Raw genomic sequence first — 50,104 nt, forward strand, 5'->3', positions numbered from 1 at the left:
TCCTGCGCAGGTACGTGACTTCTCTCGTAGCCTGGGGGTACGCGGCAAAACGGACAAGAAGGACAGCGTGGTGTTGGCACGGTATGGCGCAACTCAACAGCCTGAATGCTGGCAGCCAGAGCCTGAGGAAGTGCGCAAGCTCAAGGCGCTGGCGGCGCGACTCGATGCAATGGACAAAGACATTCACCGTGAGCGAAACCGGCGGGAAAAAGCCGAGTTCATCATGGCAACCGATATTCTCCGCTCGATTGATGACATCCTGCTGGCATTGACGCGCGAGCGGGATCGCCTCCAGCAACAGATCGATGATCATCTCGATCAGCACCCTGGCTTAAAGCGGGACCGGGTCTTGTTGCAAACGATCCCGGGGGTTGGTCCCGCCGTGTCACTCAGGTTGTTGGCGATGCTACGTAGCCGCGCGTTCCAGAGCGCTCGGCAGGCTGCTGCTTTTGCGGGACTTGTGCCCGTTAGTTGGGAGTCGGGTAGTTCCGTGCGCATGCGGCCCCGTCTTTCGAAAGCTGGCAACCCGAAGCTGCGCCAGAGCCTGTACATGGCGGCCGTCGTAGGGCTGAGGCGAAACCCAGATATCTCGGCGCTCTACCGGCGGCTGACAGGAAACGGCAAGAGCACAATGGCGGCCTTGGGGGCGGCGATGCGGAAGCTAATCCACATCGCCTATGGCATCCTCAAGACCCAAACCGAATATCGGTCGCAAACCACCTAATGGGTTGTTTGTGACTGGTTAGGAGAGATGGTATCTAAGATAATAGACTGATGGATTAGCCTGCTCCAGTAACCGTGCGGCAGGGTGGAAAAAACAAGGCTGTTGGGGGTAGCGTCAGCTCGCGACCGGGGGTGGTGGGCCAGCAAGTCAAGGTCATGATCAGCACCAATTGACGGCAATAGCTCCACATGGTCGGCCATCACCAGAGTGATGCCGTCGTTGGGCTCATTCTCTTCAGGCACCTCACGCACCAAGTAGACGCGAACCTCCGGTGCGGCATGACCCGCACGGAAGCCGATTACCTGCTCGGTGAGTGGATCCTGAGCATTGCGCCAGTATGCAGTAATGTTCATGCCGCGTCCGGCCAGCCGCGAGAGATACCCCATGATCATGTGGCAGTGGCGGATCTTGACTACCGAGAGCCCGCGAGCGCGAGCCTAGGCGAAGCCGAGCTCGGTGGCCAGGCTGATACTGCGTAGTACGCTATGCCCCTGACCGTCGAGCACCGCCAAATCACCGTCCTGGTAGATCACCTTGGGCAGCGCATTCGGGTCCTCCTCGAGAAGGTAGCCGAGGCCCCGGCTCAACTGTTCGATACCATGCAGGCCGTGGCACTGCATCCAGGTGACCATGTCGGCGCCATCGGCAGCATCGCCATCCTCGAAACCGATACCGCTGAACGCTTTTCGGCACGGTTGCTCCGCTCCGAGTGAGACTCATCATCTCTGTCCCGCCGCTTTCGATGTGCGACGGCCGGCAAGCTGTACCCTGGCGGCACGAACCAGCGGAGCCAGGAAGGTCACTACCGTGATGGCCAGGATCACCGCCGTGATCGGGCGCTCGACGAAGACCCACATACCGCTGTTGGAGGCAATCAACCCGCGACGGAAGTTCTCCTCGATCAGAGCCCCCAGCACGATGGCCAGAACGATGGGCACGACGGAGAGGCCGGCCCGGCGTAACAGGAAGCCGAAGATACCAAGCCCGATGGCCACATAAACATCGAAGACATTGTTGCGAACACTGAAGGCGCCCACCACGGAGAGAGTGAGAATCGTCATGACAATGAATGGCTTGGGTAACTGCACTAGGCGAACCCAGAAACTGACGCCAAAGATACCGAAGCCCAGCATGAAGATATTGGCAATTACCAGCGCCAGGAAGATAAAGTAGACTAGCGCAGGGTTCTCCACGAACAAGCTGGGTCCTGGAGTGACACCATGCAGCATCATCGCCCCAAGCAACACCGCCGCGGTGGCGGAACCGGGAATACCGAAGGCCAGAAGCGGCACAAGGGCTGAACTCACCGTGCCATTGTTACTCGACTCAGCCGCCGCCAGACCCTCTTCCGATCCCTTGCCGAACTCATCAGGATGGCGGGAGAAACGCCGTGCCTCATTGTAGCCAATCCAGTTGGCTGCTGCTGCACCGGCGGCAGGAATGGCACCCAGAATAGCACCAACGATCGAGCCAATGGCCGTGGCACGACCGATCTTTCGTAGCAACCCCCACCCCATCGAGTAAGCAAAGAATTTTGGCTTGTGAACGGTGGCATTTCGATCAGTTTTTTCTGATATAAGTGACAGGGCCTCGGAGATTGCAAAAAGGCCCACCAGCGCGGGAATGTAGGGTACACCTTCGATCAGGTTCATGTTCCCGAAAGTAAAGCGCGGATAGCCTGTGAAAGGGTCAATGCCGATAGTGGTGATCAGAAGCCCGAAAATGGCCAGGATGAACCCGCTGAGAAACATCCCATGGACCAGGCTGGCGATGATGGCCACTCCCAGCAACCCTAGTGCAAAGTACTCTGGGGCGCCGAAATTGAGGGCGAATTCTGCTAGCGGTACGGCGAGAAACACGAGCGCTACGGTACCGAAAATGCCTCCGATCACAGATGCGGTGATCGAGATGCTCAGTGCACGATCAAGCTTGCCAGCCTTGGACATCGGAAAACCGTCAAGGACGGTGGCGGCAGAGGCCGGCGTACCGGGTACACCGATGGTGATGGCGGTAATGGACCCTGCATAGGTGGCTGCCGTGTAGAGCCCGAGGAGTGCACCGATAGCGACCTCCATGGGCAGGGCAAAGGTGGCCGAAACCAGCAGGGCAGTTCCCGAAGTGGCATCCAGGCCCGGTGTGACGCCAAAGGACATGCCGATCATCACGCCAATCAGCACCCCAAGCAGAATAGTAGGCTGTGCAAGGATTTCGGCACCTGCCATTAAGCCGTCAATTATCATGAAACCTCCCGATGAGGAGATATCCCCGCTGGACCCGCCTGTCAGAGGCGAGAAAGTGGGATGCTGAGGAGTTGGTCAAACAGTGCCCATAGCACGACCGACATGGCCAGGCTAAAGATACCGTTGACCACCAGGCGCCGTGAGCCGATGACCCACAAGCCGGTATAGAGCGCTACCGGCAGGACGTAGAACAAACCGAAGCGGCTCGATGCCCACACCGCACTTCCCATGCCCAAGGCAAACAGAAACGCTAGCCCGACATCACCTAGAGGGACCTTCTTGGCACGCCCCCAAGAGATCACGGTATCCACCACGATCAGCGTCATCATCACGATGGCCAGCCATATGGGGAACATGGCAGGGCCTATATCATCGGCTGACAAAGGCCTAGGAAATGCCTGCGTCATCCAGATGAATAGAGCCCCCATCGCGAAGAGGCAGATATAGATGATGTGGACCAGCGGAACCATCACAGCGCCCTCACTCGTTATCTTCTATCATGCCGAGTTGAATCAGAACTTCTCGATCCGATTCCGCTTGGGCTTCTAGCAGGGCTGTAAACTCCTCTCGCGGCATTCTTCCTGACAGCGTGGATGTCTCCTCAAGGTATTCCTGGAACCCTTCGCTCTGCACGGCTTGATCCATGATGTCGTAGAGAGCATCGACGATCTCGTCCGGGGTATCTCCATGCACAAAGTTTCCACGCCAGTGATAACGCGTTAGATCAATCCCCTCATCGGCAAAGGTCGGAATATCTGGATAGGCATCAAGGCGCTCTTCGGAAGTGTGCGCTAGAACCTGGGTGCGATCCTTGAAACGTCCGTAAATGGCGATGTTGCTCATGGCCGCCTCAAGATCGCCGGACATCACATCGGCCACTGCATCGGCACCACTACTGTATTGCACCCAACGAACGTCTACTCCTGCTTCATCAGCCATAGCTAACGTGGCTAACTGGTGTGGGGAACCAGTGCCAAAACCGCCAATTCGAAACTGGCCTCCCCGTTCACGCATATCTTCAAGAAGATCGTCTAGACTTGAGTAAGCACCATCACGTTGTACGTACAAGGCAAAGGGGTCAAGTTGAACACGATAGAGAGGCGTAAAGTCCCGCCAGTCATGAGCTGCGCCAGGAAGCTGAAGAATGGCGGTTATGCCAGTGCCATCTGTATGAATAGTGTAACCATCAGCAGGCTGGCTCTTTAGGTATGACATTGCAACCTGACCACTTCCCCCAGGTCGGCCCTCTACGACAACCGGCACACCAGCAATTGCTTCCATATGCTGAGCCAGGTTTCTCATCATCACGTCAACAGGAGCTCCGGGACTTGACGTATGTACGACTCTGATTGGCTGATCGGGAAAATCGGCCAAGACGGGGGAGACCAGAGCCAGCGATGTAGCCCCGACCACGGATGCTCCAAAGAGCTGATTGAGTTTTAGCATGGTGTACTCCGATTCAAGGTTTTGTATTTGTTAATTTTATTTGCTTTTTTCGTTCTGTTTCTACCAACCTCCTCCCCGGGCTCTTTAGTGGTTTCTATAGAGACTACTTCACGGAGCCAATTTAGCACCAACGCAGATATCAGCTCATCAAGGCTATATCAATCTTCAATCAGTGCGGTGCGTGATACCGCTTCTGCGGTCCTATTGAAATGCTCGCCGATGAGTGTGCATGCCGTTTCACTGTCACGGGCTAGCGTGGCGGTCATGATAGCCTTATGTTCCTCCGGTACTGGCCTGTCGCTGTTCTTCATCGACAGCGCGATGCGACGATAGCGCTCGCTCTGGTCGAACAGATTCTGACGATGGGCCTGCAGCCAACGCGAGTCACAAGCGGACACCAATGACGTATGAAACTCCTTGTGACGCACTTCCCACTCCTCACCAGGCGATGCCAGGAGTAGGCGGCTATCCAGCTTCGAAAGCCGATAGAAAGCCGCCATGATGCCTGCCTCCCAGGCATCGTCACCCTTATCGATTGACTCCTTGAGGGCATGACATTCGAGCAGGGTGCGCATTTTCGTGATATCGAACAGTTCGGAACGCGACACCCTGCCCACACGAAACCCGCGGCGCCCCTCCGCATGCACCAGCCCGTCTCCAGTAAGGCGAGACAGCGCCTCACGAATCGGGCTTGCCCCTGTGCCATAAAGGCCTTTCAGGTGCTCGACACGCAGCTTGAAGCCTGGCTTGAGCTTGCCATTGAGGATGTCCATACGCAGTGCGGCATAAGCTTGGTCGGTAAGCGTGACCGCTGTCTGTGTCAGGGTGCTGATTGAGCCCATGAGCCAGTCAAACCTTCTCGGTAGCATTAATCTATCGATAATATTGCATCAACTCGACAAATTTTCAAGCCTGTCTAGTAGACTATTTCGCCATGAGTCTCGCGTTTCGCTTAGAAGACCAGCTTCATGAGGCGAGACGATCAACGACAATTAATTGTTTTATAAGGATTAAAAAGAACACTGCGGGTGGAGACTGATTCAGCATGAAGCTTCGGAAGCATTATCGATAAAAACAATTTTATCGACAAAGTTGACTATCAGCGATAGGATTTTTAAACTGTGAAAAACTGCGCATCGCCGCATCCATGGACGGTCTGTTTCCATCCGGCTCCAGTGCGATGTGTCCGAACAGGAATTCATCCGGGTCCTGCCCAGGAGAGGAGAAACGATGACAGCGATACAGGGAGGCGAGTATGAAAGCGCACGAGATGTGCGGGCTGCACGAGCATACTGGTTACGGGTACCCCTCAAGGTGCCCTACGAAAACGCACTCTGCCGGCTCGAAAGTTTCGATGTCATGGTGATCCAGCTCGTCGATGGTGAAGGTCGTGTCGGCTGGGGGGAAGCCTGCCCCGTAACCGGTTACTCTCCAGAAACACCGGAACAGGCATGGCGCTGGATAGGCGAACAACTCCCCAGAATCGTCGGCGCTCACCCCAGGAGGTGGCATGCGCTACTCGATGCCTCACTGGCGAAATATCCATTCGTGGTATCAGCGATCCACGAAGGGTTGTCCGACCTCACCAGGAGTCCACTGTTGCACCGTGACGACCCTCCATCGGTGAGGCTGCTGGGCACGGTGAATACCCTTGACAAGCAGGTGGCCCCCGATGCGGCCCTCCAGCTCCTGGATCGCGGCTATACCACCCTCAAGGTCAAGGTCGGCTACGATCCGCGTGAAGACTCCGAGCGAGTCTGTCGCATTGCCGAAGCGGTGGCGGGCGAGGCACAACTGCGCCTAGATGCCAACCAAGGATACAGCCTGGAGGATGCCATCGGCTTCGCCCGGCGTGTTCCCGCAGATGCTGTGGAGGTGTTCGAACAACCGGTGCCCGCCGACCGCTGGGACCAGTTGGAAGCCATTGGGCGCCTGAAACTGCTCCCGCTGATGCTCGATGAATCGATCTACGACGACTCGGACATCCGCCGTGCCGCCACCTTCGATGGAGTAACAGCCGTCAAGCTCAAGATGAGCAAGTCAGGCGGCCCCCGCGGCCTGGCTGACCAGGTCGCGCTTTGCCGGTCTCTCGGACTCAATGTGGTCGTCGGCAATGGTGTCGCGAGTGATCTGGGCTGCTTTCACGAGGCGGTCTGTTATGGGCAGTTGGGTCTCGACACGGCTGCCGAGATGAACGGCTTTCTGAAGACAACCAGCAGCCTACTCGATACACCGCTGTCAATGAACCAGGACAGCCTCGAGCTGCCGAACCCACGAACAGTAGCCGTCGATGAACAGCGACTGCTTTCCTTATCCATTGAAACTCGCGAGTTTCCATAACTCGAAAGCTAACCCGCTACTAAAAGGTGTCCTATGACAACGATGAACACTGTGATCGTGACCCCCTCGGGTGCTGCTCTTGGAGCGGACATCACCGGCGTCGACCTTTCTCGACCGCTTACCGATGAACAGGTGGCGACCATTGTCGATGCCTGGCACCAGAACCTCGTGCTACGCATTCGTAACCAGTCACTCTCCGATGCGGACCTGATCCGGTTCAGTAAGCATTTCGGCGATCTTGATCTGGCGCCGATCTCGAGCTCCGGCAAGCGTGAAATCCCCGAGCATCCCGAGATCGTGGTGATCTCCAATGTGAAGGAGGGCGGCCATCCCATCGGCAGCCTCGGCAATGCCGAAGCCGAGTGGCATACTGACATGTCCTATGTAGAGATGCCGCCCAAGATGAGCTGCCTCTATTCACTGGAAGTGCCCGAGGAGGGTGGCAATACCAGCTTCCTGAATATGTATTCTGCCTATGAGGCACTGCCGGATCACCTGAAACAGGCCATCACCGGCAAGCGCTGCAAGCACGACATCAGCAGAAACAGTGCCGGCGAAGTACGCAAGGGATTCGAGGCGTACGCCAATGAACCCGATCCGCGCAAGATCCCCGGCACCTACCACCCCTTGATGTGCTCCCACCCCAAGACCGGCAGGAAGTGCCTGTATCTCGGCCGAAGGGGCAATGCCCACATCGAAGACTTGGGTGTCGAGGAGAGTGAAGCATTGCTCGACCAGTTATGGGCACATGCGATAAAGCCCGATTTCCGTTGGGACCATGTGTGGCGGGTAGGTGACCTGATTCTCTGGGATAACCGCTGCACCATGCATCGCCGCGACGCCTTCGACGACTGTTCGCGCCGCATCATGCACCGCACCCAAGTAAAAGGCGAGACCCGTCCGGCATGAATCTTGGCCCGCCAGCAGCGCTGGCGGGCCCTGTCAACAAGCACCTGGGCAAGTCCATGCCGTCATGGCCACCCGTGTGTCCTTAACTCAGATATGAACCTCAGGAGGAAGCCATGCGACTGCTACGCTTTGGCCAGCTCGGTAGCGAAAAGCCCGGGTTGCTGGACGCCGACAACACGATTCGAGACCTGTCAGGCATCATCGATGACATCACCCCCGCCAACCTATCGGACGAGGTACTCCAGCGGCTCGGGCAGCTTGACCCAGCGAGTTTGCCCATTGTCGAAGGTACTCAGCGCCTGGGGCCCTGCGTATCCGGCACCGGCAAGTATCTGTGCGTGGGCCTGAACTATTCGGACCACGCCGAGGAGTCGGGCATGACGCCCCCACCCGAACCGATCCTGTTCATGAAGGCCACCAGCGCCATCGTTGGGCCGAATGATGATGTGGTCCTACCACGTCGTTCCGAAAAGAGTGACTGGGAAGTGGAACTGGGGATCGTCATCGGCAGCGAGACGAAATATGTCTCCGAGCAGGATGCCATCGATCATATCGCCGGCTACTGCGTGCTCAATGACCTTTCCGAGCGTACCTTCCAGTTAGAACGTTCTGGCCAATGGGTCAAGGGCAAGTCGGCGGATACCTTCGGCCCCGTGGGCCCCTACCTGGTGACCCGTGACGAAGTGCCAGAACCCAACAATCTGCATCTCTGGCTCGAGGTCGATGGCAAGCGGTACCAGGATGGGACGACAGCGAACATGATCTTCAAGGTGCCCTACCTGGTGAGTTATATCAGCCAGTTCATGACATTGATGCCCGGCGACATCATCGCCACCGGTACCCCGGCAGGTGTCGGCATGGGCCAGTCACCCCAGGTATATCTGCGGGAAGGGAATATGATGCGACTGGGGATTGAAGGGCTGGGTGAGCAGGCCCAGCGCATTGTGACTCCTCGCTGACCAACAACCAGCCGGCATGATCATCATCGCAACACAGACTTGCCTCAGATGCCGCCAGGTCTTGTCGGCGAAGTCATGGGCCGGGCAGGCCTTGCCGCACTCCGGGCATGGGTAGAGGCTGCCTCGCTCGGCCTCAACATAGAGATCCAGGCGGTGGGGCGACACGGGGAGGTATCCAGGTGCTGGTCCTTGAGGATCCAGGGCGCTTGCAGGCCCAGGCCGAGGGTCAGAACCTGGGTGCCATCCATGCCATGCCTCCTGTTCATGTGGAGGTCATATCCTGACCCAGCTCAGGGGGCGAATTCCACACCCAACGACGAAGAGTCCGTTAAATCGTCTCATGCGCGAGTCCGACCAAAGTAACTCATTTACACCGTGTAAACTCCGTCTTTTTGACTCGCGACATCCATGTCGCTCGCGGTCTATGCTAACGCTCCCTAGGCCTAACGGCAGGTCACAAGCCAGGAACCGGCACTCTACCGCCGAGGCCATATTCGGCACCGTCCGGCTCCTGGCGCTCGAACAAAAGCTCCCGCGAAATCTCGTCGACGCTGCGCACCCCGCACAGTTGCATGCTGCGCTGGAGTTCATCCCGCAGTATAGCCAAGGCCTGTGCGGCTCCACGCTGCCCATCGGCAACCGCTCCCCATAACGTAGCGCGCCCTGCCAATACCCCTTGAGCCCCCAGAGCCCGGGCTTTGAGGATATCAACTCCACGGCGCACTCCACCATCCACCAGAACGGGGACTCTTCCCTCGACGGCACTCACCACCCCCGGCAATATATCCAGGGTTGCGGCCGCGCCATCCAGTTGGCGCCCCCCATGGTTGGATACCACTATTCCATCGCAACCCATGGCAGCCAAGCGAGCGGCATCATCCGCCCGCATGACACCCTTGACGATCAGCTTATGCGGCCACTCGTCACGCAAGCTTTTCAGGGAATCCCAGTCGAAAGAGGGGTCGTAACTCCTGCCCACCGATGAGGCGAGTTTCGTGGTACTGGCGGAAGGAGCCTCCAGACCTTTGAGATTCTCCATCACCGGTACCCCGTAGCGCAGCATTCTCATCGCCCAAACGGGACGGCTGGCAAAGTCGAGCAAGTTCCGTGATGTGTAGCGAAAGGGAAACGACAGGTGATTGCGGAAATCCCGCTCACGCTTCCCTCCCACCGGCAGGTCCACCGTAATCATCAAAGCCTCGTAGCCAGCGCTCTTGGCCCGGAATATCAGCGAACTCAGCAGTTCCTTGTCCTTGAGGATATAAGCTTGAAACCACAACCTCCCGGATGCAGCATCGGCGATCTGCTCGATGGAAGCGGTGGCGGAAGTGGAAAGTGTGTAAGGCACCCCCGCTTCGACGGCGGCCCGTGCGATATCGACATCGCCACCATGCCGGCCGAAGCCCACGGCTCCGGTGGGAGCCACCACCAGTGGCAACGCAGAGCGTCCACCCACGATGTCGGTGTCGAGCCCCACCTCGGCAACGTTTACCAGACACCTTGGCGCAAGCTTGACCCTGCCAAAGGCCGAGCGATTATCGGCCAGAGTCAGCTCGTCTTCGGCTCCTCCATCGAAAAAGTCGAATATTGCCTTAGGCAAGCGACGCTGAGCGGCTTGCCTCAGCCCCTCGATACTATGAATCCTTCGGGAGTCAAACATGGAAAACCTCAAAACCACTCGTGGCCAAGAATCGAAAAACCGTTTCTTCATCATTCATCTCACGCGCAGAACCAGTTTTCCCCGCAAATGGCGGGATTCGCTCACTTCATGCGCCCTGGCGGCCTCCTCCAGTCGATAAACGGTAATCTCGGGAATCTTGACCGCTCCGACCTCAACCAGATGCAATATGCGCTGCAAATGCTTGGTGTCCCTCGCCACCTGCGGCCTCAGTGAAATCACATCATCCCGTCCAGGCTCTGGTGCTGTAGGACCGGAAGCGATGAAGGCTGCCCTCCCCCCCGGCTTCAGCACGGAGAAAGAGCGCCCGGCCACGTCTCCTCCCACGGTATCCAGAACGGCATCGCACTCGCTCACGCATGAGGAAAAATCCTGGCTTCGGTAGTCGATCACCTCATCGGCACCCAGCGCTTTCAGATAGGCATGATTGGATGAGCTGGCCGTGGTAATGACATACGCTCCCAGGTGCTTGGCCAGCTGGATGGCGATACTGCCCACGCCACCCGCCCCGCCCTGAATGAGTATCTTCTCCCCGCTCCGCAGCGCCAGCGTCTCTTCGATGCTGACGATGGCCGTCAACCCGATGAGAGCCATTGCGGCCGCCTCCTCGTGCGTCAGCCAATCAGGCTTCAAGGTCACGTTCCTGCGATTGATGGCAACCTTTTCCGCATAAGCGCCATCATCGGCCGTTTCGCACACGCCAAACACGGGGAAGCCGATCAAGCGCTCGTCGACTCCGGCCCCGACGGCCTCCACGACCCCGGAGAAATCGCGCCCCAGCACATAGGGATAGTCGCGTATTTCCTTGTATTTCCCCGCGCGTATCCGCCAGTCCACGCCGTTGACACTGGCGGCGTGCACATCGACGAGTAGCTCTCCTGGCCCAGCCAGGGGGCTTACAAGGTCGCCATACCGCAGGACCTCCGGTCCTCCCGTTTGCTCAAAATAAGCCGCTTTCATAGGAATCCCCAGTCATCACGGAAAGGAAATCACCACTTTTCCCACATGGTGTCCGGTCCTCAGGTGCTCGTAGGCCCTTTCCGCCTCCCGGAATTCGTAGGTCCTGTCCATGACGGGGCGGATGCCATGCCAGTCAATGGCCCGGTTCATGGCCTCGAAATGTGTCCGAGAACCGACATAAAGGCCACGCAGTGTCACGTTTCGTCGGCGTGCCCGCGTGGGGTCGATCAGGCCCTTGGCCTGGGCGCCGATCAGATGCACCATGCCCCCATTGCGGGTCGCCTCTATCGAACGCCCCACGTTTTCGCCCCCCACGACCTCCACTACGTGATCGACCCCGGTGCCGCCGGTCAACTCCAGGACCCGCTCGTGCCATTCCCGGTGCGTGGAGTAATTGATAGTGTCATTCGCTCCCAGCCTGTCGAGAGTGGCCAGCTTCTCCTCGCTGGAGCTCGTCGCCACGACACGTGCCCCCGCCAGCTTGGCGAACTGCAGAGCGAACAGGGAGACGCCCCCGGTGCCAAGGATCAGCACCGCATCGCCCGGCTGGATCGGCCGGTTGCCAAAGAGAGCATTCCAGGCGGTGACGCCGGCACAGGGTAGCGTGCAGCCTTCCTGGAAAGAGAGATGAGACGGCAGCTCCACCAGTCCGTGCTGGTCGAACACGGCGTACTCCCGCAACACGCCGTGGCACCCTCCCCCCAGCGCGGAGCCGGCATAAGACTCCTCATACTCCCCCGCGATCCACTGCTGGACGAAAGTCGCCGCCACGCGATCTCCGGGGGACACTCTGGTCACGTCGTCGCCCACCTCTACCACCTCCCCCGCGCCATCGGATAGAGGCACCAGGTTCTCGGGGGTCTTGCCCAGGGCATAGCGCCCCGATGCGACCAGAAGATCGCGGTGGTTCAACGCCGCGGCATGCATCCTGACCAGCACCTGGCCAGGCCCCGGGCGGGGTGCCTCCGCCTGGTACCGAATGAGCCCACCACTATCGCCAACTGCGTAATAGTGCATGTTTCTCTCCTGATTCGATCCGCCTGCCCCGATTCGTTCCCGCCGCACTCGACGACTAACGTCCTCCACCCACGCGCAATACACTGCCCGCCACATAGGAGGCGGCACCGGATACCAGCCACATCACCGCTTCGGCGATCTCCTCCGGCCTGGCCATGCGCCGCAGCGGAATCGTCTCGATCAGCGCATCCCGGTCGGAATGCGCGTGAATGTCGGTATCGGTAACGCCCGGCGAGACAGCATTGACCCGGATGCCTTCTGCGCCGACCTCTCGCGCCAGACCCAGGGTGAAGGCCTCGACGGCGGCCTTTGAGGCTGCGTACCACACATAGGAGTGCGCCGCGCCATGCCCCGCCGCTCCCGACGAAAGGTTGACGATGCCGCCGCCCTTGCCGCCGTGCTGGGTGGAGAGACGCGACACCGCCTGTCTGCAGCATTCCATCAGGCCGAACACGTTGACGTCGAATACCTGGCGAACGGTGCCGGGGTCGCAGCTCATGAAGTCTCCTCGCGCCCCAGTGATGCCGGCATTGTTCACCACACCGGACAGTTCACCGCGCTGCTCATCGACGAGTGCGAACAGCCTCGATGCCGCGTTGCTCTCCGCCATATCGACGCACAGTGCCAGCGCCGAGCCGCCCATGGCCTCGATTTCCTCGACCAGGGAGTTCGCGGCACAGGCATCGCTGTGATAGGAAAAGATCACCGCATAGCCCCGCTCCGCCCCCAGGCGGCACACGGCACGGCCGATTCCACGCCCGCCTCCGGTGACCAGCAGTATCGGTTTGGAAGACATTTCCCCCTCCGAAGCAATAACCATCAAGAAATGCCCAAGTTCCTGCTCTCCCGCTCCACCACCGCCATCAGTAATCGCAGAAACGCCTTCGGCCCCGGAGCGAGAGCCTCGCCTCGTCGCGTGACCTTGCCGATCGTGCGTGCCAGGCGCTTGCCCCGGAATGGCACGGCAGTCAGCCCCATCGCGCTCAACATGCCGAGGTCCACCGCCGGCATCACCGCGCCTCCGAATCCCGCCGCCGCCAGGGCATATAGGGTCGGGTAATGTACCGCCTCGTACTTGGGATAAATTGAGATCCCCTCCGCCCGGATGGCGTCCTCCAGTACCGCCCGCGCCGTTGTTCCCTCGGCCGAACAGATCACGTTGAGGTTCGCCAGATCCTTCAGGCGCGCGAAGCCCCGAATGGCGATGGGATGATCCATGCGCACGATCAGGGAGAACTCCTGATCGAAGATGGGATCGAAGCTCAGCTCATCGATGACCGGGCGATAAGGGCCTATGCCAAAATCCACGTTGCCGTTACGGATGGACTCGAACATCTGTGGCGCCAGATCCTCCCTCAACATCACGCGGATACCAGGATGCTCCACCTCAAATTCCGCCAGCACTCTGGGCACCAGGCTGACTGCGATGGTCGGGGAAAAGGATGCCACCACCTGCCCTGTCAACAGGCCGGCATGGGCATGGATGTCGCGCACCAGGCGCTCCGACTCCGCCATCAGCCGCTTGCCCCGCTCTAGCAGTTCGGCTCCCGCCGTGGTCAAACGTACTTGTCGGGTGGAGCGAATGAACAGCTTGACACCCAACGACTCCTCCATCTGGTTGATATGCGCGGTCACCGCCGGCTGAGAGCGCCCGACGATCTCCCCGGCGCGACGGAAGCTCAAGGTCTCCGCAACGGCGATGAACACATCCAGGCGGCGGAACAGGGTAAGGGCAAGCTTTTCCGGTTGTGGCAGCATCTCGGCCTCGCTCTCGCATCTTGGTCTTGGGATCATTCACCCGGCCTGAGTAGCTCGAACACTTCCCGCACGGCCACGTAATCTCTGTAGCCGCAACGTGCCAGAGCTTGCGCCGCAGCGGTATCAAACCTTCCCTCGCACAAGAAAGCATCATCGATATGGACGCCCACCACTTGTCCAACGATCAGATGTCGATCCAACGCCCTTCCCTCCAAGTCGTGGAGTTCGATGCAATCCACCACGCGGCACTCAAGCGCCGCCGGGGAACCGGCAACCCTCGGCGGGCGCACGCTGTCGGAGGGTATGAAATCGAGTCCCGCGAACTCGAATTCGCTCTCACCATGGGGAAGAGTAGCGGCGCTGTCGTTCATCGCCCGGGCCAAAGGCAGAGTGGCAAGATTGAAGACGAACTCCCGCGTGATCCTGGCGTTGCGCGGGGTATCCTTCATGCCCTCGCTGCTGAAACCGACCATGGGCGGGTGGCTCGATAGCGCGTTGAAGAAGCTGTAGGGCGCCAGGTTGGGCTGCCCCTCCTCGTTCACGGTGGATATCCAGCCGATCGGCCGGGGCGCGACGATGGCTTTGAACGGGTCGTGGGGCAAACCATGCCCCGCCTGAGGCTCATAGAACATGCACTTCTCCCTGGTGCTTGATTCGACGCTTACGCCGCTTACCTCGGCATCCTGTCCGCACCCACGGCCTTGGCTTGGGGCGAGTCGAAAATCCAGTCGGCCATCACCTGACAGCGCTTTATCAGCCTGGGCTCATCCGGGCCATAATCGGCCACGGCATTGTGCAGCGTTCCAATGTTTTCCCACATCAATACGTCGTTCTCGTTCCACACATGGGTGTACTGGTACTTGGGATTGAGCTGGTGAGCGAAGAGGAATTCCAGCATTTCCTCGCTCTCCTTCTCCGGCCATCCGTTGATCTTTACGGTATAGCCGGGATTGGCGTACAACACCTTTTTCCCCGTGATCGGATGGGTGAGGAATACGGGATGGGACACCGGCGGCTTGGCCTTCCGCTGCTCCGGCGTCAGCGGAGGGCGAGTGCTGCCCTTTTCCCGTCTCATCATCTCCCAAAATTTGTTGAAATCGTGAACGGCCGTAGCATCCTTCAACTTCTCACGCACGTCCCCGGGCAGATCGTCATAGGCCGCGTGCATGTTGAGGAAACTGGTGCACCCCAGGGCCTGCCCGTTCCGGCGAGGCACCTTGATGGCGTAAAGCACGTTGGCAAAGGCTATTGTGCTGCTGTAGGACATATCGGTATGCCAATCCTGTCCTGCATCGGCGATGCCAATGGGCTTTCCATTCTCCACGATGTTGGAAAGAATCATCACTTCCGGATGCGCCGGCTCCTGGAAGCTATTGGCCACGTTGATCTCCAGGCTGCCGAAGCGGCTGCTGAAGTGCTTAAGCGATACGGCATCCAGTTTCTGCCGTGAAAAACATACGACCCCATAATCGCCAAGCAATTTCAGGACAACATCGAACTCTTCCTGGCTCAATGTCTTGGACAAATCCATCCCTTCGACTTTAACACCAAGAGTTTGATCGCTAGGTATCACTTTCATACTAGGCATTACACTCTCCTTTATAGAATAAGTCCTTATAACCTCTCAGTACCCCCTCGAATCACGGAACCACCAAACAAGCACCCTGACCATTTGGGTCGTCTTTAACCCGTCTATAGAGGAAAACATCTCATTCATGTCAGATTTTTTTATTTACAACAGAGTTTTCCAATATTCCGATATTCGGTATCTCCATGCGAATTTCATCTCCGCACTTCAGATAAACCGGTGGATTTCTAAAACACCCCACTCCGGAAGGAGTCCCGGTAGTCACGATATCCCCCGGCTCCAGAGTCATAAATCGGCTAATATAGGAAAGCAGGTAAGGCACCGGGAATATCATGTCCCTGACATACCCTTTCTGCATTGGCTGCCTGTTCACCCAGCAGCGCAGCTCCACGCTCTCAAGATCCGGCATGACATCTGCAGTGACCATGACCGGCCCCATAGGGGAAAAGCCGTCCATGCTCTTGGCAAATGAGGTCTGCGGAGGCTCGACGTCGAATTGAAACTCCCTGGCGGAGACATCATTGACGATGGTGTATCCGGCCACATGCGAAAGCGCGCATTTCACATCGACATCACTCATTTCCTTGCCGATGACCACCCCCAGCTCCACTTCCCAATCCATCTTCCTCACCTGGGGGGGGCAAGGGATCGTGTCTCCTGGCCCGATGACGGAGGAGCTAGCCTTGAGAAAGAGCCTAGGCTCCTCCTGAGCACTCAGCCCTCCCTCTCCGGCATGGGAGGCGTAGTTTCGTCCTATACCCACAATCTTTCCTGGCCGTTGGATAGGGGCCTTGACTCGTATGTCCCGCATGAGGAAATCAGCCTGCTTCGCTTCCTCTACCGTTTTCCTCAGCAGGGAGAAGTCGCCATTCAAAAGCCTGAGTAACGCCAGCATGCCAATGGGCTCTCCCGGCTCACTCCCTGACCACGAGCCGCGTCCTCTCTTCTCTTCCACGTATCCTTGCAAACGGCCGCTAACGTCTATTCCTTCGCCTTCCCAAAAGACAGCGCCTACACGCTCTTCGCTATCCTTGACATAAGTGAACAGTTTCATACCTCACCTCTTGAAAAACTCTCGATCCCCGGCAACTCATCCCAGCAGATCCGGCAGGAACAGTGTCATGGCCGGAAAAGAGATGATCAGCGCCAGAACCACCAGGTCGATCACGAGGAACAGCGACACTCCCGCGAAACCTTTCTTTGTGCTCACTCCCGTGGAACCGGAAGCGATATAGACATTCAGCCCGAGGGGAGGAGACACCAGTCCGATCTCCGCCGTCTTCACGATCACGACTCCAAGCCATATTCCGTCGAATCCCAGCCCCGTCATGACGGCATAAGTGATGGGAACGGTCAGTACGATGATCGCGAATTGGTCCATGAACATGCCAAGGACAAGGTACACTGCCACAACCAGCAACAGCACCACGTAGGGCGACAAACCAGCCGTGGCTATCCACTCGATCATCGCGGTAGTGATGTGGGTGTAAGCCATGAAGTAGCCAAACAGCAGCGCACCGAAGATGATCGTGACGATCATCGAGGTAGTGCGCAGTGTCTTGCCCACGGCCGCCGTAAAGGATCCCCATGTCATTCGCCGGAGAATCAGGCTGATAACCAGCGCCCCGAAGGCCCCGAGTGCGCCGACCTCGGTCGGAGTAGCGATTCCGGAATAGAGCGCTCCCAGCACAATAACCACCAGGATAACTACGGGCCACACACGGCCAGACTGGCGAAGCTCGGCGCCGTCAATTCTGCCCCGTTCCTCCAGCGCCTTGGGGTCGGGTGCCAGGTGCGGCCAGAGACGTACGGCGATGGCAATGGTGATGATATAGCCAAGTGCCGTCAGAATTCCGGGTATGAGTCCGGCCATGAACAGGCGTCCGATGGACTCCTCGGTGATGATCCCGTACACGACGAAGGCAATGGAGGGTGGAATCATGATCGCCAGCGTACCGGCGATCGCTATGGTGCCGATGGAGAATCCTTCGTCATATCCCAGCGCTTTCATCGTGGGAAATGCCGCACTGGAAATAGAGGCGACCGAGGCGGTACTACTACCAGATGCGGCGGCCAGGATGGAACCAGCGAGTACGCAGGCCATCGCCAGGCCCCCCTTCACCTTTTTTAACAGGCGATTACACGCAATCATCAAGTCCTTGGCGATGCCACTGGCACCGAGAAATTCGGCCATCAGCACGAACATGGGAATGGTGAGCAGCACATAATTCGAGGCCGTATGGTGCACCACCTGCCCTAGCAAGCCGGCGAGCGTACTGAGGTTCGTGATCATGATCAGGCTAATGACGCCGGCCAGGCCCAGGGCGAACCCCACCGGAACCCCCACCACGATCAGCAGCAATAGCAATCCGATTCCAACGAAAATATCCATTTAGCTCTACCCTTTGGAAAGCCCTGGGAGCGGTCAGTGCGAGGCACCAATGGGGCGCAGGCGTGGTGCCGTTGCATCGAGCAGCAGGCGCAAGGCCAGCAGGCCGCAGCCGATGGGCACCCATATCCACGACCAGGCCACTGGCCAGTCGATGACCCCCATGATGACCTGATCCCTAGTCCAGGCCCGGTGAAATACCAGAGCGGCATGCCAGGCAAGTGCAGCCATGTACAGGGAAGAAGCCAGCAGTCCAATCCGAATCAAGGACGCCACGCACCTTTGTGGCAACTTGTCCATCAACAGCCTGATCTGAATGGCCCCCCCCGTCCGGTAGCCCCAGGAAAGCCCGAGCATGGTCAGCGCAACGAGCAAGTAGTACTGGGTCAAATGCAGTTGGAAGGTGAGAGGCCAGGCGAACAGGTGACGCAGAAGGGCATCGAAAGTCACCAGCAACATGGTGATCAACGCCGCGCACCCGGCCACGATAGCCGCCAAGTTCTCCGTCCAAACCAGCACATCGTCCATTCTCTTATGTACGATAGACAGCATGCCTCTCACCTCTCCGTGTTCCTGAAGCGCTATTGATCGGCCAGGGCCGCCGCATACTCATCGAACACCTGTTGCGCGGGGTGACCGCGACGTTCCAGGCGCTGCACCCAACTCTCACTCACGGCCTCAAGGCGCTCGTTGAGTTCCTCCAGGGCCTCCGGAGAGAACTCGTAGATATCGATACCACTTTCGGCAAATTCCTGTGACAACAGCTCCACTTCATCGTCCAGGTAGTGCGCCATATCCTCCTGTACCCGGTCGCCACACTCCAGAAAGGCTTGCTGCAACTCATCGGACAATGCTTCGAAATCACCCAGACGCATGGCGAATACATTGGAGAAGGTACCGAACTCGCCATTACGGCTCATGCTGGACATGATTTCATCGAGGCTAAAGGGCTTGATGCTGGCGAATCCAGAGATGGTGCCATCGGCGGTTCCGCGCTCCAGCGCCACGTAAGTGTCCCCGATGGGAATCTCCGCAGGAGAGGCACCGAGCTCCGATATGGCCAGGTTCATCGCACCTCCCGCCGATCTCACCACCTTGCCGCGGAAGTCATCGACGCTCTCGATCTTGTCACCCATGGAAACCATCTGGTAAGGGGGATAGACAGAGACGAACAACGGCATGATGTCGTGGGAAACAAACTCATCGGCCAGCACACCGTTCCTCACGGCTTCCGAATAGGCAGCGACGATTTCCTTGGAAGAACTGCCCAGGCCCGGCAGCATGGAGACACCATTGAGAGGCAGCTCATCGCTGACATAGCCAATGGGAATGATGACCACGTCGGCAATCCGGCTCTGCAGAGCCCGGAACAATTCCGGCGTACTCGAAATCTGTCCACTGGGATAATAGTCGAAATCTACTTCGCCTTCCGACTCCTCCCTGACACACTCCATCCAGGGTTCGGCCCCCTGGCGAGACAGCATGTGACCCTCGGGGCTGCCATGGACGAAAGAGAAGCTTTGGGCCTGAGCCGCTGCCGCGTTGGCAATAGCGAACAGCCCGATACAGATCGGCGAGAACAGATGCTTCATTTTCATTGCTTGGCACTCCATTAGAGAATATTGTTATATCTGCCAAAAACGCAGATGCTGAAAGGCACGACCAGCGCGTGCTCAAGAGACTTCAAGGGGAAGCCCGGGACGGGTGACTCGCATGGACTCCCGGCGATCGAAATCCTGAAACCAGGATGCCAAGCGCTCGCGGCCACTCAGCCACTCCTGCTCTTCATGCCGGAACATGAGCCAGGCCAAGGTGCACGCCACGCAGATGGAACCCAGGTCGACCCGGTCGTCGTACTCCGGCAACAATCGTTCCAGGGCATCCACGCCACGTTGCGCAGTCGCCAATTGCTTGGCGATCCAGGTGGCGGATCGTTCGTTCTCCGGGCGCATGTCTTCCAGGCGCACCGCCATGCCGGCGTCCAGAATGCCGTCGCCCAGTGCCACCAAGGTCCGGACTCGCCAGCGTCGCGACGCATCCTTTGGCAACAGAGCGCCATCCACCAATTCATTGAGGTATTCGCCGATGACGGGGGAGTCGTAAATCGTGCTCCCATAGGCGAGGGATAGGGCCGGAATCTTTCCCAGGGGATTGACGTCCCAGAACCCCGTGGAGGGGTCTCGCGGGTCGGTTTCCACCATCTCGATGCGTTGAGCAATGCCAAGCTCGTGAATGGCCACGCGCACTTTTCGCGCATAGGGGGAGTTGATCGAAAGATAGAGTCTCATCGGCGGCTCCACATAGTCTCTTGTTCTTATACGGCCAGCCTGGAGGCTGCCCTTTATTGATCTAGATCAAATTCCAGGAGAAGAAATTGATTGAATATTGATCTGGATCAGATCCTAGGACACCGATTGATAAAATACAAAACGATTTATCAGATTAAATAATCAGATTTTCTGATCAATATTTCTGCAGCCCAAAGGGAGTGCCCCGTCAAGTGGGGTAACAGCGGTTGTAGCCACCGCACCCTTCCCGACGGGGCGGGTCGCCCAGACCTCGATGCCATGCAGGATCGAGGGTGGGTCGCTGGGAACCGAAACGTTGCTGAACGCCGGCGGCCTCCGCCAAGGCGCCCGCGGCGCCAGTCGCAATGCGGGGCAGCGCTCCAACGGGATGGAAAAATCAGGGTGTATGGGGGGCATATAAGGTAGCTTCAGCTCGCGACCGCGGCATTGCCCAGGCCGGCAATCCCCCAAGTCATCAGCCTCGGGCCACGCCGCCCGCTGGCAACACCAGCGGGCGGCGGAGTTCCCGGAAAGCGATGATCAGGCATCGCCCTCGACACGCTGGCCGCAAAAGAAGCCGACACCGACACTGGGCGACTGGAAGGTGATGGTGCTGCCCTTTTCGAAATAGAAGACATCTCCCACTCGGGCATGTACCTGCTTTCCCGTTTCATCGGAAATCAGCAACTCCCCTGAAACGATAATTTTCATTTCATGGTAGTGGTAGTAATACTCGAGTGGTATCTCCGATTTCTCCATACGGAAAAATCCGGAAACGATCATTTTTTCTTCATCCTTAGAAGCCACAATATCATCGAGAAAGGCGTTGCTTCCGGGTTTATTCATACTGGGAAGTTCAGCCTTGATCGCTTGTTCGAAATATTGCATTGCCATGATGAATCCTCGTTCAGGGGTAAGGCATGGTGGAGTCCGGTCAAGCCAGGTCGTATCAACCCGCCCTGGACATGACCGTTGCAGGACCGGCCAGATAGGCCTCGAGAGAATCGTCCATGGCCTCGAGCCATGGTGTGTGATGGGGCGGAGAGAGTTTTCCGGTCATCAGCGAGCGATAGGAGTGATCGCGGAAGGTCATGATATCGTCATGCTTGTGGTGCTCCCATTCGAGGAAAGTGCGATTCACACCGTCGATATCGAAGCTGGGATAGTCTGTTTCGGCGATCAGTGATCTTACGTAATCACCTTGGAAAACGATCATCTCTTCATCCGTTTCCAGTGCCTCTTCCCGCATGCGCCACTCGCCGCTGCTGCGCCGCATGTCCGCCTTTTCAGGCACACCGATGCGGCCGAGAATGACATCCCGGACATACCAGGCCTGGGCGTCGAACATGTTGAAGGTGTACCACTGGTCCTGCATGCCCAAGTAGAAAAATTTGGGGTTGTCCTCCCATACCACACCCTGGTACAACCCAAGGGGCCATAGGCGGTTGCCGGTCTTCAGGCGCAGGGGTTCGCTCAAGAAAGGGAAGTGATGCAGATAGCCTGTGCACAGGATGATGGCGTCGGCTTTCTTGCTCGTGCCGTCGGAAAAATGCACCCGGTCCCGGTCGGCCCTGACGAGAAGCGGCTTTTCCTCCCAGTTTTCAGGCCATTTGAAGCCCATGGGGCGGGTTCGATAGCTGGTGGTAACGCTGCGCGCGCCGTACTTGTAGCACTGGGAGCCGATGTCTTCCGCCGAATAGCTGCTGCCGACCAGAAGAATGTCCTTGCCCTTGAATTCCAGCGCATCGCGGAAATCGTGGGCATGGAGGATGCGCCCGCCAAAGGTTTCGAATCCTTCGAATTGCGGCACGTTGGGAGTGGAGAAGTGCCCCGAGGCCACCACGACATGGTCGAACTCTTCGCTGCTGACCGTATCGGACGTATGATCGTGAGCGGTTACCGTGAACTTTCCGCTTTGCTCACAGTACAGGACCTGACGCACCGGGCAGTTGAAGCGGATGTAGTCGCGTACGCCCATCTTCTCGACACGCCCCTGGATGTAGTCCCAGAGCACCGCGCGCGGCGGGTATGAGGCGATAGGCTTGCCGAAATGCTCCTCGAAGGTATAGTCGGCGAATTCCAGACACTCCTTGGGGCCATTGGACCAGAGATAGCGATACATGCTGCAGTGCACCGCCTCTCCATTTTCGTCCAGCCCCGTCCGCCACGTATAGTTCCAGAGCCCTCCCCAATCGGCTTGTTTTTCGTAGCACACCAGTTCCGGGATTTCCGCCCCCTTGGCCCGTGCCGACTGGAAGGCCCGCAATTGCGCCAGGCCGCTGGGACCGGCGCCAATGATGGCAACACGCTTGGTCATGACCATGTCCTGAAGTCTCGGTTTAGTTGTTGGATTCACTCAGGCAGTGACGCACCCATGCGTTCACTTGAATTCCAACCTAATCGAGTCCAGCGTGAATACCTATTCCCAGGAAAGGGTAAACCTAAAGGGTTAACGAGGCGGGTAATCGACGCCCGACAAGTCCATGATCACTCCGGCGACCCCCAGCACATCGCCATTGCCTGCATAGAGGCCATGCCCTTTTTCGCTGACGAATTTCACGTGTCCTTCGGCATGACGTATCCGGTAGTGAAGCTCGAAGTCGAGACGCCGACGCAGCGCGTCCTGAACCTGCTCCCAGACCCGGTCCGCATCATCAGGATGAATGACCTCGCCATAGCTGATCGGCGCCTGGTTCACCAAGGCTTCCGCTGCGTAACCGGTCAGTGTCCGGCAACCTTCGCTGACGTACTCCATGCTCCAGTTACGGTTGTTGCGTGCGCGATAGATCATCACGGGCAGTCCATTGACCAGTTGCGACAGGCTGCGGTGGCTGGCGGAAAGTATCTGCTCCTGACGCACCTGGGCGGTTACATCGCACAGAGTCATGCTGGCGGGCCATGCGTCCGTACCGTGCAGCGATTGGACACGCGCCTCACACCACCGCAGCTCGCCCGAGGCGCTCATGACTCTCACCGTGAGCGGAGCGGACGGGACACGCCGCTCCACCTGCAGGCGCAGGCGGTGCCAGCAGTCGCGATCGGCGGGATGGATACGGCCGAGCAGGCGATGGGCACGAGCCCCGCCCATCTCGCGCCAGCGGCGGTTGGCGAAGAGAATTCGGCTGGTGGCATCGAGGATCAGCACGGCCTCGTTCAGGCTATCCAGAAGTCGCGTGGCGTCGCCGGCCTCCCCCTCTCTGCCGGTCAGGCCAAGCGAGCCGAGCAGACCGATCATGTCGGCTCCCCCTCCGGCGGCAATGGATGGGCATGCACCCAAGCGGCCAATTCCAGCCGCGAGCGCAGGTTGAGCTTGCGCAGCAGATTCTTGACATACACCTTGACCGTGCTGTCGCTGATCCCCATTTCCCGGGCGATCAGCTTGTTGCTAAGACCTTTTGCAATCCATCTCAGGGTGAGGCACTCACGCTCGGTGAGAGCTGCCGGCCAATCCGGCGGTACGTCATCCACTCCGGCGCAGGCTCGCGACCGTTCGCTGCGCAGCCGCTGGGCCAGCATCATGACCATCTCATCGTTGAGACCCACCTTGCCTTCCAGCACGGCCTCGAGCCGCTCGAGAATGATATCGGGGTCGGTATCCTTGAGCAGATAGCCATCCGCGCCGAGCTGGATGGCCCGCAACAGATGATCGCTGCTGTCGGATGCCGTCAGCATCACCACCCAGACATCGTCATGCAGCGACTTGATCCGCTCCAATAGTGCCATGCCATCGGTACCGGGCATCTGCAGGTCGAGCAGGATCAGTTCGGGATGCAGGCGGTCGAGGCTGGGCAGCAGTTCCTGTGCGGTATCGAACTCCGCCAGTACCTCGAAGCGCTGGCTCTCGGTAAGCAACTCCGCCACGCCACGTCGGAACAGAGGATGATCGTCAACCAGTACGACGCCAGCCACATCCATGGTCACCTCTGCATATCGAGTTTCAGTTCGATCCGGGTGCCGCCGCCAGGCCGGTCGCCCAGCCACAGCCGTGCCCCGATCCTGCCGGCACGCTCGGACATGATGTCCAGTCCGAAGCTGCCATGAGTGATTTCACTGCCCGACAGGCCCCGTCCATTGTCCTCCACACGCACCAGCAGCCCGCCGTTGGTACGCGGCAGCAGTTGAATTCGGACATGTGAGGCGTGCGCATGGCGTACGCTGTTGCTCAGCGACTCGCGGACGATCAGCAGCACCTGCAGAGCAACCGGACGCGGCAGCGTTAGCGAATGGGCCCGGTCGTCGAGTTCGAAGACCAGTCCGGAGAGCTTCTCGAACTCCTCCACCGTTCCCATCAGCTCAGTGTGCAGGGAGCCCTTCAGGGACATTCTGGCCATATTGATCAGTTCGCGGGTACGGCGGTAGGCCCGGTGGGTCTGCTCGTGAATGACAGTTGCCGCCTCGCTGAGCCTGTCACACCCACTGCCCTCGCAGTGCTGCATCAGGCGTGCCGTTTTCAGGCGCAGGTAGCCCAGTTCCTGAGCGACCGAATCATGCAACTCCGCCGCATACTCCCGCCGCTCCGTACCCACCGCCTGCTGCAACTGACGTTGATGCGCCAGGCTGAGACGCAACCCCTCGCCGAGGGTGCTGCACAACACGCCGTAGCGATGCGCCACCTGGTCGGTGCCAGGGCGAGAACGGGCGAAGCGCAGCAGCAGCCAGGCTGGCGCCTCCTCACGGACCCGGGAAAGCACCAGCGCATATACCGGCTCTCCCACGTCCGGCTCGACGAGCGTGCATGGCGATTCCACCGGGCCAGCCAGTTGATACGCCAGCGACGAGACGAGTTCGGGCGGCACCGCTGTGTGTGCTGGTGCCACCAGGGAGAGAGCAGGTGTGCCGGGCATTCTCAGCGCTACCAGCACATCGACACGGTCGGTATAGGAACGCCCGCGGTTGAGCCGCTCCTGCAGTGACTGCAGTACGCCAGGAAGTTCCCTGAGCGGATCGCCGCATGCCACGACCCCCAGCACCAAACCAGCGAGAAACTCCCCTTCCCGCCAGGCTTCTCGCCTGTGCCGCCGCACCTTTTCGGAATGGCCGGCCATACGGCCCAACCAGTTGCTGAGGCTGATCGCCACGGGGCGCCTCCTGTCGTGGTGAGCGTTCTTCACCCAGCGTTACATGAAGCATGATCCATGCCATCTAGCCGTGGTTACTACCAAGGAGTTACCTCCTTTGACGCATTGCTCTATTCAACACCACAAGTAAAGATTTTTTCCTTGAAAGAAATAGCCATCCAGTCACGACATCAGGCCAGCTGCGCATCAACGCCAGGCCAATCCCGCACCAATGCGGGGCAATACGGACAATCATGCACCCCGGAAACGCACATGCCAGGCACCGGCACGCCGACAATGACAACTAGCGAGGTAACAGCATGAATAGAAGGCTGGCTATTGAAAGGGAATCCGGCGCCACTTCCCAGCGCTACCGCATCCCCGGCCAGGGGGGAATACGCCTATCGTTTCTGCCCGGCGAGCGCATCACCGTATCGTCACAGGATGGCCACCAGTGTTGCGAGCTACTGGCCCTCGACGGTAATGGCTTGGTACATGCCGCCATCGACCCGCCCGGAGCGCGTCTGGCCTGTCTGGCCGTGGCGCAACTGCACCGGGCAGGAGAAGCGAGCCAGGCGCTGCGGAAGCGTTTCGACGAGTGGCGTATCGACCCGGCCCTGATGACCGGGGGAGTTCAGCTTCCCGGAGAAGCGCTGCCCTGGACGCTCACGCTGCCTGCCGACGCCGACCCACTGATTCTGGTGTTGCTTGCCCCCGGCGAGGACATGACCGTCGATGGCCAGTGCCCGGCCACCGAACTGGACGTTGAGCACTGGCGCCATGCCTCTGCCGGCACGGGATTGCCACCGCCCCTCGCTTCCTGCCGGGCGGAGATCCGCATTCCCCACAGCAGCGCGCGTGTCTACGAGGTCAGAGCCGGTGAGTGGATCCAAGTCATCGACGTCGCCGGCAAACAGTGTTCCGACTTCATCGCCTTCGACAAGGCGGCCCTAGCGCACGGCGAGGAGCTGACGCTCGACTCAACGGCTACACGAACCCTTGCGGGCACTGCCCTGCCTCAACCGGGGCTCTACTCGCGGGTGACCGATATCCATCAGCAGCCGATGCTGGAGCTGGTGCAGGATACCGTTGGCCGCCACGACAGCTTCCTCCTGGCCTGTACCCCCAAATATTACGAGGACAGCGGCTATTTCGGTCATATCAGCTGTACCGAAAACTTCAATCGCGAACTGGCCCCCTTCGGCATCCGGTCGCGTTCGGGCTGGCCGGCGCTCAATCTTTTCTTCAACACCCAGGTGGAGCCCTGTGGAAGCCTGACGCAGGACGAACCCTGGTCGCGCCCCGGGGATTACGTGCTGCTGCGCGCAACACGGGACCTGCTCTGTGCCTCTTCGGCCTGTCCCGACGATATCGACCCGGCCAACGGCTGGTGTCCGACCGACATTCACATACGCCTCTATGGCGCCGAACAACACTTCCCGCGAGCCATTGCCAGCCGAGTCACTCCCGAGGAGCTACCGCGCATGACCCAGCAGACAGCCTTTCATGACCGCACATCGGCCCTGACCAAGCGTTTCATCGAGTATCGCGGTTACTGGGTACCGGAAGCGTTCGAGGGATGGGGCGCCCGTGCCGAGTATCTGGCCTGCCGCGAGCGAGTCGCGGTCATGGACCTGTCACCGCTGCGCAAGTTCGAGGTCGTGGGGCCGGATGCCGAATCCCTGCTGCAGTATGCCCTGACGCGCAACGTCCGGCGTCTGGCAGTGGGTGAAATCGTCTATTCGGCGGCCTGTCACGAGACGGGCGGCATGCTCGACGACGGCACTCTGTTCCGTATGAGCGAACAGGGTTTCCGCTGGATATGTGGCGCTCCCTACAACGGTATCTGGCTACGAGAGCTCGCCGCACAACGCGGCGCCAGGGTGAGCATTCGCGAATCCTCCGCGCAATTGCACAATTTGGCCATTCAGGGGCCACGCAGCCGGGAGCTGCTGGAAACGTTGATCTGGAATGCCGAATCCCAGCCAAGCGTGGCCGGACTGCGTTGGTTTCACTTCATGATCGGGCGCCTCGGGGGGCCGGAAGGCATACCGCTGATGGTATCCCGCACCGGCTATACCGGCGAATTGGGCTTCGAGGTCTGGTGTCATCCCAAGCATGCCGAAGCCGTCTGGGATGCGATCTGGGAAGCGGGCAAACCCTACGGCCTGGCTCCTCTCGGCTTTGCCGCACTCGACATGTTGCGCATAGAAGCCGGGCTGATCTTCGCCGATCACGAATTCTGTCCGCAGATCAACCCCTTCGAGGCGGGTATCGGCTTCACGGTGCCCTTGAAGACCAAGGAGGAGGACTTCATGGGTCGCAATGCCCTGGCCAGCCAGTCGCCCGAAGGTCGCCACAAATTGGTGGGACTGCGCCTCAGCGGCGCGGAAGTGCCCACCCATGGCGACCTGGTTTACCAGGGACGTTTTCCCGTCGGGGTGGTGACCAGCGCCACTCAGTCCCCGTTGCTGGGTTGCCCGATCGCCCTGTGCCGGCTGGCTCCCCAATTCACGGCACCAGGCACCCGGTTGGAAGTCGGTCGTCTCGACGGTCATCAGAAGCGCCTGGCAGCCGAAGTGGCCATCCTGCCCTTTCACGATCCCGAGCGCTTGCGGGTGCGGAGTTGAGGATCGAGGGCTCTTGCAATCCACCTTCGCGGCATGGCAGGCGCCACTCGCACCGCAACGGTGCCAAGTGTTCTCCCACCGATGGCACGCATGACTCTCGAGGATTCAGCGTTATTCCGTAATAAGTTGATAAAACAACGAATTAAATATTTTTTACTCAGATTGATCGTTTTAAAGGGAGGGTTGGCCATGTTTTTGCATTGAAATAATCGCAATGAGAAAAAAAATATCCTACCAAGAAACATCACAAGACATTCCATCGAAAGCCAGGCCATGCCGGCCATGGCTGAGGAGACTCTTCCGTGGAAACAGATGCGTTGTCCCAACTGCAAGCATTGCAGCAACAGGTGGAACTACTCAGTTCCATCGACATGGAAATCTATTATTGGTGGTGCATGACCCTGATGTTCCTCATCCATGCGGGCTTCCTGGCCTACGAGATGGGAGCATCACGCGCCAAGAATGCCCTGGCAGCGGGAGTGAAGAACATCCTCGCCCTCGGCTACCTGCTGCCAAGTTTCTTCCTGGTCGGCTGGTGGATCTACGGTGCCTTCCCCGCGGGCTTCAGTATCGCCGAGGGCGCCTCCCTTGGCGCGCCGTGGAGCGAAAGCATGGGACCGAACGTCGCCGACAAGGGCACTGGCATCTTCTGGGCCGCCTTCGCCATGTTTGGCGCCACCACAGCATCTATCCTTTCCGGCTCGCTGATCGAGCGCGTACGGCTGAGCGCCTACGTGATGATGGCCGTTCTACTCGGCGCCGTGCTGTGGATACTCGGCGCCGCCTGGGGCTGGCACCCCGATGGCTGGCTGTTGACCCAGTTCGGCTACCATGACATCGGCGCGGCGGGGCCGGTGCATACAGTAGCCGGCATGTTCGCCCTGGGGGTGCTGATCAACCTCGGCGCACGCATCGGCAAGTTCGGCCCCAACGGCGAGATCAACGACATTCCCGCCCATAGCATGCCGATGGCGATCATCGGCCTGATGCTGATCATCGTCGGCCTGTTCGGCTTCCTCGGCGGCTGCATCATCTACAACGTCGGGGGGGATTGGACCACCATCTACGGCACGCCCACCAACCTCTCGGCCTTCGCCTTCAATGCGCTGATCGGGTTCGGCGGGGGTGTCATCGGCGCCTATGCCATCAGTCGCGACCCGTTCTGGATGGTGTCCGGCGCCCTGGCGGGCATCATCTCGGTCGCCGCCGGGCTGGATCTCTACTACCCGCCTGTCGCCTTCGCCGTCGCCTTCGCCGGCGGCGCGATGATCCCGATCACCGGTCGCGCGCTGAACAAGCTAGGCATCGACGATGCCGTAGGTGCCGTCTCCGTCCACGGCTTCGCCGGTATCTGGAGCCTGATCGCCGCCGGCATCTTCATGCACGGCTATCCCAACATGGAGGGCCTGCCCGACATCACTTTCCTCGGCCAGCTCACCGGCGCGGTGGTGATGGCGCTGCTGGGCTTCGTGCCCGGCTATCTGTTTTCCCTGGTCCTCAAGAGAGCAGGGATACTCCGCGTGCCCCCAGAGGTGGAGCATATGGGAATCGATGCGGTGGAGGTGCCGAGCAAGGCCTACCCGGAGGCCGTTCCAGCCAACGGCGGCCAAGCTCGCAGTACGTGAGATGCGGTAATCGAAACGCCCGGTGGCAACGCTCCGGGCGTAGCACGAATGATGAAATGACACTCGAAGGAGAAATAGAATGAGCCCGATCACCAGTTGGGAAGGCGCCGAAGCGGTCTTCACCTTTGGCCCCGATTCGTTCGGCGTCTGGCTGTTCCTGGCCCTCATGACGGCCATCATGGTCGGTGTCGTGGCCCGCATGGTCGTCCACGAAAATCGTACCTTCAGCAATATCGAGCCGGACTTGCTGAAAGAAGGCGCCATGAAGGGCGTCAATATCTGATTACGCTGCCTGGCATCCGCTCCCAACGGAGCGGTGCCCCCTTCCCGCCTGAAGTTTGTTATTCTGTTGCGCAACAGGTTGCCAGCCTCGCATGCCGTTTTCCCTGCCGGGCCATGGCATGGCAAAACAGGGGCATGCCGCTCAGCGCAGGTGCCCGGTGGCTGGCGTTACGTGCAATACAAAGGTCCCAGCGGCAATGAACGACTCCATTACCACCGACAAGAGCGAAACCCGCCTGCGGCTTGAGCAGCATATCGCTCGCGCGCTCAAACAGAAGCGCATTTCCCAAGGTTACAAGATTTCCGACGTCGCGCGCATCGCGGGGCTGAGCCAGGGAATGATCAGCAAGGTCGAGAATGCGCAGGTTTCCACCAGCCTGGACACCCTGAGCCGCTTGTGCGATGCCATCGGCCTACCCATATCCAAGCTGTTCAGCGACTATGACCAGGTCGGCCGGGGCGCTCAGTTGATCAAAGCGGGCGAGGGCATGGAAGTGGTACGCACCGGAACCGAAGTCGGTCATACCTACCAATTGCTGAGCTACCTTCAAGGCCCCAAGAAACATTACGAACCCTTCCTGATCACCATGGACGACGCCAGCGAGGTGTTTCCCAACTTCTGCCACGCCGGGCACGAGTTCATCTATCTGCTGAAAGGGCGCCTGATCTACCGCCATGGCGAGAAGTTCTATGAAATGGGGCCGGGAGACAGCCTGGCTTTCGATGCTGGTGTTCCCCACGGCCCGGAAAAGTTGCTGGAGGTACCGCTGCAGCTGCTGTCGATCATCCACTACGATAGTGACGAAGAGGCATGAGCGGCTACCAACGCAGCAGTGGACGAACGACCCCGCGACACACAAAGACAACGTTACGCATATGATTGGGGGTCGGCTCCTTGAGCCTCAAGGCATGTCCGATTCCGACAGTCGGCCGGCTTTCAGGGAAGCCTCGAGCTGGCCAGCGAATGGCTCAACGTCTTCAGGAACCCCGTGCGATGGAACTGCACGGGAGAGAGGTTCACCGCCACCTTCAGGCCCTCGACCCCCCGTGAGTCGAGGAAGCGCATGTCGAGACACGCTCGCTCGAGCGTCCACCGGCTGATCGGCATGACCTGGCCGGTCTCCTCCGCCACCGGGATGAACTCGCTCGGCGGCACATACCCCCTTTCCGGGTGATTCCAGCGCAGCAGGGCTTCCACGGAGACGACGGTCATACAGCGGCTGGTAGTGCAGCTCGAACCGCTTCCCATCTATCGCTTCCTGGAGTTTATTGCGCATCGCCAGACGCTCATTGACGCGCCTGGTGATTTCGCGGGTGAACCATTGATAGGCATTGCGCCCCTGCTGCTTGGCCCTGTACATCGCCATGTCGGCCTGCTGGATCAGCTTCATGGGCTGATCGATGGCGTCGTGGCTCATGGCGATACCGATACTGGCAGACAGGTACAGCTCGTGGTCGTCTATCCGATAGGGCCGCGCCACGAGCCGCAGCAGACACTGCGCCATGTCCGCCTGCTCGTCATGGGGCGTGTCGGGCAACAACACGCTACGCAGGGGGTAAACGATGCCCAGCCAGTGGGTCAGCAGCCCCGCACCGCCCATCAGGATGAGCACCGCGGCCATGTAGAGCGTGGTATCCCTGCCGATGTCCAGCGTCTTATGAGGCATAGGGCGATGTACCTCCCGACACGATGTTCAGCGCTGGCTCACCTATGCGGGCTCACCTATGCGGGCTCACCTATGCGGGCTCACCGATGCTTCTTGCCATTCTCTGGTGACAACGAGACAGCCCGACCAACCTTTTTCAACGCATCAGAATCAGGTATCGGCATGCGGAAGGAATGCTGTAATCCTGGCCACCAACGGACCCCTTCAGGTCTCCGCGGCTGCCCGCACCCCATCCTGGATGACCACCTGGTTGCGCCCCCGGTGCTTGGCACGATAGCTGGCGCGGTCGGCCCGTTTCACCAACGGCCCGCCATCGCGGTCCTCTTCGTCCAGCCGTGACACACCGATGCTTGCCGTGACGCGGAAACCGTGCCCCTCCGCCCGGAACTCGATCTGCTCGATGCGCTCGCGAATCCGCTCGGCGATGTCGGCGGCCTGATCCAGCGGGCACCCCGGCAGCAACAGGGCGAACTCGTCGCCGCCGAGCCTGGCCACGGCATCCCGCTGGCGCACGGCATCCTGCAGCAGCTGGCCGATTCGGCGCAGCAACTCGTCCCCGGCCGCATGGCCCGCGGTATCGTTGACCGGCTTGAAATGGTCCAGGTCCATCATGATCAGCGACAGCACCTTGTCGCTTTTCCGGCGGTGCAGGGAACAAGCCTCCTCCAGGCGATTCTCGAATCCACGGCGATTCAGGCAGCCGGTAAGCAGGTCGTGCTCCGCCTCCCAGCGTTGCCGGGTTTCCCGCTCATGGCGCTCGGTAATATCCTGGATCATGCCGACGAACCCCAGTGCGGCCTCATCCAGCTGAACCTGGCTCACCTGCATCTCCAGCCACAAGGATTGATCGCCGCGCAGGAAGCGATACTGCTGACGGCGCTCCTCCCCGCTCTGCAGCATGGCACGCCAGTTCTCGATGAACGCCGGGCGGTCGTCGACATGCACCCGGCGTACCCACTCGGACGTTCGGGAGGTGGCGAGGTCGAAGCCGGAGAGGGACTCCAGCGCGGGGTTGATGTAGTTCATCCGGCCCGTCATGTCGGCCAGGAACATGCCCACCGGCGACGACTCCAGCACCGCCTGCAGGAAGGCCTCACGCGCTTCCCGGGCGGCCAGGGCATCGCGACGCTGCGCATCCAGCCGATCGAAGGCCTTGGCCACCTGCCGCAGCTCGCCCAGGGAGGTATCCACGGCAAGGCTCTCGACATCGCCCCGCCCGATCCGCTCGATCAACCGTTCCAGCCGATGCAACGGCGCGAGCCCCAGGCCCAGCAACCACCAGAGCAGCGGCAGCATGAACGCCATGGTCGCCAGCCCCACCCAGCGCAGCTCGGTGGCGTATCGCTGGATGGGCGCCCGCACCTGGCTCATGGGCAGGAAGGCGCCGACCACCCAGTCGGCCGGCCAGATCTGACGAAACGCCATCAGCGCAGGCTCGCCGCCCAGCTCTTCCCCCATGCCGCTGCCCTCCCAGCCATACAGCGCCCGATCCATCAGCGGCACGCGTTCGGCACCGGGCACCCACTGCATGATCCAGCCCGAATCGGGATGGCTGATGACCTGCCCCCGGGAAGTGGCCAGCATGACATACCCCTGGGCGCCGATACGCAGAGAGCGCAGATTGATGAAGGCATCGCCATCCCGCAGGCTCGAGTTGCCCCCCAGGATGCCCAAGAAGCGGCCCTCGTCGTCGAGCAACGGCTCTATCACCATGATCTGCGGAACGCCGGTCTCCCCTCCCTCATAGGGCTCGCTGACATGAGGCCTGCGAATACCGCGCACATAGCGAAAATAGTCGCGGTCGGCGATAGTCGGTCCGCCGAGTTCGAAGGGCGGCCAGGCAGCCACCGGCTCCCCCTCGGCATCGAAGACCATCAGCCGATCGAACAGCGACAGCAGCCCCTCCTGCGCCTGCAGGCGAGTGACGAGATCGGGATCGTCGACCGACAGGGAAGGTTCCAGCCGGGCCAGGGCATTCTGTCGCTCCTGGATGGAGCGCCGAAGCTGCTGGGCGACCAGGTCGGCCTCGTACTCCAGGTGAGTCAGGTTCTCGCGCTTGGCCAGAGTGCCACCGCTGAGATGGCTGTAGAGCAACAGTGTCGCCACCAGCATCAGCCAGCCCAGGCTGACGCCAAGCAGCAGGCGGGAACGCAGAGTCGGGAGCCACCATCCTGCCAAGGGCCATCCACCTATCGCCAAGGGGTTTACCCTTATCATCGCATTCCATCGGCGCCAGCGACAGCACCGGGTTGCGGGAGGTGCGTCAGCTCGTGACCGCGGCTTTTCCACCATGGCAGACATGGCCACGCTGTAGGAGGACGATTTATCGCACGACCGCGGTGTCGCCCCGCCTTGACGATAATTGCCAACGCAGCGGCCTCCGCCGGGGCACCTGCGGCGCCAGTCGCGATGGGGGACCAGCGCTCCAACAGCGATATTCTCCACCCAGGAGGGGCAAACCGCTGTTGGAGATAGCAACAGCCCGCGACCGCAGGGTTGCCTGCGTTAACAATGAACGCTAGCGAAACTCTCCACGCCCTTGCAAGCTCGTTGATATGTACGCACAAAAGACGTACGCTATGCCTATCCACCCCATTTCGGCGCCGATCAGCGAATCGAGCACACGGTGCCAAGGAGGCCACGATGCCGACCGCCTATCCCCACGATGACTCTGGCAACGGCCGCGAGCGCAATACCGAGCGCTTCGCCTTCCGTACCGTACCGCGCATCAAGCAAGCCATCGAGCGCGCCGCTGCGCTGTGCGGCCAGGATATGTCCTCTTTCGTGCTGGCCGCCGCCTACGAGCGCGCCCTCGAAACGATCCAGGCGCATGAGGTGACCCGGCTGACGGCTGACGACCATCACGCGTTCTTCGACGCCCTGGAGAACCCGCCGGCACCGACCGACAAGCTGCGGGCCGCCTCTGCCCATCACCAGGAGACGGTGGCAAAGCACTGATGCCATCCTCCGTTGTCATCGAGCCGCTCGATAAGGCCAAGCACGATCGAGCGGCTTTTTCGTCTGGCGTTCCCCAGGTGGACCGCTACCTGAAAGAGACGGCAAGCCGCTTGATGAAAGGCGGCACGGTCAAGGTCTTCGTGATGGTGGAGCCTCAACGGCGTCCAGACGAGATTCTCGGGTTCTACTCGATCAACGCACATAGCGTGCAGGGCGGAGACCTACCCAAGCGCTACCAGCGCGTTGCCCTGGCCGATGGCAGCCTACCGGCAGCCTTCATCGGCATGATCGGCGTGGCCGAAGCCGCCCAGGGCCAGGGCATCGGCAGTCGGCTGCTGATCGATGCCCTGAATGGGGCCTACCTGGCCTCGCAACGAGTAGGGACGGCCATGGTGCTGCTGGACATCCTCGACTGCGGCGACCCCGAGGCCATAACACGGCGACAGCGACTGTATGCCGGCTTTGGCTTTCAGTCGCTGCCCTCCAACCCACTACGGATGTTCCTACCGATAGGCACCATCGCCGAACTGCAACGCCAGTGAGAACATTGAAACGCAACCATCGCCACGACGGCGGCCTCCGCCGGGGCGCCTGAGGCGCCAGCCGCGACGCGGAGTCGAGGCGTCGAACCGGGCGCTCCAACAGGGTGGGGGAAAAACCGACGCAGGGATTCACACCCCGGAGTGGCGCCCTGCCCCTTCTTCGGCCAGGGCCAGCAGCGCGTCCCGGTCGACCAGGGTCATTTCACGCCCTTCCACCGAGACCAGCCCCTGGGCCTGAAAGCGTGCCAGCACCCGGCTGACGGTTTCCAGCGCCAGCCCCAGGTAGCTGCCGATATCCGAACGGGACATGGAAAGATGGAAGCGGGCGGGGGAAAAGCCGCGGGCGCGGAAGCGGTTGGATAACCCCAGCAGGAAACTGGCCAGGCGCTGGTCGGCGGTGCGCCCCGAGAGCAGGCACATCATGCGCTGGTCGTTACGCAGCTCGCGGCTCATGCAGCGATAGAGCTGACTGCGCAGCGTGGGCGAATGTTCGGCGAGGTCTTCCAGGCGCGTAAAAGGCAGTTCGCAGACGAAGGTGGTTTCCAGTGCCACCACACTGCCATAGCACCGTGATTCCCCAATGCCGTCGAGCCCCACCAGTTCCCCGGGCAGGTAGAAGTGGGTGATCTGGTCGCGCTGCCCCTCCTGCGCCACCGTCTGCTTCAGGCTGCCCGAGCGCACCGCGTAAAGGCTTTCGAAGCTGCCCCCCTGGCGCACCAGCGCCTCGCCCCGCTTCAGGGGGCGCGGGCGTTGGAGAATCGCGTCGAAGGACTCCAGCTCATTGAGCTCCAGCCCCAGCGGCAAGCAACGCGCATGCTGGCTGCACAGCTCGCAGCGGGTCTCCTTGACCGGCTGGCACCGACCGGACTCAGCCATCTGGCCTCTCCTCTCCTTTGCTTTGATACCTCTGGAATCAGGATTCTGGCCCGCCTGGTCTGACGGTGTCCTGCCGCAGCGACGAAGCCATTGACAAAGTGAGAGCTTCCTTGACCCAGATCAACCTTAGTACCCGACAGGCATCTTCGCTTGCACCAAACGGTAATCAAATGAAAGTTTCAGTAACTGTAGCACTTTCGTCTTGTCAAATGGGTGAGTAATTGTTATCAACGTTTCCAGTGGATACATTTCCTACGACCGTCCATCCAATGTCCTACCTCTTTAGAAGGAGCCATGGATAGCGTATCTCGAGCCCCCGAACACCAATCAATGATTGCATGCATCACAACGATCGTTGCGTATCAGAAAACTCCATCCGACTCGCCGGATAGACGCATCAGATAATGGCCTGCAAGCCCTTGTCGGCGATGACGTTGAGCAACTTGAGCGCCGGGCCGGCTGGGCGCGTCTCACCCTGTTCCCACTTGCGCACCGTCGAGGCCGTGGTGTGCAGGTGATGGGCAAACACCGGCTGGCTGAAGTGCAGTGCCTCACGCAGACGTTTAATGTCGTCGGCACTGAACTCGCGCACTGGCGGCGGGCAAATCGCGTCGAACTCGCGCATGGTCACTTTGCTGATCGCTCCAGCATCGTGCAATGCGGCCAGGTCACCACGCAGGGATTCAATGATTTTGCTCGTCACAACACACCTCCAGTAAAACGCCAGCCTGTAATGCCTTCACCAAGTCCTTGGCCGATAGTAACGTACGGTAGCCACCGCTCTTACCAGCACCTGGACGGGCGACCCGCTTCTTGTAAAGGTGGCCGGCCAAGTCGGCGTCAATCAACCCACCCTCCATTTCCTGGACCGCCTTGCATAAGGCCGTATCGGACAGTTTCTCGCCCGATTGCCATCGTGCAAAATCCTTTCGCTTCAGCATGTTCACACCTGCTCACTTCCCAAACCATACCCGTAACGGGCACGATAGTCCATTCCTTGTAAGCCTTGCACAGGAAGTCGGGAACGAGGGTGTCACCCAGCTCGATGGGCTGCGCCGCCTGGGGTTTGCCGAATCAATTGCGGACTTGGGTTTTCCGACCCGCCTACAGTTATCGAGAGCCCTCTTGGCACCACCCTCGGGAACAGCGCCAGTCAGGCGCTGCGCGCCATGCCTGGCGCATCCATAAAAAAACCGGCCCCTTCAGGGGCCGGTTCTGTCGTCGAACGAGTCGACGCGTCTTGCGGTTCAGCTCGACTTAGAAGTCGTAGCGAACGCCGACGGTGAGGCGCAGGTCGTCGTCGATGTCGCTGATGGACTGATCGCTGTCGAAGTCATAGTCGACGACTTCGGCCCAGACGTACATCGGCTGGCTGAAGCGATAGTTGGCGCCCAGGGTCCAGCGGTTGCCGCTGTCGACGCCATCCAGAGCGTAGCGAACACGGTTGTAGTCGGCGTAGAGCTCGCCCATGCCGTAGTCGAACACGCCCATCAGGGTCCACATGTTCTCGATGGAATCTTCAGCGTCTGCAGCAATGCGATCCTGGTCGTGCAGATCGGTCACTTCCTCGTACTTCACGCCCAGGCGGAAGGCGGGAGTGAAGTCATAGACCACCGCACCGACCCAGACGTCCTCGCCGGCCGGGTTGGCACCGCCGCCGTCGTAGCTGGCGCCGCGATCCTCCACGTCCTTGGACTGGTTGTAGCCCAGGCCCAGGAACAGATCGTTCCAGGTGTAGGTCACAGCGGACTGCCAGCTCTGAGTGGAAGAGTTGTCCACTTCCACCCACTCACCAGTATCCGGATCAGTAAAGCCACCCATCGGGGCATTGTTGCCGCTCAGGTGCTTGGCCTGTACGTGGGCCTGGAAGCCTTCCAGATCCGGGGTGGAGTAGGCGATGGAGTCGCCGCGGGCGGCAGTCGCGCCACCGCTCAAGGTGGTGTAGCCCTCGTACTCCTGAATCTCGAAGAGACCGGTGATGGCCTGGTAGACCATGCCGTCGAAGTTACCGACGCGCACGGTACCGAACGGATCGCTGGTCAGACCGACGAAGGAGTTGCGGATCTGCGGGCTGCTGTTGTGCTGGCGATCCAGTTGCGGACGGATTTCCATGTTGGCGAAGGCCAGCAGGTCGCTGGAGACCTGGTGGCGGGCACGGAAGCCGAAGCGGGAGAAGACGTCGATGAACTCGGAGCCGCTTTCCTTAATTACCCGACCCTGGTCGTCGGTGTTGTGACCGTCTAAACCACCGGTGGTCAAACCGAAGTTGATACGGCCGTAGACGTCGACCTGGGTGCCGTCCTGGTCGTAGACGGTGGCGGCTTGAGCGGCGGCGGAGACGCCCAGGGCACCGGCAATGGCAGTCGCTAACAGTGTCTTTTTCATCGCGATAGTTCCTTTCACTAGCTTACTGTTTCGATCGTTACTGCACGGATCGGAATAATACGTGCAGGTAGCTTGCCGGGCATGGGTCCCACCGCTCATTTGGCGCGTTCCTTCCCAGGAAGATGGCCGGGGCCGGGCATGTCCTCAGCGAAGCCTTGTTATAGTCCAATGCTCGCAGGTAGAACTCTATACCGGGAAATGAGGGAGCGCAACAAGAAAAAACACTGTTTCCCTTCGATGCCAACCTACTTCGCGGAACTTTCCCCTGCTCTTGCGGTCCCGTGCGCGTCCTGCCCGGGGGCCGCAGCCGCAGGCCTGTCGAAACAGCTACCTGGCAGCGATGAGCCCGCACATGATGCCCCGCTCATACAACGCTGGCAAGGGCAAGGCCTAAACGGTGTGGCGGGGGGCGCATCAGGGGCGCTTGCCCCGGCCGTTGTGCTTGGCCAGCAGCGCCGAGAGCTTTGCTTCCATGCGCTCCTCCGGCTTGGCGCTGGCGAGGGCATCCGGCGTGCGTTCGCCGGTGGCGGCCGGCTCGTTCCCGGCCGGCGCGGCGTGCCGCGAAACGGCCGTTCCATGGTTGCGGCGGCCCTTTCTGTCGGTTTTGTCGGTTTTTCCGGTCCTCCCGGCTTTGCCGCCACGCCGCCGGCCGGGCGCGCCAGCCTGGTCGCGCTGCCGGCGCTCGGCCTGCAGCCGTTCCAGCTTGCGCTGGGCGTGCTCCGCGGCCTGGGTGTCCACCGTGCCTTCCGGCCGCCCTTCCAGGTCGATGCGCTCGGCCCCTTGCCGCACCGCCTTCAGGTAGCGGGGAAGGTTGACGTAGCCGGCCAGCGCGCGCCGCACCAGCTTTTCGGGCCAGGGTTCGCGCCGGGCGAGGTCCTGGTGAATGCCCACTTTCAGCGGCCGGGTATGGCCCTTGAAGAAGGTGTCGGGGTAGCGCTGGTACCACTCGGCGAGCAGCGCCTCGGCGGTGGGCGCCTGCTCGATGGGCAGCGCGCCCTGACGCTCGGTGGGGTCGGTGGCATCGGTCGTGTCGGTGGCGGCCGAGGGGACCTGTGATGCCGTGGCCTGCGATGTCGTGGCCGGCGCCTCGCCGGCCACGGGCCGGGGGGCGCTCTCCCGGGGGCGGTGGTCGATCAGGGCGGCGAGCCCCTGGGCGCGCCGTGGCGCCCCCGGGAAGACGGGCGCCGGTGCACCGCTCTTGATGCGTCCGCGCAGGCGAGCGTTGTCCTCTTCCAGTTCGCGGTTCTGCTCGTCGAGCTCGCGATTTTCCTCTTCCAGCTCCAGGCGCGCCGCTTCGAGCTCCAGGCACGCCGCTTCCTGTTCACGCTGGGCCGCTTGGGATTCGGCCAGCCGGGTTTCCAGTTCCTGCAATTTGGCGCGGCACAGGCGCAGCTCGTCGAGCGCATCGGCGGCGCGCCGCTCCAGGGATTGGAACAGATGATTTGAACGTTCTTCGATCACACCGCTCCCTCCATAGACGGTCCGTTGAGCCAAGTTTGTGATACAAGCTCGGCGCAGACAAATCCTGTGTTGAATTCTAGCGGTTATCAGAGCGGCCGTTGATTCGGCAGGGGCAGCGGTTCGGGCAGCGGCTTTTCCAGCGACATTCGCTTCTCTGCGTAGTCACGCACCCGGCCATAGGTCGCCATCAGCATCAGAGAGTACTCTTTGGCGGCTTCGAGCGATGCGGCAAAAGCCACCGGGTCCTGCATATACTCGTGAACCAGCTGGTTGCACAGCTTGCGCCCCGCCAGCAGGTTTCAACGCTCTCCAGCATGCCAAGGCGCTCCGCACGATTGAGATTTTCGATCTGGCTGCCGGTGCGCTCGGCCATACTCTGTAGCCAACGTGGAATCAGCTTGTCAGCGATGGTGTCCTGCATGCGGCCATAGCGCGAGACAAAGGCCTCGAGCCTGACCGCCTCCTCGGGATGGTGTTCCAGGCCAGCCACCCAGTCGGCATCGGGTTCGGGAGCGCCGACGCCGAACAGGCTGTTCCAGCTGTAGCGAAGATGGCGTCCTTCACGCTCAACGATATCCAGCGTCGAGAGGAACCTGTCGACGGGGAGGAGTTGCTGCGTATCCTTGCTCATAGCGTTCGGGCCGTCCGCTGGGCGTGACGATGCATGGGAACGTCGACCTCGCTGCCGAAGACTTCAGCGGTCGCCTGCTTGATGATTGCAATCTGCTCGGTCGTCAATCGCATCGGCCGCCACCCCGCTCCATGCTGCCGTTCAAGCCCCCTCGAGCGGCACCGCATGGCTCAATGTACGCCATTGCCATGGACGGCCTCAAGGTTGCCCACGGCGATACTCGACGAAGCTGTAGCTCGGCTGCCCTGCGGCGGGTTCGCCGGGAAGGCGCCGCACTTCTTTCCACTCGGCCGGGTCCAGCGCGGGGAAGCGGGTGTCGCCTTCCACGTCGATCTCCACCTCGGTCAGGTAGAGGCGGCTGGCATGGGGCAGCGCCTGGGCGTAGATCTCGCCGCCGCCCATGACCATGATCTCGTCGGCGGCGTCGATGGTCGCCTGCTGGTCGGCGAGTGCCAGGGCCGATTCCAGGTCGTGGCAGACCCGCACGCCGTCGTGCCGGAAGGCGGTGTCCCGGGTCACCACGATGTTGAGCCGCCCGGGCAAGGGGCGCCCGATCGACTCGAAGGTCTTGCGGCCCATGATCAGCGGCTTGGCCTGGGTCATGCGCTTGAAGAACTTGAGGTCCTCCGGCAGGTACCAGGGCAGCTTGTTGCCCACGCCGATCACACGGTTGCGGGAGAGCGCGGCTATCATCGCCACCGGTATCAGTGTTTCGTCCGTCATACGGCCACCTCGGCCTTGATGTGGGGGTGGGGGTCGTAGCCCTCGATGGCGATGTGGTCGAAGCGGAAATCGAACAGGTCGTCGATTCCCGGGTCGAGCACCAGCCGGGGTGCCGGCCGCGGGGAGCGCGCAAGCTGGCGCTCCGCCTGTTCCAGGTGGTTCAGGTAGAGGTGGGCGTCGCCCAGGGTGTGGACGAAGTCGCCGGGCTCGAGACCGACGACCTGGGCAATCATCCGGGTCAGCAGCGCATAGCTGGCGATGTTGAACGGCACGCCCAGGAAGATATCGGCACTGCGCTGGTAGAGCTGGCAGGAGAGCCGCCCTTCCGCCACATGGAACTGGAACAGGCAGTGGCAGGGCGGCAGCGCCATCTCGTCCACCAGGGCCGGGTTCCAGGCCGAGACGATCAGCCGCCGCGAGCCGGGGTTGGTGCGCAGCTGTTCGAGCAGCGTGACGATCTGGTCCACATGGCCGCCCCGGGGGTCGGGCCAGCTGCGCCACTGGTAGCCGTAGACCGGGCCGAGGTCGCCGTTCTCGTCGGCCCACTCGTCCCAGATGCGGACCCCGTTCTCCTTGAGGTAGGCGATGTTGGTGTCGCCGCGCAGGAACCACAGCAGTTCATGAACGATCGAGCGCAGGTGCAGCTTCTTGGTGGTCACCAGCGGAAAGCCCCGCGACAGGTCGAAGCGCATCTGGTGGCCGAAGATCGAGCGGGTGCCCACTCCGGTACGGTCGGCGCGCTCGATACCGCGATCGAGCACCTGGCGCATCAGGTCAAGGTAGGGTTGCTCGAGGGCGGGCTGGGCGTTGTCGTTGGGCATCGTCAGGCTGACCCTGGAAGTGGAGAATAAAAGAGGAAACGGGGGGCTAGAGTCTACCTCCCCCCCACGTGTCGGGCCACCCGCGAACGCTCTTGCCCGCTACCCGGCCCGGGCGTCCACCGGCTGGCGGCGCGACCAGAAGATGAGCAGGATGCCGAAGACGATCATCGGCAGCGTCAGCAGCATGCCCATGGTCACCCAGCCGAAGGCGATGAAGCCGATGTGGGCGTCGGGCAGGCGCACGAATTCCACCGCAAAGCGGAACACGCCGTAGAGCAGCAGGAACAACCCCGAGATCAGCCCGCGCCGGCGGGGCTCGCTCGATACCCACCACAGCACCGCGAAGAGGACGAGCCCCTCCAGGAAGGCTTCGTAGAGCGCGGTGGGGTGGCGCGGTTCCGGCCCCATGCCGGGGAACGGCATGCCCCAGGGCAGTTCGGTGACCCGACCCGGCAGCTCGCGATTGATGAAGTTGCCGATGCGCCCGGCGCCCAGGCCGATCGGCACCATGGGGGCGAAGAAGTCGGTCAGGGTGAAGAAGGCCATGCGCTTCTTCCTGGCGTACCACAGGGCCGCCAGCAGCACCCCTATCAGCCCCCCGTGGAAGCTCATGCCGCCGTCCCAGATACGGAATACCCACAGCGGGTCGGCCAGCCATTGCCCCATGCCGTAGAACAGGGCATAGCCCAGCCGCCCCCCCGCCACCACGCCGATGGCGGTATAGAACAGCAGGTCGCCCACGTCGTCGTGGGTCAGGCCGATGCGGTGGGCGCGCCGGCGGCCCAGCCACCAGGCGCCAACGAAGCCGATCACGTACATCAGGCCGTACCAGTGGACCTGGAACGGCCCCAGGGAAATGGCAACCGGGTCGATATCGGGGTAGTTCACATTGCTTACCTCAGAACAGGAATCTCAGACCCACTATCGCCAACAGGACGGCGAAAGAGAGTCGCAGTATCTTGGCCGGCAGCACGTGGGCCAGGCGCACACCCAACCGGGCGAAGGGCACGCTGGCGATCACGATGCCGAGGAAGGCGGGCCACATGACGAAACCGGTGGCTCCAGCCGGCAGCAGGACGTTGCCCCACCCCACGACGATGAAGGTTGCCGCACCGGCCAGGGCGATGGGCAGCCCGCATGCGGACGAGGTGCCGATGGCACTCGTCATGCTGGCGCCGCAGCGGGACAGCCAGGGCACGCTCAGCGTGCCGCCACCAATTCCGAACAGCGCCGAAATGGCGCCGATCACCCCGCCGGCGATACCCATGCCCAGCCGCCCGGGCACGACGGCACCCGCCTTCGGGCCCTTGCCCAGCGCCATCCTGGCCGCCACGAGAATCACGAAAACGCCGAACAGGGTGCCAAGCAGCCCGCCGGAAAGCGCCCCGGCCACGAAGACGCCGGCCACGGCTCCCAGTATCAGGCCCGGCAGCAGGGCCATGAACCAGTCACGCTGGATGCTGCCCCTGCGATGGTGCGCCCAGGCCGATGAGCTGCCCGTCACCACGATGGTGGCAAGCGAGGTGCCGACGGCCAGGTGCATGGTAACGGCGGGGTCGACGCCCTGCAGGCCGAAGGCGAACACCAGAGCCGGCACGATGACCAGCCCACCCCCGACGCCGAACAGGCCCGCCATGGTGCCGGCCGCCGCTCCCAGTGCCAGGTAGCCGAGCAGGGTTGCGATGAGTGTCATGATGCCGCCGTTTCCTCGAAGGCGTCCGGACGCCAGTGCCGTAGCAGGTCGATGAGAGCCCGGGGGCCGTAGGGCTTGGCCAGGTAGTCGTCCATGCCGGCGTCGCGAAAACGTCGCCTATCGCTCTCGGTCGCGTTGGCGGTCAGGGCCACCAGTATGCTGCGGGTTCCCTCGGGGTCGCGGGTTTCCAGTTCGCGCCAGCGACGCGCCGCCTCCACGCCATCCATGCCCGGCATGAAGATGTCCATCAGTACCAGGTCGTAGGTCTTTTGATGCCGGCGTTCCAGCGACTCCTGGCCACTGGCGACGCTGTCCACGCTGAAGCCCTGGGCTTCCAGTACCTGGCTGGCCAGCATGCGATTGACCGGGCCGTCGTCGACGACCAGCACCCGCAGGGGCACCTCGCGCGACACCAGGAGCAATTCGTTCGGCATTTCCAGGTTCTCGCCATTGCCGGCCAGGCTGCTCACCAGCAGCATCACGTCGGCCATGCGTTCACGCAGTTCGACGAGATGGCGGGAGTCGATATGAGTGGCGGCATTCTCCAATTCCCGAGTCAGGTCGGCAAGCAACGGTTCCAGCTCGCGCTGCAGCAGCGTCAGGTAGCGCGACTTGAGGCGGGACTCTTCCCGGGCCCGTTCGCGTGCCGCCACCAGTCCACCCAGTTGGGGCAATCGCTCATGGGGGTCCTCGAACAGCAGCAGCTCGTACTCCCCGGTTTCGAGACATTCCACCAGCAGTTGCCGCCAGTTCCCTTCGGCATCGAGCACCTGCATTTCACCCGGCTTGCCGTCGGGCGGCCGTTGAGCGCGCAGCCAGGCAGCGGGCGGCTTGCCGTTCAGGCTTCCCCCCCCTTTGCCCAGCAGTTGCTCCATCACCAGGTTGGTGCCCACGATGTCGCCCTGATAGAGCAGCAGGGCCGGGCGCGAGGTGGACATAAGCAGGCCGGCCAGGTCGGGCACCCGGCGCAAGCGAGCCTGAAGCTGGCCCACGCGGCTCTGGAGCCTGTTCAATCGATCCAGGGCCGAGTCGGTAGCGGAAACCGTGGCCATCGGCGGTTCGCGCCAGCGAGGCAGGGCCTGGTCGGCCTCGAACAGGAGCCGTTCGAGGCGCCTGAGGCCATTGTCCACATGCGCCTCGCAGTCTCGCAGGCGATGGCGCAGTTGCAGCAGAAAGGCGGTCGTGGTCAGGGTGGTGCCGGCCAGCAGTGTAAGCAGCAACCAGCCGGAAGCCGCCCAGGAGGTGGGGTCGGGCGTGGCCTGCCACAGAAAGAGACCCACGGCCAGACAGAGCAGCACGAGCAGCAACTGGGCCAGCAGCAGCGGCCATAGCAGCGGCCAGACCAGGCGGGGCCAGAGGTACTCCTTGCGAGTAGCGGGCATCATCATCCCTGTGGCAATGCGGCGATGTTTGGGAGTGTACGCCGCCCGGCCACGGCTGTCATGGCAGCGCGGCATGACCGCTTTCATTCCCTTCGAGCGACACGATTTCTTCATTTTCCCCCAGCGCCTGGCCACCGGGGCCAAAGCGACGCTCTCCCAGCCGAATGGTGCCGTCCCCGGCATTCCACTCCAGCCAGGTCATGGCCCGGGTGCCATACCGCTCCCCTTGTATGAAGGGAGCCGACAGCCAGCGTTCCAGCTCCAGGCCCACGCCGGTTTCGGGCAGATGGGCATCGTCCGCCGGATGGTGGTCCGCCATGGCGGCCAGCGCGTCTTGCGGCCAGCGCCCGCGACGCAGTGCGGTCATCACGCCTTGCCGTGCGGTGATCAGCTTGGGCCAGGGAGTGTCCAGGCTGGCGTTGGAGAGCCCGTGGACCCCGGGCGACACGGTGGACAGGGACAGGCGTTCACGCCCCCGGTGCAGATGCCAGAGCCGTCCACGGTCTCCCGCCAGCAGGTTGAAGCCGGCATAGCGCCAGCCATCACCGCCGGCCAGTGCCTTCAGCCAGCCGGCGAGATCGGAGCATTCCAGGGCATCGCGCACCAGTTGGCCACGGCTCGGCGCGGCGGCCCCTACCTTGAGCGCGGGATCACGCACGTTGGTCACCGCGGCGAAGCGCCCACTCCGGTGCACCGCGAGCCAGCTGCCGCCGGCTTCGAGGTCTCGCCCGCCGACGATGCCGGGGGCGTCGCCCCAGGTACCCAGCGGGGCCGAAGGCCGGTGATGGAACTCGTCGCGGTTGGCCACCAGGCGAAGCGGGACGCGAGTGTCAGGCCGGTATTCGAAGGCGATCAGGCACATGGATCGCGGTCAGTCTCGCGGCGGCAGCAGGTGCGCCAGCTGCCACTCGCTCAGTTGATGGAACAGATGGCTACGCACCGCACTGGGCGTATTGAGTGCCAGGGTTTCCTCGACCAGGGCCCTTGCCGCGTCAAGGGAGACCCGCCGGATGGCGGCCCGAACCCGGGGCAGGCTGGGTGCGTTCATGGAAAGGGCATTGAAGCCCATCCCCATCAGCAGCAATGCCCCGGCCGGGTCGCCAGCCAGTTCACCACAGACCGAAATCGGCATCTTGAGCCGCGCGGATTCGGTCGCCAGCTTCGCCATGGCACTGAGCACCGCCGGATGGCAGGCGTCGTAGAGCCCCGCGACGCGGGGGTTGTTGCGGTCCACCGCCAGCAGGTATTGGGTGAGGTCGTTGCTGCCCACCGAGAAGAAGTCGGTTCGCTCGGCCAGGGCGTCGAGTTGATAGAGGGTGGCCGGCACTTCCAGCATCACGCCCACCCGGGGGCGCTTGACGATCACGTCGTCCTCGGCCAGTTCACGAATGGCCCGGTCCAGCAGCTTCAGGGCGTCGTCGACCTCGTCGACGTTGGTCACCATGGGCAGCAGCACCTGCAGGTTGTCGAGCCCCTGGGAGGCGCGCAGCATGGCGCGCAGCTGCACCATCAGGACTTCGGGGTGATCGAGGGTGACCCGGATGCCACGCCAGCCAAGGAAGGGGTTGGCCTCCTCGATGGGAAAATAAGGCAGGTCCTTGTCGCCGCCGATATCGAGGGTACGCATGACCACGGGCAGGGGCGCGAAGCTTTCGAGCTGATCGCGATAGAGCCGGACCTGCTCCTGCTCCCCGGGAAAGCGTTCGGCGATCATGAAAGGCACTTCGGTGCGGTACAGCCCCACTCCGCTGATGCGTTTCTTCAGCGACACCGCCATGTCGATGGCCAGGCCGGTATTGACCATGAGCGGCATGGCATGACCGTCCGGGGTCTCGCTGGGCAGGTCCTGCTCGTGCTCCAGTACCTCGGTCAGCGCCTCTTCCTCGGCGATCAGGCTGCGGTAGCGGTTCTCGAGCTCTTCGGACGGCCGCACGAACAGGCGGCCACGGTGGCCGTCCAGCACCACCCGAACGCCACTGAGCCGCGGGAGGGGAAGGTCGACCATGCCCAGCACGGTGGGTATCCCCATGGCCCGGGCGATGATCGCCACGTGGGAGGTGCTGGAACCGCGAACGGACACCAGCCCGGCAAGGCGTTCGCGGGGTATTTCGCCCAGGGTGGCGACGCTGATCTCGTCCCCCACCAGTATGGAGTTTTCCGGAAAGGTGTCGGGCATCTGGGGCGTTTCTTCCTGCAGGTGGGCCAGCACGCGGCGACCCAGGTCGCGCACATCGGCGGCCCGCTCACGCAGGTAGTCGTCGTCGACACGCTCCAGGTACTGCACGTGACGACGCACCACATCGGCCAGGGCCCCGGGCGCCCACTGCCCTTCGCGGATGCGCTTCTCGACTTCCTGGGAAAGCGCCGCCTCGCTGAGCATCTGCTGGTAGACCTCGAACAGGGCCAGCTCCTGGGCCGAGATACGGCTTGCCAGGCGCTCGCCCGCCGCCTTGATCTCTTCGCGGACACGCCCGATGGCCACTCGAAGCCGGGAGATCTCATGTTCGACGTCGGTAGGAACCAGGTCCGGGACACTGCTCAGGTCCGCCGGCGGGGCGACGACCACCACTTCGCCAATGGCCATGCCGGGCGACGCCGCCACGCCGGTAAACAGGGCCTGGCCACCCGGCAGGCTGGGGCGATTCAGGCTGCCGGTGGCCAGGGCATGGGCCAGCACCCCGGCAAGCTGCGCCCCCATGGTGATGAGGAAGGCTTCGTCTTCGTCGTCGTAGCGACGCTTTTCGCTCTGCTGCACCACCAGCACGCCCAGCATGCGGCGCTGGTGGATGATGGGAACGCCCAGGAAGCTGGAATACCGCTCCTCGCCGGTCGCCTCGAAGTAGCGGAAGCGTGGATGAGACGGCGCATCCTCGAGGTTGAGCGGCTCTTCACGCTCCGCCACCAGGCCGACCAGACCCTCTCCGATCCGCAGGCTGACCCGGCCCACCGCGCGGCTGTGCAAGCCAATGGTTTCCATCAGCACCAGCTCGTCGATATCGGGATCGTAGAGATAGAAGGAACACACATCGGTGCGCATGGCCTTGCGGATACGGCGCACCATGGTGGCCAAGGCCGCGTCCAGGTTGCGCGCCCCGTTGACCTCCTGAATGACCCGGCGCAGAACCTCGAGCATCGGCGTCTTGCTTTCCATGATTGTCGTCTCCCGCCTGCTGAGGAACCCCCGCCGATGATCTCCATCCGAGCGAAGGGGCTGCCACCCCTGGACCGTCACCTCCCTGGCGATCGGTTGACGTCCAGGGGTCGTGTCACCGCCCTTCCAGCGCCAGCCGCTGGGCACGAGGCGACAGTTCCCTCAGGGCCCGGCGATAGACCTCGCGCTTGAAGGGCACTACCTGGCCCAGTGGGTACCAGTAGCTGACCCAGCGCCAGCCGTCGAACTCCGGCTTGGCCGAGCTATCCATGCAAATGCGACTCTCCTGACAGCGGATCCGTAGCAGGAACCACTTCTGTTTCTGGCCAATGCAGACCGGCCTGGAATTCGTTCGAACCATGCGTCGCGGCAGGCGATAGCGCAGCCATCCCCGGGTACAGGCAAGCAGTTCGACGTCATCGACGGTCAGGCCGATTTCCTCTTCCAGCTCGCGATAGAGGGCCTGTTGCGGTGTTTCGGTTGCCTTGATGCCTCCCTGGGGAAACTGCCACGCATTCTGTCCTACCCGACGCGCCCATAGCAGCTGCCCCTGGCCGTTGGCGATGATAATGCCAACGTTGGGGCGAAAGCCGTCAGCGTCGATCACGGACGTCACCTTGTAGATTCGTCATTGAGGTCATTCTTCCACAATGCGACGAAGCGCATCAATACAACAAAGCGGCAGTGTGCCTCGAACACCCCCGCGGGCTCGGCGGGAAAAGCCGCGCCCGTGGCTTAGCACCGGCCGTGAATGTCTGACATAATCCCGGGCTTTCGTTCACAAAACGCCGTCATTTCTTACACGTTGGACGGCTTTTCTCATCAACCGAAAGGGGTAAGTCGTGAGCCTGGCCATCTTCGACCTGGACAACACCTTGCTGTCCATCGACAGCGACCACGCCTGGGGCGAGTTTCTACTGGAACAGGGCGCCGTGGACCCGGTGGCCTATCGCGAGGCCAACGACCGGTTCATGGCCGACTACGAGGCCGGCACGCTGGACATGCATGCGTTTCTGGAAGTGGCGCTCAGGCCACTGGCCGAGAACAGCCCGGAGCAGCTGGCCGCCTGGCATCAGCAGTTCATGGCCAGCAAGATCGAACCGCACGTCCTGGTCAAGGGCGAGGAGCTGATGGCCCGTCACCGTGCCAGCGGCGACACCCTGCTGATCGTTACCGCCACCAACCGCTTCATCACCGCCCCCATCGCCCAGCGCCTGGGCGTGGACCACCTGATCGCCGTGGAGCCGGAGATGATAGACGGACGCTACACCGGCAAGGTGAGCGGTACGCCGAGCTATCGGGAGGGCAAGGTGGCACGCCTCGAGGAGTGGCTGGCCGGCACCGACCTGACCCTGGACGGCGCGTGGTTCTACAGCGACTCCCACAACGACCTGCCGCTGCTGGAACGGGTCGAGCACCCCGTGGCGGTGGACCCGGACGACACCCTGCGCGAAGTGGCCGAAAGGAAGGGCTGGCGGATCATCAGCCTGCGGGATTGATGGCAGGCATGAGCCACCCTCCAACAGCGATACTCTCCACCCTGTCGGAGGACGATTTATCGCACGACCGCGGTGTTGCCCCGCCTTGGCGATAATCGCCAACGCAGCGGCCTCCGCCGGGCGCCTGCGGCGCCGGTCGCGACGCAGAGCGGCGCTCCAACAGGGTGGGGGAAACAAGGCTGTGGGAGGACGATTTATCGCACGACCGCGGTGTTGCCCCGCCTTGGCGATAGTTGCCAACGCAGTGGCCTCCGCCGGGCGCCTGCGGCGCCGGTCGCGACGCAGAGCGGCGCTCCAACAGAGTGGGGGAAACAGGCTGTGGGAGGACGATTTATCGCACGGCCGCGGTGTTGCCCCGCCTTGGTGATAATCGCCAACGCAGCGGCCTCCGCCGGGCGCCTGCGGCGCCGGTCGCGACGCAGAGC

At 61.5% G+C, this 50,104-nt stretch carries 49 protein-coding genes and 2 pseudogenes; 11 read left to right on the forward strand and 40 right to left on the reverse strand.

The genetic code is table 11. The features are described from left to right. Positions 1-724 (forward strand): transposase (locus tag C1H69_RS18990; RefSeq protein WP_102651734.1); only part of this gene is annotated, 724 nt, incomplete at its 5' end. Here C1H69_RS18990 and C1H69_RS24270 read toward each other — a convergent pair. The 6 genes and pseudogenes from C1H69_RS24270 to C1H69_RS19015 form a co-directional block, all read right to left on the reverse strand. After that, positions 721-1,116: a hypothetical protein gene (locus tag C1H69_RS24270; protein WP_240610010.1), complete on the reverse strand. Its 396-nt coding sequence runs from the start codon at positions 1,114-1,116 to the stop codon at positions 721-723. The genes C1H69_RS18990 and C1H69_RS24270 overlap by 4 nt on opposite strands. Before the next feature lie 45 nt (positions 1,117-1,161). Further along, positions 1,162-1,404: pseudogene (locus tag C1H69_RS24275) on the reverse strand (DUF3726 domain-containing protein); the annotation flags it as partial. A gap of 39 nt (positions 1,405-1,443) precedes the next feature. Continuing rightward, entirely contained in the window at positions 1,444-2,964 is a 1,521-nt protein-coding gene (locus tag C1H69_RS19000; RefSeq protein WP_102654964.1) for a tripartite tricarboxylate transporter permease, read from the reverse strand. A gap of 41 nt (positions 2,965-3,005) precedes the next feature. Then, on the reverse strand, positions 3,006-3,434 hold the full coding sequence (locus tag C1H69_RS19005; RefSeq protein WP_102654965.1) for a tripartite tricarboxylate transporter TctB family protein: 429 nt from the start codon (positions 3,432-3,434) through the stop codon (positions 3,006-3,008). A 10-nt stretch (positions 3,435-3,444) separates the two neighbouring features. Beyond that, the gene (locus C1H69_RS19010) at positions 3,445-4,410 is read right to left on the reverse strand and encodes a Bug family tripartite tricarboxylate transporter substrate binding protein (RefSeq protein WP_102654966.1); all 966 of its coding nucleotides are present in this window, start codon (positions 4,408-4,410) and stop codon (positions 3,445-3,447) included. A 158-nt stretch (positions 4,411-4,568) separates the two neighbouring features. Beyond that, positions 4,569-5,252: a GntR family transcriptional regulator gene (locus C1H69_RS19015; protein WP_102654967.1), complete on the reverse strand. Its 684-nt coding sequence runs from the start codon at positions 5,250-5,252 to the stop codon at positions 4,569-4,571. A 388-nt stretch (positions 5,253-5,640) separates the two neighbouring features. Between C1H69_RS19015 and C1H69_RS19020 the strand changes: the two genes are divergently transcribed. The 3 genes from C1H69_RS19020 (at position 5,641) to C1H69_RS19030 (ending at position 8,618) form a co-directional block, all read left to right on the forward strand. After that, on the forward strand, positions 5,641-6,750 hold the full coding sequence (locus tag C1H69_RS19020) for a mandelate racemase/muconate lactonizing enzyme family protein (protein ID WP_102654968.1): 1,110 nt from the start codon (positions 5,641-5,643) through the stop codon (positions 6,748-6,750). Positions 6,751-6,792: 42 nt separating this feature from the next. Next, positions 6,793-7,659, forward strand: coding sequence for a TauD/TfdA dioxygenase family protein (locus C1H69_RS19025; protein WP_205738550.1), 867 nt, complete (start codon positions 6,793-6,795; stop codon positions 7,657-7,659). A gap of 113 nt (positions 7,660-7,772) precedes the next feature. Further along, entirely contained in the window at positions 7,773-8,618 is an 846-nt protein-coding gene (locus C1H69_RS19030; protein ID WP_102654970.1) for a fumarylacetoacetate hydrolase family protein, read from the forward strand. Positions 8,619-8,663: 45 nt separating this feature from the next. Here C1H69_RS19030 and C1H69_RS24650 read toward each other — a convergent pair. From C1H69_RS24650 to C1H69_RS19120, 18 genes and pseudogenes are all read right to left on the reverse strand, one after another. Further along, positions 8,664-8,866 (reverse strand): annotated as a pseudogene (locus C1H69_RS24650) (ISL3 family transposase); the annotation flags it as partial. Between the two features lie 206 nt (positions 8,867-9,072). Next, the gene (locus tag C1H69_RS19040; RefSeq protein WP_102655005.1) at positions 9,073-10,278 is read right to left on the reverse strand and encodes an alpha-hydroxy acid oxidase; all 1,206 of its coding nucleotides are present in this window, start codon (positions 10,276-10,278) and stop codon (positions 9,073-9,075) included. 54 nt (positions 10,279-10,332) lie between these two features. After that, positions 10,333-11,256, reverse strand: coding sequence for an NADP-dependent oxidoreductase (locus tag C1H69_RS19045; protein ID WP_102654972.1), 924 nt, complete (start codon positions 11,254-11,256; stop codon positions 10,333-10,335). Positions 11,257-11,271: 15 nt separating this feature from the next. Beyond that, positions 11,272-12,273, reverse strand: coding sequence for a zinc-dependent alcohol dehydrogenase family protein (locus C1H69_RS19050; RefSeq protein WP_102654973.1), 1,002 nt, complete (start codon positions 12,271-12,273; stop codon positions 11,272-11,274). Positions 12,274-12,328: 55 nt separating this feature from the next. Beyond that, entirely contained in the window at positions 12,329-13,069 is a 741-nt protein-coding gene (locus C1H69_RS19055; protein WP_102655006.1) for an SDR family oxidoreductase, read from the reverse strand. A gap of 23 nt (positions 13,070-13,092) precedes the next feature. Further along, complete coding sequence (locus C1H69_RS19060; RefSeq protein ID WP_165789536.1) at positions 13,093-14,031, reverse strand: LysR family transcriptional regulator; 939 nt, start codon at positions 14,029-14,031, stop codon at positions 13,093-13,095. Positions 14,032-14,063: 32 nt separating this feature from the next. Then, on the reverse strand, positions 14,064-14,663 hold the full coding sequence (locus C1H69_RS19065; RefSeq protein WP_102654975.1) for a flavin reductase family protein: 600 nt from the start codon (positions 14,661-14,663) through the stop codon (positions 14,064-14,066). Between the two features lie 38 nt (positions 14,664-14,701). After that, positions 14,702-15,610, reverse strand: coding sequence for a TauD/TfdA dioxygenase family protein (locus C1H69_RS19070; RefSeq protein ID WP_102655007.1), 909 nt, complete (start codon positions 15,608-15,610; stop codon positions 14,702-14,704). Between the two features lie 139 nt (positions 15,611-15,749). Continuing rightward, the gene (locus tag C1H69_RS19075) at positions 15,750-16,673 is read right to left on the reverse strand and encodes a fumarylacetoacetate hydrolase family protein (RefSeq protein WP_102654976.1); all 924 of its coding nucleotides are present in this window, start codon (positions 16,671-16,673) and stop codon (positions 15,750-15,752) included. A gap of 36 nt (positions 16,674-16,709) precedes the next feature. After that, positions 16,710-18,011, reverse strand: coding sequence for a TRAP transporter large permease (locus tag C1H69_RS19080; RefSeq protein ID WP_102654977.1), 1,302 nt, complete (start codon positions 18,009-18,011; stop codon positions 16,710-16,712). A gap of 33 nt (positions 18,012-18,044) precedes the next feature. Beyond that, positions 18,045-18,560: a TRAP transporter small permease gene (locus tag C1H69_RS19085; RefSeq protein WP_102654978.1), complete on the reverse strand. Its 516-nt coding sequence runs from the start codon at positions 18,558-18,560 to the stop codon at positions 18,045-18,047. Between the two features lie 29 nt (positions 18,561-18,589). Next, positions 18,590-19,606: a TRAP transporter substrate-binding protein gene (locus C1H69_RS19090; RefSeq protein WP_165789537.1), complete on the reverse strand. Its 1,017-nt coding sequence runs from the start codon at positions 19,604-19,606 to the stop codon at positions 18,590-18,592. Positions 19,607-19,681: 75 nt separating this feature from the next. Further along, complete coding sequence (locus C1H69_RS19095) at positions 19,682-20,296, reverse strand: glutathione S-transferase N-terminal domain-containing protein (RefSeq protein WP_102654980.1); 615 nt, start codon at positions 20,294-20,296, stop codon at positions 19,682-19,684. A gap of 540 nt (positions 20,297-20,836) precedes the next feature. Beyond that, positions 20,837-21,190: a cupin domain-containing protein gene (locus C1H69_RS19100; protein WP_102654981.1), complete on the reverse strand. Its 354-nt coding sequence runs from the start codon at positions 21,188-21,190 to the stop codon at positions 20,837-20,839. Positions 21,191-21,245: 55 nt separating this feature from the next. Further along, positions 21,246-22,613 carry an NAD(P)-binding domain-containing protein gene (locus C1H69_RS19105; RefSeq protein WP_102654982.1) on the reverse strand — a complete coding sequence of 456 codons (1,368 nt, stop codon included), beginning with the start codon at positions 22,611-22,613 and terminating at the stop codon, positions 21,246-21,248. 132 nt (positions 22,614-22,745) lie between these two features. Next, positions 22,746-23,531 (reverse strand): PAS domain-containing protein, encoded by a 786-nt coding sequence (locus C1H69_RS19110; RefSeq protein WP_102654983.1) that lies wholly within the window; start codon positions 23,529-23,531, stop codon positions 22,746-22,748. Next, a complete protein-coding gene (locus C1H69_RS19115) occupies positions 23,528-24,211 on the reverse strand; it encodes a response regulator (protein ID WP_102654984.1) in 684 nt (227 codons plus the stop codon). Before C1H69_RS19115 ends, C1H69_RS19110 begins: the two co-directional genes overlap by 4 nt. A gap of 2 nt (positions 24,212-24,213) precedes the next feature. Beyond that, on the reverse strand, positions 24,214-25,374 hold the full coding sequence (locus tag C1H69_RS19120) for a sensor histidine kinase (protein WP_102654985.1): 1,161 nt from the start codon (positions 25,372-25,374) through the stop codon (positions 24,214-24,216). A gap of 299 nt (positions 25,375-25,673) precedes the next feature. On the opposite strand from C1H69_RS19120, the gene C1H69_RS19125 reads away from it, so the two are divergent. The 4 genes from C1H69_RS19125 (at position 25,674) to C1H69_RS19140 (ending at position 30,705) form a co-directional block, all read left to right on the forward strand. Continuing rightward, a complete protein-coding gene (locus C1H69_RS19125) occupies positions 25,674-27,983 on the forward strand; it encodes a DUF1989 domain-containing protein (RefSeq protein WP_102654986.1) in 2,310 nt (769 codons plus the stop codon). Between the two features lie 302 nt (positions 27,984-28,285). Then, positions 28,286-29,608, forward strand: a complete 1,323-nt coding sequence (locus C1H69_RS19130) for an ammonium transporter (protein WP_338066188.1) — start codon at positions 28,286-28,288, stop codon at positions 29,606-29,608. Positions 29,609-29,687: 79 nt separating this feature from the next. Then, positions 29,688-29,891, forward strand: a complete 204-nt coding sequence (locus tag C1H69_RS19135) for a hypothetical protein (protein WP_102654987.1) — start codon at positions 29,688-29,690, stop codon at positions 29,889-29,891. A 196-nt stretch (positions 29,892-30,087) separates the two neighbouring features. Continuing rightward, complete coding sequence (locus C1H69_RS19140; RefSeq protein ID WP_102654988.1) at positions 30,088-30,705, forward strand: helix-turn-helix domain-containing protein; 618 nt, start codon at positions 30,088-30,090, stop codon at positions 30,703-30,705. A gap of 87 nt (positions 30,706-30,792) precedes the next feature. On the opposite strand, the gene C1H69_RS19145 is transcribed toward C1H69_RS19140, so the two are convergent. Beyond that, positions 30,793-31,557, reverse strand: coding sequence for a diguanylate cyclase domain-containing protein (locus C1H69_RS19145; protein ID WP_102654989.1), 765 nt, complete (start codon positions 31,555-31,557; stop codon positions 30,793-30,795). Positions 31,558-31,761: 204 nt separating this feature from the next. Further along, positions 31,762-33,735, reverse strand: coding sequence for a sensor domain-containing diguanylate cyclase (locus C1H69_RS19150; RefSeq protein ID WP_165789538.1), 1,974 nt, complete (start codon positions 33,733-33,735; stop codon positions 31,762-31,764). A gap of 465 nt (positions 33,736-34,200) precedes the next feature. On the opposite strand from C1H69_RS19150, the gene C1H69_RS19155 reads away from it, so the two are divergent. Further along, entirely contained in the window at positions 34,201-34,515 is a 315-nt protein-coding gene (locus C1H69_RS19155; RefSeq protein ID WP_102654991.1) for a type II toxin-antitoxin system TacA family antitoxin, read from the forward strand. Beyond that, entirely contained in the window at positions 34,515-35,057 is a 543-nt protein-coding gene (locus C1H69_RS19160) for a GNAT family N-acetyltransferase (protein WP_102654992.1), read from the forward strand. Before C1H69_RS19155 ends, C1H69_RS19160 begins: the two co-directional genes overlap by 1 nt. A 129-nt stretch (positions 35,058-35,186) precedes the next feature. On the opposite strand, the gene fnr is transcribed toward C1H69_RS19160, so the two are convergent. The 14 genes from fnr to C1H69_RS19230 form a co-directional block, all read right to left on the reverse strand. Beyond that, positions 35,187-35,933 carry a fumarate/nitrate reduction transcriptional regulator Fnr gene (gene fnr, locus C1H69_RS19165; protein WP_102654993.1) on the reverse strand — a complete coding sequence of 249 codons (747 nt, stop codon included), beginning with the start codon at positions 35,931-35,933 and terminating at the stop codon, positions 35,187-35,189. A gap of 397 nt (positions 35,934-36,330) precedes the next feature. Then, on the reverse strand, positions 36,331-36,636 hold the full coding sequence (locus C1H69_RS19170; RefSeq protein WP_102654994.1) for a helix-turn-helix domain-containing protein: 306 nt from the start codon (positions 36,634-36,636) through the stop codon (positions 36,331-36,333). Then, the gene (locus tag C1H69_RS19175; protein ID WP_102654995.1) at positions 36,617-36,874 is read right to left on the reverse strand and encodes a type II toxin-antitoxin system RelE/ParE family toxin; all 258 of its coding nucleotides are present in this window, start codon (positions 36,872-36,874) and stop codon (positions 36,617-36,619) included. The genes C1H69_RS19170 and C1H69_RS19175 overlap by 20 nt, the downstream gene beginning before the upstream one ends. A gap of 316 nt (positions 36,875-37,190) precedes the next feature. Continuing rightward, the gene (locus tag C1H69_RS19180; RefSeq protein WP_165789539.1) at positions 37,191-38,318 is read right to left on the reverse strand and encodes a porin; all 1,128 of its coding nucleotides are present in this window, start codon (positions 38,316-38,318) and stop codon (positions 37,191-37,193) included. Between the two features lie 414 nt (positions 38,319-38,732). Then, a complete protein-coding gene (locus tag C1H69_RS23930) occupies positions 38,733-39,779 on the reverse strand; it encodes a ProQ/FINO family protein (RefSeq protein WP_240610012.1) in 1,047 nt (348 codons plus the stop codon). A gap of 193 nt (positions 39,780-39,972) precedes the next feature. Further along, positions 39,973-40,410, reverse strand: coding sequence for a hypothetical protein (locus tag C1H69_RS19190; protein WP_205738551.1), 438 nt, complete (start codon positions 40,408-40,410; stop codon positions 39,973-39,975). 198 nt (positions 40,411-40,608) lie between these two features. Further along, complete coding sequence (locus C1H69_RS19195) at positions 40,609-41,133, reverse strand: dihydrofolate reductase (protein ID WP_102654997.1); 525 nt, start codon at positions 41,131-41,133, stop codon at positions 40,609-40,611. After that, the gene (locus C1H69_RS19200) at positions 41,130-41,954 is read right to left on the reverse strand and encodes a thymidylate synthase (protein ID WP_102654998.1); all 825 of its coding nucleotides are present in this window, start codon (positions 41,952-41,954) and stop codon (positions 41,130-41,132) included. Before C1H69_RS19200 ends, C1H69_RS19195 begins: the two co-directional genes overlap by 4 nt. A 99-nt stretch (positions 41,955-42,053) precedes the next feature. Beyond that, a complete protein-coding gene (gene lgt / locus C1H69_RS19205; protein ID WP_102654999.1) occupies positions 42,054-42,842 on the reverse strand; it encodes a prolipoprotein diacylglyceryl transferase in 789 nt (262 codons plus the stop codon). Positions 42,843-42,852: 10 nt separating this feature from the next. Next, entirely contained in the window at positions 42,853-43,647 is a 795-nt protein-coding gene (locus C1H69_RS19210) for a sulfite exporter TauE/SafE family protein (RefSeq protein WP_102655000.1), read from the reverse strand. After that, a complete protein-coding gene (locus C1H69_RS19215) occupies positions 43,644-45,104 on the reverse strand; it encodes a response regulator (protein ID WP_165789540.1) in 1,461 nt (486 codons plus the stop codon). Before C1H69_RS19215 ends, C1H69_RS19210 begins: the two co-directional genes overlap by 4 nt. Next, on the reverse strand, positions 45,088-45,891 hold the full coding sequence (locus C1H69_RS19220) for an NRDE family protein (RefSeq protein ID WP_102655002.1): 804 nt from the start codon (positions 45,889-45,891) through the stop codon (positions 45,088-45,090). The genes C1H69_RS19215 and C1H69_RS19220 overlap by 17 nt, the downstream gene beginning before the upstream one ends. A 9-nt stretch (positions 45,892-45,900) precedes the next feature. Then, a complete protein-coding gene (gene ptsP, locus C1H69_RS19225) occupies positions 45,901-48,162 on the reverse strand; it encodes a phosphoenolpyruvate--protein phosphotransferase (RefSeq protein WP_102655010.1) in 2,262 nt (753 codons plus the stop codon). A gap of 133 nt (positions 48,163-48,295) precedes the next feature. Continuing rightward, positions 48,296-48,787 (reverse strand): RNA pyrophosphohydrolase, encoded by a 492-nt coding sequence (locus C1H69_RS19230; protein WP_102655003.1) that lies wholly within the window; start codon positions 48,785-48,787, stop codon positions 48,296-48,298. A 235-nt stretch (positions 48,788-49,022) separates the two neighbouring features. Here C1H69_RS19230 and C1H69_RS19235 point away from each other — a divergent pair, with 235 nt between their 5' ends. Beyond that, entirely contained in the window at positions 49,023-49,679 is a 657-nt protein-coding gene (locus C1H69_RS19235; protein WP_102655004.1) for a histidinol-phosphatase, read from the forward strand. Positions 49,680-50,104: the final 425 nt, after the last annotated feature.

Origin of the sequence: Billgrantia endophytica, from assembly GCF_002879615.1 — a bacterium.
Lineage (GTDB): Bacteria > Pseudomonadota > Gammaproteobacteria > Pseudomonadales > Halomonadaceae > Halomonas > Halomonas endophytica.

Bases quoted from the DNA above. Each gene is read 5' to 3' on its own strand.
- C1H69_RS24270 (WP_240610010.1), bottom strand. From the start codon at position 1,116: ATGATCATGGGGTATCTCTCGCGGCTGGCCGGACGCGGCATGAACATT.
- C1H69_RS19000 (WP_102654964.1), bottom strand. From the start codon at position 2,964: ATGATAATTGACGGCTTAATGGCAGGTGCCGAAATCCTTGCACAGCCT.
- C1H69_RS19005 (WP_102654965.1), bottom strand. From the start codon at position 3,434: ATGGTTCCGCTGGTCCACATCATCTATATCTGCCTCTTCGCGATGGGG.
- C1H69_RS19010 (WP_102654966.1), bottom strand. From the start codon at position 4,410: ATGCTAAAACTCAATCAGCTCTTTGGAGCATCCGTGGTCGGGGCTACA.
- C1H69_RS19015 (WP_102654967.1), bottom strand. From the start codon at position 5,252: ATGGGCTCAATCAGCACCCTGACACAGACAGCGGTCACGCTTACCGAC.
- C1H69_RS19020 (WP_102654968.1), top strand. From the start codon at position 5,641: ATGACAGCGATACAGGGAGGCGAGTATGAAAGCGCACGAGATGTGCGG.
- C1H69_RS19025 (WP_205738550.1), top strand. From the start codon at position 6,793: ATGAACACTGTGATCGTGACCCCCTCGGGTGCTGCTCTTGGAGCGGAC.
- C1H69_RS19030 (WP_102654970.1), top strand. From the start codon at position 7,773: ATGCGACTGCTACGCTTTGGCCAGCTCGGTAGCGAAAAGCCCGGGTTG.
- C1H69_RS19040 (WP_102655005.1), bottom strand. From the start codon at position 10,278: ATGTTTGACTCCCGAAGGATTCATAGTATCGAGGGGCTGAGGCAAGCC.
- C1H69_RS19045 (WP_102654972.1), bottom strand. From the start codon at position 11,256: ATGAAAGCGGCTTATTTTGAGCAAACGGGAGGACCGGAGGTCCTGCGG.
- C1H69_RS19050 (WP_102654973.1), bottom strand. From the start codon at position 12,273: ATGCACTATTACGCAGTTGGCGATAGTGGTGGGCTCATTCGGTACCAG.
- C1H69_RS19055 (WP_102655006.1), bottom strand. From the start codon at position 13,069: ATGTCTTCCAAACCGATACTGCTGGTCACCGGAGGCGGGCGTGGAATC.
- C1H69_RS19060 (WP_165789536.1), bottom strand. From the start codon at position 14,031: ATGCTGCCACAACCGGAAAAGCTTGCCCTTACCCTGTTCCGCCGCCTG.
- C1H69_RS19065 (WP_102654975.1), bottom strand. From the start codon at position 14,663: ATGTTCTATGAGCCTCAGGCGGGGCATGGTTTGCCCCACGACCCGTTC.
- C1H69_RS19070 (WP_102655007.1), bottom strand. From the start codon at position 15,610: ATGAAAGTGATACCTAGCGATCAAACTCTTGGTGTTAAAGTCGAAGGG.
- C1H69_RS19075 (WP_102654976.1), bottom strand. From the start codon at position 16,673: ATGAAACTGTTCACTTATGTCAAGGATAGCGAAGAGCGTGTAGGCGCT.
- C1H69_RS19080 (WP_102654977.1), bottom strand. From the start codon at position 18,011: ATGGATATTTTCGTTGGAATCGGATTGCTATTGCTGCTGATCGTGGTG.
- C1H69_RS19085 (WP_102654978.1), bottom strand. From the start codon at position 18,560: ATGCTGTCTATCGTACATAAGAGAATGGACGATGTGCTGGTTTGGACG.
- C1H69_RS19090 (WP_165789537.1), bottom strand. From the start codon at position 19,606: ATGAAAATGAAGCATCTGTTCTCGCCGATCTGTATCGGGCTGTTCGCT.
- C1H69_RS19095 (WP_102654980.1), bottom strand. From the start codon at position 20,296: ATGAGACTCTATCTTTCGATCAACTCCCCCTATGCGCGAAAAGTGCGC.
- C1H69_RS19100 (WP_102654981.1), bottom strand. From the start codon at position 21,190: ATGGCAATGCAATATTTCGAACAAGCGATCAAGGCTGAACTTCCCAGT.
- C1H69_RS19105 (WP_102654982.1), bottom strand. From the start codon at position 22,613: ATGACCAAGCGTGTTGCCATCATTGGCGCCGGTCCCAGCGGCCTGGCG.
- C1H69_RS19110 (WP_102654983.1), bottom strand. From the start codon at position 23,531: ATGATCGGTCTGCTCGGCTCGCTTGGCCTGACCGGCAGAGAGGGGGAG.
- C1H69_RS19115 (WP_102654984.1), bottom strand. From the start codon at position 24,211: ATGGATGTGGCTGGCGTCGTACTGGTTGACGATCATCCTCTGTTCCGA.
- C1H69_RS19125 (WP_102654986.1), top strand. From the start codon at position 25,674: ATGAATAGAAGGCTGGCTATTGAAAGGGAATCCGGCGCCACTTCCCAG.
- C1H69_RS19135 (WP_102654987.1), top strand. From the start codon at position 29,688: ATGAGCCCGATCACCAGTTGGGAAGGCGCCGAAGCGGTCTTCACCTTT.
- C1H69_RS19140 (WP_102654988.1), top strand. From the start codon at position 30,088: ATGAACGACTCCATTACCACCGACAAGAGCGAAACCCGCCTGCGGCTT.
- C1H69_RS19145 (WP_102654989.1), bottom strand. From the start codon at position 31,557: ATGCCTCATAAGACGCTGGACATCGGCAGGGATACCACGCTCTACATG.
- C1H69_RS19155 (WP_102654991.1), top strand. From the start codon at position 34,201: ATGCCGACCGCCTATCCCCACGATGACTCTGGCAACGGCCGCGAGCGC.
- C1H69_RS19160 (WP_102654992.1), top strand. From the start codon at position 34,515: ATGCCATCCTCCGTTGTCATCGAGCCGCTCGATAAGGCCAAGCACGAT.
- fnr (WP_102654993.1), bottom strand. From the start codon at position 35,933: ATGGCTGAGTCCGGTCGGTGCCAGCCGGTCAAGGAGACCCGCTGCGAG.
- C1H69_RS19175 (WP_102654995.1), bottom strand. From the start codon at position 36,874: ATGCTGAAGCGAAAGGATTTTGCACGATGGCAATCGGGCGAGAAACTG.
- C1H69_RS19180 (WP_165789539.1), bottom strand. From the start codon at position 38,318: ATGAAAAAGACACTGTTAGCGACTGCCATTGCCGGTGCCCTGGGCGTC.
- C1H69_RS19190 (WP_205738551.1), bottom strand. From the start codon at position 40,410: ATGAGCAAGGATACGCAGCAACTCCTCCCCGTCGACAGGTTCCTCTCG.
- C1H69_RS19195 (WP_102654997.1), bottom strand. From the start codon at position 41,133: ATGACGGACGAAACACTGATACCGGTGGCGATGATAGCCGCGCTCTCC.
- C1H69_RS19200 (WP_102654998.1), bottom strand. From the start codon at position 41,954: ATGCCCAACGACAACGCCCAGCCCGCCCTCGAGCAACCCTACCTTGAC.
- C1H69_RS19210 (WP_102655000.1), bottom strand. From the start codon at position 43,647: ATGACACTCATCGCAACCCTGCTCGGCTACCTGGCACTGGGAGCGGCG.
- C1H69_RS19215 (WP_165789540.1), bottom strand. From the start codon at position 45,104: ATGCCGCGCTGCCATGACAGCCGTGGCCGGGCGGCGTACACTCCCAAA.
- C1H69_RS19220 (WP_102655002.1), bottom strand. From the start codon at position 45,891: ATGTGCCTGATCGCCTTCGAATACCGGCCTGACACTCGCGTCCCGCTT.
- ptsP (WP_102655010.1), bottom strand. From the start codon at position 48,162: ATGCTCGAGGTTCTGCGCCGGGTCATTCAGGAGGTCAACGGGGCGCGC.